Origin of the sequence: Pedobacter gandavensis (assembly GCF_032678745.1) — a bacterium.
In the GTDB taxonomy this organism is placed as follows: Bacteria; Bacteroidota; Bacteroidia; order Sphingobacteriales; family Sphingobacteriaceae; genus Pedobacter; species Pedobacter gandavensis_C.
In genome coordinates, this window is record NZ_JAVTST010000009.1 from 173,015 (window position 1) to 218,820 (window position 45,806).

The 45,806-nt window shown below is 38.9% G+C and carries 45 protein-coding genes and 1 tRNA gene (1 of these 46 cut by a window edge); 28 read left to right on the forward strand and 18 right to left on the reverse strand.

Features of this window, described 5'->3' with window-relative positions; genetic code table 11:
• Nucleotides 1-845, forward strand: partial view of a magnesium-translocating P-type ATPase gene (mgtA, locus tag R2S10_RS22015; RefSeq protein ID WP_316842577.1) — the 3' portion only. Its footprint begins 1,840 nt before the window's first position; 845 of the gene's 2,685 nt are visible here — the last part of the coding sequence; its start codon lies off the left edge, out of view; it ends in the stop codon at nucleotides 843-845.
• Nucleotides 846-952: 107 nt separating this feature from the next.
• Here the strand turns inward: mgtA and cls are convergent, their stop codons facing one another.
• From cls to R2S10_RS22030, 3 genes are all read right to left on the reverse strand, one after another.
• The gene (gene cls / locus R2S10_RS22020) at nucleotides 953-2,404 is read right to left on the reverse strand and encodes a cardiolipin synthase (protein ID WP_316842578.1); all 1,452 of its coding nucleotides are present in this window, start codon (nucleotides 2,402-2,404) and stop codon (nucleotides 953-955) included.
• Nucleotides 2,405-2,494: 90 nt separating this feature from the next.
• On the reverse strand, nucleotides 2,495-4,096 hold the full coding sequence (locus R2S10_RS22025; protein WP_316842579.1) for a Na+/H+ antiporter: 1,602 nt from the start codon (nucleotides 4,094-4,096) through the stop codon (nucleotides 2,495-2,497).
• Between the two features lie 67 nt (nucleotides 4,097-4,163).
• A complete protein-coding gene (locus R2S10_RS22030) occupies nucleotides 4,164-4,373 on the reverse strand; it encodes a DUF551 domain-containing protein (protein ID WP_316842580.1) in 210 nt (69 codons plus the stop codon).
• Nucleotides 4,374-4,617: 244 nt separating this feature from the next.
• Here R2S10_RS22030 and R2S10_RS22035 point away from each other — a divergent pair, with 244 nt between their 5' ends.
• A complete protein-coding gene (locus R2S10_RS22035) occupies nucleotides 4,618-5,124 on the forward strand; it encodes a DUF892 family protein (RefSeq protein WP_316842581.1) in 507 nt (168 codons plus the stop codon).
• Nucleotides 5,125-5,182: 58 nt separating this feature from the next.
• The gene (locus tag R2S10_RS22040; protein WP_316842582.1) at nucleotides 5,183-6,763 is read left to right on the forward strand and encodes a L,D-transpeptidase family protein; all 1,581 of its coding nucleotides are present in this window, start codon (nucleotides 5,183-5,185) and stop codon (nucleotides 6,761-6,763) included.
• A gap of 57 nt (nucleotides 6,764-6,820) precedes the next feature.
• Here the strand turns inward: R2S10_RS22040 and R2S10_RS22045 are convergent, their stop codons facing one another.
• Nucleotides 6,821-7,393: a DUF4142 domain-containing protein gene (locus R2S10_RS22045; RefSeq protein WP_316842583.1), complete on the reverse strand. Its 573-nt coding sequence runs from the start codon at nucleotides 7,391-7,393 to the stop codon at nucleotides 6,821-6,823.
• 169 nt (nucleotides 7,394-7,562) lie between these two features.
• Here R2S10_RS22045 and R2S10_RS22050 point away from each other — a divergent pair, with 169 nt between their 5' ends.
• The 3 genes from R2S10_RS22050 to R2S10_RS22060 all read left to right on the forward strand — a co-directional run bounded on the left by R2S10_RS22050 (nucleotide 7,563) and on the right by R2S10_RS22060 (nucleotide 10,582).
• The gene (locus R2S10_RS22050) at nucleotides 7,563-8,081 is read left to right on the forward strand and encodes a low affinity iron permease family protein (protein WP_316842584.1); all 519 of its coding nucleotides are present in this window, start codon (nucleotides 7,563-7,565) and stop codon (nucleotides 8,079-8,081) included.
• Nucleotides 8,082-8,206: 125 nt separating this feature from the next.
• Complete coding sequence (locus tag R2S10_RS22055) at nucleotides 8,207-9,943, forward strand: GMC family oxidoreductase (protein ID WP_316842585.1); 1,737 nt, start codon at nucleotides 8,207-8,209, stop codon at nucleotides 9,941-9,943.
• A gap of 24 nt (nucleotides 9,944-9,967) precedes the next feature.
• Nucleotides 9,968-10,582, forward strand: a complete 615-nt coding sequence (locus R2S10_RS22060) for a gluconate 2-dehydrogenase subunit 3 family protein (protein ID WP_316842586.1) — start codon at nucleotides 9,968-9,970, stop codon at nucleotides 10,580-10,582.
• Nucleotides 10,583-10,664: 82 nt separating this feature from the next.
• Here R2S10_RS22060 and cobC read toward each other — a convergent pair whose 3' ends face one another.
• Genes cobC through cobT form a run of 3 tightly spaced genes read right to left on the reverse strand, consistent with a single transcriptional unit; the run spans nucleotide 10,665 to nucleotide 13,009 of the window.
• Nucleotides 10,665-11,231 carry an alpha-ribazole phosphatase gene (cobC, locus tag R2S10_RS22065; protein WP_316842587.1) on the reverse strand — a complete coding sequence of 189 codons (567 nt, stop codon included), beginning with the start codon at nucleotides 11,229-11,231 and terminating at the stop codon, nucleotides 10,665-10,667.
• Nucleotides 11,216-12,004, reverse strand: a complete 789-nt coding sequence (gene cobS, locus R2S10_RS22070) for an adenosylcobinamide-GDP ribazoletransferase (protein WP_316842588.1) — start codon at nucleotides 12,002-12,004, stop codon at nucleotides 11,216-11,218. Before cobS ends, cobC begins: the two co-directional genes overlap by 16 nt.
• Complete coding sequence (gene cobT, locus R2S10_RS22075) at nucleotides 12,005-13,009, reverse strand: nicotinate-nucleotide--dimethylbenzimidazole phosphoribosyltransferase (protein WP_316842589.1); 1,005 nt, start codon at nucleotides 13,007-13,009, stop codon at nucleotides 12,005-12,007.
• Nucleotides 13,010-13,260: 251 nt separating this feature from the next.
• On the opposite strand from cobT, the gene R2S10_RS22080 reads away from it, so the two are divergent.
• Both R2S10_RS22080 and R2S10_RS22085 read left to right on the forward strand, forming a co-directional pair.
• A complete protein-coding gene (locus R2S10_RS22080) occupies nucleotides 13,261-13,959 on the forward strand; it encodes an FAD-binding oxidoreductase (RefSeq protein WP_316842590.1) in 699 nt (232 codons plus the stop codon).
• 91 nt (nucleotides 13,960-14,050) lie between these two features.
• Entirely contained in the window at nucleotides 14,051-15,145 is a 1,095-nt protein-coding gene (locus tag R2S10_RS22085; protein WP_316842591.1) for a hypothetical protein, read from the forward strand.
• 73 nt (nucleotides 15,146-15,218) lie between these two features.
• Here R2S10_RS22085 and R2S10_RS22090 read toward each other — a convergent pair whose 3' ends face one another.
• Entirely contained in the window at nucleotides 15,219-16,616 is a 1,398-nt protein-coding gene (locus R2S10_RS22090) for a hypothetical protein (RefSeq protein ID WP_316842592.1), read from the reverse strand.
• 331 nt (nucleotides 16,617-16,947) lie between these two features.
• Here R2S10_RS22090 and R2S10_RS22095 point away from each other — a divergent pair, with 331 nt between their 5' ends.
• Nucleotides 16,948-18,249 (forward strand): OmpA family protein, encoded by a 1,302-nt coding sequence (locus R2S10_RS22095; RefSeq protein WP_316842593.1) that lies wholly within the window; start codon nucleotides 16,948-16,950, stop codon nucleotides 18,247-18,249.
• Between the two features lie 71 nt (nucleotides 18,250-18,320).
• On the opposite strand, the gene R2S10_RS22100 is transcribed toward R2S10_RS22095, so the two are convergent.
• The 4 genes from R2S10_RS22100 to R2S10_RS22115 form a co-directional block, all read right to left on the reverse strand.
• Nucleotides 18,321-18,860 (reverse strand): hypothetical protein, encoded by a 540-nt coding sequence (locus R2S10_RS22100; protein ID WP_316842594.1) that lies wholly within the window; start codon nucleotides 18,858-18,860, stop codon nucleotides 18,321-18,323.
• Between the two features lie 48 nt (nucleotides 18,861-18,908).
• Nucleotides 18,909-20,018, reverse strand: coding sequence for a serine hydrolase domain-containing protein (locus tag R2S10_RS22105; RefSeq protein WP_316842595.1), 1,110 nt, complete (start codon nucleotides 20,016-20,018; stop codon nucleotides 18,909-18,911).
• A 69-nt stretch (nucleotides 20,019-20,087) separates the two neighbouring features.
• The gene (locus R2S10_RS22110; protein ID WP_316842596.1) at nucleotides 20,088-21,185 is read right to left on the reverse strand and encodes a hypothetical protein; all 1,098 of its coding nucleotides are present in this window, start codon (nucleotides 21,183-21,185) and stop codon (nucleotides 20,088-20,090) included.
• Nucleotides 21,186-21,424: 239 nt separating this feature from the next.
• Nucleotides 21,425-21,682, reverse strand: coding sequence for a hypothetical protein (locus R2S10_RS22115; RefSeq protein WP_316842597.1), 258 nt, complete (start codon nucleotides 21,680-21,682; stop codon nucleotides 21,425-21,427).
• 502 nt (nucleotides 21,683-22,184) lie between these two features.
• Between R2S10_RS22115 and R2S10_RS22120 the strand changes: the two genes are divergently transcribed.
• Nucleotides 22,185-23,819 carry an ABC-F family ATP-binding cassette domain-containing protein gene (locus R2S10_RS22120; protein WP_316842598.1) on the forward strand — a complete coding sequence of 545 codons (1,635 nt, stop codon included), beginning with the start codon at nucleotides 22,185-22,187 and terminating at the stop codon, nucleotides 23,817-23,819.
• A 274-nt stretch (nucleotides 23,820-24,093) separates the two neighbouring features.
• Here the strand turns inward: R2S10_RS22120 and R2S10_RS22125 are convergent, their stop codons facing one another.
• A complete protein-coding gene (locus R2S10_RS22125; protein WP_316842599.1) occupies nucleotides 24,094-24,645 on the reverse strand; it encodes a 3'-5' exonuclease in 552 nt (183 codons plus the stop codon).
• Between the two features lie 411 nt (nucleotides 24,646-25,056).
• Between R2S10_RS22125 and R2S10_RS22130 the strand changes: the two genes are divergently transcribed.
• The 3 genes from R2S10_RS22130 to R2S10_RS22140 all read left to right on the forward strand — a co-directional run bounded on the left by R2S10_RS22130 (nucleotide 25,057) and on the right by R2S10_RS22140 (nucleotide 29,148).
• Nucleotides 25,057-25,902, forward strand: coding sequence for a hypothetical protein (locus R2S10_RS22130; RefSeq protein WP_316842600.1), 846 nt, complete (start codon nucleotides 25,057-25,059; stop codon nucleotides 25,900-25,902).
• Between the two features lie 382 nt (nucleotides 25,903-26,284).
• On the forward strand, nucleotides 26,285-27,010 hold the full coding sequence (locus tag R2S10_RS22135) for a fatty acid desaturase family protein (protein ID WP_316842601.1): 726 nt from the start codon (nucleotides 26,285-26,287) through the stop codon (nucleotides 27,008-27,010).
• 626 nt (nucleotides 27,011-27,636) lie between these two features.
• Entirely contained in the window at nucleotides 27,637-29,148 is a 1,512-nt protein-coding gene (locus R2S10_RS22140) for a PQQ-dependent sugar dehydrogenase (RefSeq protein ID WP_316842602.1), read from the forward strand.
• A gap of 127 nt (nucleotides 29,149-29,275) precedes the next feature.
• Here the strand turns inward: R2S10_RS22140 and R2S10_RS22145 are convergent, their stop codons facing one another.
• On the reverse strand, nucleotides 29,276-29,548 hold the full coding sequence (locus tag R2S10_RS22145; protein WP_316842603.1) for a DUF4242 domain-containing protein: 273 nt from the start codon (nucleotides 29,546-29,548) through the stop codon (nucleotides 29,276-29,278).
• An 819-nt stretch (nucleotides 29,549-30,367) separates the two neighbouring features.
• Nucleotides 30,368-32,977, reverse strand: coding sequence for an AAA family ATPase (locus R2S10_RS22150; protein ID WP_316842604.1), 2,610 nt, complete (start codon nucleotides 32,975-32,977; stop codon nucleotides 30,368-30,370).
• A 225-nt stretch (nucleotides 32,978-33,202) separates the two neighbouring features.
• Between R2S10_RS22150 and R2S10_RS22155 the strand changes: the two genes are divergently transcribed.
• The 13 genes from R2S10_RS22155 (at nucleotide 33,203) to R2S10_RS22210 (ending at nucleotide 42,985) form a co-directional block, all read left to right on the forward strand.
• Nucleotides 33,203-35,131, forward strand: a complete 1,929-nt coding sequence (locus R2S10_RS22155) for an AAA family ATPase (protein WP_316842605.1) — start codon at nucleotides 33,203-33,205, stop codon at nucleotides 35,129-35,131.
• A 2-nt stretch (nucleotides 35,132-35,133) separates the two neighbouring features.
• Entirely contained in the window at nucleotides 35,134-36,228 is a 1,095-nt protein-coding gene (locus R2S10_RS22160) for a hypothetical protein (RefSeq protein WP_316842606.1), read from the forward strand.
• 247 nt (nucleotides 36,229-36,475) lie between these two features.
• A complete protein-coding gene (locus R2S10_RS22165) occupies nucleotides 36,476-36,667 on the forward strand; it encodes a hypothetical protein (protein WP_316842607.1) in 192 nt (63 codons plus the stop codon).
• 602 nt (nucleotides 36,668-37,269) lie between these two features.
• Nucleotides 37,270-37,545, forward strand: coding sequence for a carboxypeptidase-like regulatory domain-containing protein (locus tag R2S10_RS24740; RefSeq protein ID WP_410479017.1), 276 nt, complete (start codon nucleotides 37,270-37,272; stop codon nucleotides 37,543-37,545).
• The gene (locus R2S10_RS22170) at nucleotides 37,542-37,700 is read left to right on the forward strand and encodes a hypothetical protein (protein ID WP_316842608.1); all 159 of its coding nucleotides are present in this window, start codon (nucleotides 37,542-37,544) and stop codon (nucleotides 37,698-37,700) included. The genes R2S10_RS24740 and R2S10_RS22170 overlap by 4 nt, the downstream gene beginning before the upstream one ends.
• 93 nt (nucleotides 37,701-37,793) lie before the next feature.
• A complete protein-coding gene (locus R2S10_RS22175) occupies nucleotides 37,794-37,958 on the forward strand; it encodes a hypothetical protein (protein ID WP_316842609.1) in 165 nt (54 codons plus the stop codon).
• A gap of 141 nt (nucleotides 37,959-38,099) precedes the next feature.
• Nucleotides 38,100-39,062 (forward strand): WG repeat-containing protein, encoded by a 963-nt coding sequence (locus R2S10_RS22180; RefSeq protein ID WP_316842610.1) that lies wholly within the window; start codon nucleotides 38,100-38,102, stop codon nucleotides 39,060-39,062.
• Between the two features lie 156 nt (nucleotides 39,063-39,218).
• Nucleotides 39,219-39,905: a hypothetical protein gene (locus R2S10_RS22185; RefSeq protein WP_316842611.1), complete on the forward strand. Its 687-nt coding sequence runs from the start codon at nucleotides 39,219-39,221 to the stop codon at nucleotides 39,903-39,905.
• A gap of 241 nt (nucleotides 39,906-40,146) precedes the next feature.
• Complete coding sequence (locus R2S10_RS22190) at nucleotides 40,147-40,626, forward strand: hypothetical protein (RefSeq protein ID WP_316842612.1); 480 nt, start codon at nucleotides 40,147-40,149, stop codon at nucleotides 40,624-40,626.
• 134 nt (nucleotides 40,627-40,760) lie between these two features.
• A complete protein-coding gene (locus R2S10_RS22195) occupies nucleotides 40,761-41,273 on the forward strand; it encodes a hypothetical protein (RefSeq protein WP_316842613.1) in 513 nt (170 codons plus the stop codon).
• A gap of 188 nt (nucleotides 41,274-41,461) precedes the next feature.
• Nucleotides 41,462-42,040 (forward strand): hypothetical protein, encoded by a 579-nt coding sequence (locus R2S10_RS22200; protein ID WP_316842614.1) that lies wholly within the window; start codon nucleotides 41,462-41,464, stop codon nucleotides 42,038-42,040.
• A 68-nt stretch (nucleotides 42,041-42,108) separates the two neighbouring features.
• A complete protein-coding gene (locus R2S10_RS22205) occupies nucleotides 42,109-42,408 on the forward strand; it encodes an Imm17 family immunity protein (protein ID WP_316842615.1) in 300 nt (99 codons plus the stop codon).
• A 19-nt stretch (nucleotides 42,409-42,427) separates the two neighbouring features.
• Complete coding sequence (locus tag R2S10_RS22210) at nucleotides 42,428-42,985, forward strand: hypothetical protein (protein WP_316842616.1); 558 nt, start codon at nucleotides 42,428-42,430, stop codon at nucleotides 42,983-42,985.
• Nucleotides 42,986-43,272: 287 nt separating this feature from the next.
• Here R2S10_RS22210 and R2S10_RS22215 read toward each other — a convergent pair whose 3' ends face one another.
• The gene (locus R2S10_RS22215) at nucleotides 43,273-43,710 is read right to left on the reverse strand and encodes an Arm DNA-binding domain-containing protein (RefSeq protein WP_316842617.1); all 438 of its coding nucleotides are present in this window, start codon (nucleotides 43,708-43,710) and stop codon (nucleotides 43,273-43,275) included.
• 248 nt (nucleotides 43,711-43,958) lie between these two features.
• Nucleotides 43,959-44,048, reverse strand: a tRNA-Ser gene (locus R2S10_RS22220).
• Between the two features lie 336 nt (nucleotides 44,049-44,384).
• Here R2S10_RS22220 and R2S10_RS22225 point away from each other — a divergent pair.
• On the forward strand, nucleotides 44,385-44,888 hold the full coding sequence (locus R2S10_RS22225; RefSeq protein WP_316842618.1) for a VOC family protein: 504 nt from the start codon (nucleotides 44,385-44,387) through the stop codon (nucleotides 44,886-44,888).
• 16 nt (nucleotides 44,889-44,904) lie between these two features.
• Nucleotides 44,905-45,279 (forward strand): DoxX family protein, encoded by a 375-nt coding sequence (locus R2S10_RS22230; protein WP_316842619.1) that lies wholly within the window; start codon nucleotides 44,905-44,907, stop codon nucleotides 45,277-45,279.
• A 74-nt stretch (nucleotides 45,280-45,353) separates the two neighbouring features.
• Here the strand turns inward: R2S10_RS22230 and R2S10_RS22235 are convergent, their stop codons facing one another.
• On the reverse strand, nucleotides 45,354-45,599 hold the full coding sequence (locus R2S10_RS22235) for a hypothetical protein (RefSeq protein WP_316842620.1): 246 nt from the start codon (nucleotides 45,597-45,599) through the stop codon (nucleotides 45,354-45,356).
• Between the last annotated feature and the right edge of the window lie 207 nt (nucleotides 45,600-45,806).

Sequence of the window (45,806 nt, forward strand, 5' to 3'; positions counted from 1 at the left end):
CTGTTCAAAAGTCCAGGATTGTAAAGTTACTCCAAAGTCAGGGACATACTGTGGGCTTTATGGGCGATGGAATCAATGATGCAGCAGCATTAAGGGCAGCAGATGTAGGGATTTCTGTGGATACCGCAGTCGATATTGCCAAAGAAAGTGCAGATATTATTCTATTGGAAAAAGACCTGATGGTACTTCGTAAAGGCGTGATTTACGGTAGACGCACATTTGGAAACATCATTAAATACATCAAAATGACCGCCAGCAGTAACTTTGGGAATATGTTTAGTATGTTGGGTGCAAGTGCCTTCCTGCCTTTTCTGCCGATGTTGCCCATCCATTTACTCATTCAGAACCTGTTGTATGATGTTTCCCAAATCTCCATTCCATGGGATCGTATGGATGAAGAGTTTTTAAAACAACCCCAGAAATGGGATGCCGGAGGGATCAGCAGGTTTATGGTCTTTATCGGGCCAATCAGTTCTATCTTTGATTATGCGACCTTTGCGCTGATGTTTTTTGTTTTTAAGGCCAATAGTCCTGAACACCAAACGCTCTTTCAAACCGGTTGGTTTGTAGAAGGACTATTGTCTCAAACCTTAATTGTTCATTTGATTAGAACCCGTAAAATTCCCTTTATCCAAAGTTGGGCAACAGCTCCTGTTATCGCTTTAACTTCGCTAATTGTACTGCTCGGTATCGCAATTCCTTTTACTCCTTTGGCGGCCATATTGAAGTTACAAGCCTTACCAATTGCTTATTTTCCATGGTTGTTTGGAATTCTGACAGCTTATTGTCTTTTGACGCAGTATGTGAAAACTTTATTTATTAAAAAGTTTAATCAGTGGCTGTAAGTACCTGATTTTATGGTTGATAAAAAATCTGATATTTTGTTGTTTAGTCCTTGTAAACAATGAGTTTGAGCTGGTTTATGGTCTTGCCGGGAAAATAGAAGCTTCTCTTACAACAATGGAGAGAGCAAACGCGCTATTTTTTCCGGCAATTGTACCCATGCAGATCTTGCACACCACAGTTCAGCATCGATGAGTTTGGAAACCTGCAGGTCTTCATCAAAAGCTGCTTTTAATTGCTTTGCAATATCTTCATCATAAACTACTGTGTTCACTTCAAAGTTCAGCTCGAAGCTACGTTCATCCATGTTTGCGGTTCCGACAAAGGACAGCTGTTCATCAATTACCATTGTTTTGGCATGGATAAATCCTTTCTGATATTGATATATTTCGACCCCAACATCCAATAACTCCTGGTAGTAGGATCTTGCTGCGGCAGCTACCCATATCGAATCTGATTCAAAAGGAACCAACAATTTAATGCTGATGCCACTTAATGCAGCCACATAAAGTGCATCCAGCAAACTAATTCCAGGGATGAAGTATGGGCTGGTGATTAAAATTTCCCGGTCTGCCATACCGATGGCCTGAACCAGGTTGAGCAGAATCGTAGGATGGTCTGAATCTGGACCACTTGCCGCGATTTGCAGGTCGACTTTCCCATTTGGGTTCTCTTCAAAATTGAAAAACTCCGGCTGTATTTCCAGTTCCTCCTCTGCACAAAAGTTCCAGTCGGAGATGAACAGGTGTTGTAAGTAATGCGTGCCGGTTCCCTTGATTTTTAAATGAGTGTCGCGCCAGAACAGCTCGTCATTGTAAGCAGGATCATTGATATAGCGGTCGCTGATATTGATACCGCCGGTAAATGCAATGTTTCCATCGATGATGATGATCTTCCTGTGGTTTCTGTAATTGAGGCGGTTGGCCAGTGCAATGAAAATCACTTTGTAAAAGGGAAAAGCCTGAACTCCGGCTTTTCTAAGTTCAGGGACAAGTTTTTTCCGTATCGACCGACTACCAAAATCATCGTAGATCAAACGAACCTGTACGCCTGCCATTGCCTTTTCGATTAAGATCGCTTTGATTTCATTGCCGATCTTTTCATCTTCAAAAATGTAATATTCTAAATGGATATGGTGCTTTGCTTCCCGTAATGCCTGTAATACTTCCGGGAATTTCTGCTCTCCGTTGATCAGAAGTTTAACTTCATTATTTCCGGTTAGGCCGCTCGTATTGCTATTTAATAACAACTGACTGAGTTTCTTAAACTTTTGAAGGGCAGGGTTCATTTGTTCAATGGTTTTGGCGGAATTACTCATGATCCTGGAAGTGACCTTTTGTAACTGAATCTCATCAGAGATGATCTTTTTGTTGTAGATCTTTCTAACGCGATAATTGATGCCAAATGAAAAGTAAATGATCACACCAATCACTGGTAAAAAAACCGCAAGCAAGAGGTAGGCTAGGGTTTTGCTTACAGAACGGGTATCGTAAATGATTCGGAGACAAACCGCGATAATAAAGAGAACGTAGGCAATTTCTAAAACGAGAATCCATTTCATAAAAGAATCAATTTACTTTAGATACCGAAAAAAGACGATTTTGTTTGGCCTGAGCTAAGATAACATAGGTTTTTCGAGAAAAAAGCTGGATTAAATGAGTCTGGCTTCATCTAAATCTAATTGATTTTCTTGTTTTCTAATCTGTTCATCACTAAATGTTTTCTCTTTCCGTAACTGGTATAATTCTTTGCGCTGGATACTGTATAAATCCATTAAGACGGCATTGTATCTGGCGATTTCCAGTTTTTCTGTGGTGTCACATTCCAAGGATTCCAACTGCTGATTGGTGATCGAAATATCGCTTTCCAGTTGTTTCTTTAAAAATCCGATCAGTTCATTTTCTTTCATCTCCTCCACAAAATTTTCATTTAGTCTTTTTAGTGCTGCCTGCATCAATCTTAAACGAATTCCGGCCTCCTGTTCTCCTTCTGGTGGGAAATCTTCAATGTCTTTAATTCCGGTCCATTTAATGACCAATGGCAAGGTCAGCCCCTGAAAAACGAGGGTCACGAGAATCACGATAAAGGTGATAAATAAAATAAGACTGCGGTGTGGGAAAGCTTCGCCGCTGCGCAATAGTAAAGGGATTGAAAGTGCTGAAGCTAAAGAAACAACTCCTCTCATTCCTGCCCAGCCTACAATTACAGGACCTTTCCATAAGGGATTTACCGGATCTGCGCGTTTATTGCTGCCCAGCCAGCTAGGGATATAGGCCAGTAGTATAGTATACAGCAGGCGTATGATAATGATGGTGATGCTGATGATCAGGCCATAATGAATGGCTTGTAGGATGGAATAATCACCGAGGCTTTCCATAATGATAGGCAGCTCCAGTCCGATGAGGATAAACACCAGCCCGTTTAAAACAAAGGCGAGTGTGGCCCATACGCTGATGGCCTGGATTCTGGAAGCGCTATGCGATAGGATTTCATGTGATCGGTAGGAGAGAAATAAGCCACCTGACACTACGGCCATGACGCCGGAAAAATGAAAATGCTCTGCGCCGATATACATAAAATAGGGTGTCATTAGGGTCAGAGCAGTATCAATACTGGGGGTAGTGGGTAAGAAACGATGGACCACATAAACGATATGTGCTATGGCGAGACCTATGACTACGCCCATTCCTGCAGCCAGAAAAAACTGTCCGACGGCTTGTTGCATCGAAAACTGTCCTGATAAAATAGCGGCTAAGGCAAAGCGGAAGACAATTAAACTGGAAGCATCATTGATCAGGCTTTCTCCCTCCAGCACCGTTGTGAGTCGTTTCGGGATTTTTATGTGTTTTAAAACTGAGTTTGCCGCCACGGCATCAGGAGGTGAGATGATGCCACCTAAAAGGAATCCCATGGCTAAAGTAAATCCAGGAATCATTGCTGTGGATACAAAAGCGACAATAATTGAAGTAAAGAAAACAAGGCCAAAGGCCAGCATAGCGATTGATCGGCGCCATTTCCAGAAATCATTCCAGGAAGTATACCAGGCCGATTCGTAGAGGAGCGGAGGAAGAAAAATAAGGAAAACCATTTCTGGCTCTATCGCGATTTTTGGTATTCCCGGGATAAAACTAATGCCCAGTCCCGCGATAACTAGGAAGATAGGGTAAGAGATTTTGAGCTTTTGAGCCAGCATCGTCAATAGGAATACGGCAAAAAGCAATACCAATATCAAAAGGAGCGTTTCACTAAACATAAGGCAGAACGTTAGTTTTCAGTTGAATGATCTAAATCTGACCTCAATATATTAAAAATCTATCTATTTATGTGGTACACAATTCGGGCAAATCCATCCATCCGCTTACTTTAAGGCAAGGGCTTAAACTTTCTTCTTCCTGTAATTCCCATGCCTGGAAATGGGTGTTGTATCTCGCGATTTGATAGCCATATTCCAGCTCAGGACTAACTACACTAATTAATTTGTATTCATGATCCATCGGCAGTCTGGCTTTTGTTGAAATCCATTTTCTCATCTTGATTTGTTTTTTTTGATAGGGTAAACCCTGGGATTTGATTATTTTTCTGGTTCATTGATATTCCCCTCAGATGGTCTTATCGGTCTTTTCTCTGTCTACTAAAACAATCTATCAATTAATCGGTTTTTTTAAATGGCGATATTTGTCACTATATGGTTTAAATACAGTGCTTTACTTGTGTTTTGTTGTTTATTTTACGAAATTTAATAGGTTAAATCGTGATTGTTGAATCAGCTCCTTTATGATGAAAGATATGGGGAAAAGAATGGGATTGGAAGATTTCTTCCTTGATGGACTGGAAGATGTTTACGATGCAGAAAAAAAATTCATGAAATGTTTTGCTGCATTAGGAATCGCCGCAGGGCATGACATATTGAAGGAAGTGCTAGTTCTCAATATGCAGACTACAGAAAAACACCTCGGACATTTAATGGCCATACTGGCTCGTTTTAATCGGGACGGAACAAATGGAAAGTGTGAAATTGTTGGCTGCTTAACCGAGAAAGCTTCAGAAATGATCAAAAATATGGAGACAGGCACCCCATTAAGGGATGTTGCAGTGGTGTGTTTGGTCCAGATTATACAGCATTATAAAATCAGTTCTTATGGAAACCTGATGTCTTTAGCAGATGAATTATGCCATCATAAAGTGAGATTACTGATCCAAGAATGCCTTCAGGATGAAAAAAGGACGGATTTGCAACTGACAGAAATCGCCAGAAATTTTATAAATCCGGCAGCAAAATAGATGCCTTGCAATTTTAATTCATTTTTTACGAGAGATTAGAAACAATAGAAATGGTCAGGTGTTAGTAAATTACATCTATCTGTCTATGTTTGAGGGGATTGTTTTTGTAGAGAAAGGAAAAGGATGGCTTGTTTTGTTGCTGCTAGGGATGGCCTTTGTTTCCTCTTGCGCGATAAAACGTCCTCCTAAAGGATCTGCTGTGCAGGAAGCGGAGTATCAGTATAAGAGCCTGGAAATGGCTGAGGCTCAGGCTCAGGAGAGCGCCCGCGTTCAGGAAAAAGCACAGCGCAAGGAGTATAGCAAACGACAACAAGATTCTATTGCTACCTTTAAAAAGCTTTTATGGGCCGATAGTGCCCGTACCGATCATCCCAAATGGTTGGATAGCTTATATAAAAACCATCAATATCGCCCTTTTTTAATAGATCAATTGAGGGAAAAGCCAGCAATAATCGATGAGTACTTAAGAAAAACTGGATCGCATGGCCTGGATACCAATTATTTCTACCTGAATGAAATCAACGCCCGCCTTAGCGAATTGGAGGAAAAGCAAAGTTCCTCCTTAAAATATCCGGAAAAGATGAAGCTGGAACTGTTGATGGCCGCTGCTTTGCTTAAATATAGTGAGGCGATTCAGTATGGAGTCATTCGTCCTGACAGCCTGGATAAAAACTATTTCATCAAAACGGCTTCGCCAGACAGTTCAAAGATAATGCGGGTATTTAATGCCCCGGATCTATTGCTTTTCCTGGATAGTATCCAGCCTTCTTCTGCAGCTTATCGGTCCTTGCAAAAGGCCTTACAAGCGGGGACAGGAGCCATCAACCGAAATAAAGAAGATGCTGCGCAAACGATTAAACTAAACCTGGAACGCTTACGCTGGAAAAATAAACCCAATGATACAGAGAAATATGTATGGGTTAATATTCCTGATTTCAGCTTAGATGTGATGGAAAAGGGAGTTTCTACCTTGCAAATGAAAGTATGTGTAGGAGAGGGGCGTACCGAAACTGAGCCGGAAGGGACAAAAGAAACTCCGCAATTGAACAGTATGATTTATAGTGTGCAGGTGAATCCAATATGGAATATTCCTGCGAGTATTGCCCGGAAGGAAATTTCCAGGTATGCGAGCAATGATCCTTATTACCTCAGCAACAATGATATTGATGTGTACAAGAATGGAAAACGTCTTGCTGCACCGCAAAATATAGACTGGGCAACCGTAGACGTTTCTCAGTATACCTTTAAACAGCGTCCTGGCGAACAGAATTCCCTGGGTAAGATTAAGTTTATTTTCAATAATAATAGCAGTGTTTACCTTCATGATACGCCAACTAAATCTGCTTTTAAGAAAAAAGTCAGAGCCATTAGTCATGGTTGTGTGCGGGTGGAAAAACCGAAGGAACTTGCGCTCGTCTTATTCGGAGCAGGAAAAACCTATGATCAGATTAAGACCGCAATGGATCGTTCCTATCCAAGGGCCAAATATATCGGACTACCTGTCAAAATACCGGTATACCTGACCTATATTACCGCCTGGGTGGATGTTAAAGGTCTGTTGCAAATCAGAAATGACATCTATGGATTAGACCTCCGCTTATACGAAGCAATGAAAGCCGGACAGATGATCGCAGAATAAAAAAAATCCGTCATACTAGATGACGGATTTATGGTATAATCGCTATGTTTTTTGTCATTAATAACCGGCATCGGCATTAATTTCATTTGCACGTTTGAAATGGCGTTCCGACATCCTTAATGCTTTAGTCGCAAAATTCCTGATTTTAACATCGCCAGTTACACTCGCGGCTTTGTAAAGGTCTATTGCTGCAGCATTGTCTTTTATCATCATTTTTATATAATGGTCTTCAAATGCAGCAACATCCATTTTTTTGAGTTCTTCTATATGTTTTAAGTCGGCCGCAGGAAGTGTAGCTGGTAAAGTAATCTTCTTACTGGCAGCCAATGCCTGTAATTCTTTAGCAATTTTGGTGTGGTCTTTTACCATCATTTCCCCATATCGTTTGATTAATTTGTTGGTAGATTTTTCAGCAGCAAGTTTTGCTAAAGAAAGTTCCATCATGCCATCGATAGCTGCTTCCTGGAAAAATGTACTGACATCCCCACCTCGGTTCACATTTGCAGTATCCGGGATCACCTGCGCAATGGTCGAATCAGGAGTATCAGCGTTGATTTTGTCGGTATTCCGGCAGGCGGAAAAGGAAAGGATCACCATGCTGAGAATGGCGAGTAAATGTTTGTTTTTCATAGCGTTTGATTTATAGTTTAACGTTAATATAATTACAAATCTGGAACTGAAATGTTTTGAGTAATTTAGAACAACAGTAGCTGATAAATGCCCGGACATTCGTCGGGGGCTATCTGAAACTTTTTAATAAAGAGGATGTTATTAGCTGAAAAACATAATTATACCCTAAATGAAAAATAGCAAAGGAAACTTTTTTGAGAAAGCGTCAACTAAGATCACGAATTGGACAGGAAGCCCTGCGGCTTTTGGAATCGCCTTTCTGATAGTCATTGTGTGGATACTTTCTGGTCCAATATTTAATTACTCCGATACCTGGCAGCTGGTGATCAATACAGGAACGACGGTCATTACCTTTTTAATGGTCTTTCTGATTCAGAAGAGTCAGAACAAAGATTCTAAAGCAATCCAGTTAAAATTGAATGAGCTGATTGCTGCCAGCAAGCATGCCAGTAACCGAATGGTAGATATAGAAGACCTGACAGAAACTGAACTGGATGTGCTACATAAGTATTATCAAAAGTTATCCAGTATCGCAGCAGCCGATCAGGACATTCATAAGTCTCACTCTATTGATGCTGCTGTAAAGCGACATAATTTAAAAGCTAAGCTTGTTCCGGTAGAGGAGAGCGATAAAAAAAATACTAAAGCTCAGCAGAGTAAAGAGAATAATACGGATGCCAAATCCTGATTTCTCTTGTATTTTTTTGTTTACATATTAACGATCCTGCTTATTAAGATTCATTCTTGATTCAGCTATTTGCATATTTAGTGAGATTTTTATAATATTAGATCATCAACCATTCAACCAAATATATGAGTGAATTTCAAATCAAAAAATCGTCTACCGTCTACGATGTTGTTATCGTAGGGTCTGGAGCAGGCGGAGGTATGGCCGGATACGTATTGGCCAATGCCGGTCAAAAAGTACTGATGCTAGAAGCTGGTGCTTATTTCGACCCAAGAATCGACGCACAACAGTTAAAATGGCCTTGGGAATCCCCAAGACGCGGTGCATCTACTACAAGACCTTTTGGCGATTTTGACGCCTCATATGGAGGTTGGGAATTAGATGGCGAGCCATATACACAAAAATCTGGAAGTGAATTTGCCTGGTTCAGGTCAAGAATGCTGGGTGGAAGAACCAACCACTGGGGAAGAATTTCCTTAAGAATGGGTCCATTGGATTTTAAATGTAAGGATGGACTAACCGACGACTGGCCTATTACGTATGAAGAGCTAAAACCTTTTTATGATAGGATAGACCGCCTTCTTGGGATTTATGGATCTGTAGAAGGAATCGAAAATGAGCCTGATGGAATCTTTATGGCGCCACCAAAACCAAGGCTAAATGAACTGTTCATTAAGAAAGCCGGTGAAAAAACCGGAGTAACTGTAATTCCTGGTAGGGGATCTGTGTTAACAGAAGCTTTACCGGATAATAAAGACCGCGCACCTTGTTTTTACTGTGGACAATGTGGACGTAGTTGTAAAGTATATGGTGACTTCTCTTCTTCTTCTTGTTTAGTCATCCCAGCAGTGAAAACCGGTAACTTAACGGTGATTACAGATGCGATGGTTAGAGAAGTGCTGACCGATAAAAATGGATTGGCTACCGGTGTTTCGTATGTCAATAAAAAAGACGGACTGGAGTATCAGGTATCTGCAAAAACAGTAGTTCTTGGTGCCAGTGCCTGTGAGTCTGCACGTATTTTGTTGAACTCTAAATCTGTTGCTCACCCAGGTGGATTGGCCAATGGAAGCGGTATTGTAGGTAAATACTTACACGATTCTACCGGTGCCAGCTTAAGTGGTTTCTTACCTCAATTGATGGACCGTAAGCGTTACAATGAAGATGGTGTAGGTAGTGTACACATTTATTCTCCATGGTGGTTAGACAATAAAAAACTGGATTTCCCTCGTGGTTACCATATTGAATATTGGGGTGGTATGGGAATGCCGGCTTATGGATTTGGCGGAGGTACTACTAAATTGAACGGTATGGTACCGGGAAGAGATGGTAAAATGAAAGAAGCAGGAGGTTATGGTGCTTCGTTAAAAGATGATTACAGACGTTTCTACGGAGCTTCAGTAGGTATGGCTGGTAGAGGAACGGCTATCGCCAGAGAATCCAACTATTGCGAAATTGATCCTAAAGTAGTCGATAAATACGGTATTCCTGTATTGAGATTCAACTACCAATGGGCTGATGAAGAAGTGAAACAGGCGAAACACATGCAAGATACTTTCCAGTCGATGATGCATGCGATGGGTGCCATTATTACTTCTGATATCCCTGGTCCGGAAACCAATTACGGTTTAGAGGCACCAGGAAAGATCATCCATGAGGTGGGTACCATCAGAATGGGTGATGATCCTAAGAAATCAGCACTGAACAAATGGTGTCAGGCACATGAGTGTAAAAACTTATTTGTGGTCGATGCAGCGCCTTTCGTTCAGCAAGGAGATAAAAATGCAACCTGGACCATTCTTGCGCTTTCTATGAGAACTGCGGAATATATCCTGGATCAAAAGAAGAAACAAAATATTTAATCTGTTTAAAGCAAAGAAAAAATTATGAACAGACGTGATTCGTTAAAAGTCTTAGGACTAACCGCCATAAGTTCAGCAGTACTATTAGACGCCTGTAAACCAGGTGAGCCTAAAGTAGCCGCAACTCCTGAGGCAGGAGCCCATCCAGGAAGAGAAGAATGGGAAGTGCTTAGAGATAAAACGCTGATGGAGGAAAAGTTCTTTTCCGCACATGAAATGGCAACTATCGCTGTGCTTTCCGATATCATCATCCCTAAAGATGATAAATCAGGAAGTGCTACGGATGCTAAAGTACCGGACTTCATTGAGTTTATCGTGAAAGATATGCCAGAACATAAAACGCCAATGAGAGGCGGATTGAGATGGCTGGATATGCAATGTTTGAACCGTTGGGAGAAACCTTTCAAAGATGTTTCTTCTGAGCAGAAAATTGAAATGGTGGATCAGATTGCTTACCCTAAAAAAGCAAAACCGGGAATGGAACAAGGCGTTGCCTTTTTCAACCTGATGAGAAGTCTGACGGCCTCAGGATTTTATACCACAGAAATGGGTGTGAAAGATATCGGTTATGTAGGTAACGTTCCTAATAAATGGGAGGGTGTACCTGCAGATGTATTGAAACAATACGGATTCGCGTAACATCACGGATCAAATATAACGTAAAGCCCTTATGTTGAAATCTTCAGATAAGGGCTTTATTTGTTTAAAAGGTATGCTGTTATTAGATGCTGGTCTTCCTGATCTGATCGAGTGTTTTATCTTTATTCAAGCTAAAAATAAGCCCATTTCCATAATCAACAGGGATTTTAAAGACATTTTGAAGCGGGATATCCAGGAGGTATGCCCAGATGCAACGGATTACCCCTGCATGGGTTACAATGGCAATCTTCTTAAACTCCTGCTTCCTGATTTCCTCTATGAAACCCTGTACTCTATTGAAAAGTATGGTCAGGCTTTCTCCTGATGGCGCTTTCTCATTCACGAAATCAGCCATCCAGATGCCAAGGGCTTCCTGGTCCATATCATTCCATTTCTGATGCTCCCAATCGCCGAAATTCATTTCCATTAGTCTGGATTCGCATTCCGGCACATGTTGAGTAATCCTACTGGCCAAAAGCTGACAGCGACTGGAAGGGCTGCTGTAAACCTGATCAAAATCATCAGGCAATTTAGCCAGGAGTTCATTAATGTCCTGGCTTGCACTATCTGCCAATGGCACATCATATTGGCCATAACATATTCCTTTCTCTACCGCTACTGCGGTATGTCGAATTACATAAACTTCCATATTACTAGAAAAGTTAAGAGTGTGATGACTTCTGCAAACTGCTCTACGGCACCCAGACAATCGCCGGTATAACCATCCAGCCATTTGTTAAAGTAGCGCTGACTGATAACATAAAGCAAGGCTAAAGGGATCAATACTAAGATCAGCTGCCAGCGAAAAGAAGCCAATATCAATAGCGGGGTTAAGCCGAAAATATAGGCCCCAAGCACTTCTTTATACGAATAAGCTTTGGCAATAGGTTTCGACTTGCTGCTTTCATCTTCACGGGAATATTTAGAAGTAAAGGTGATTTGTATGGCGGTTAATCTTGCGAGGGAATGGTAGGTGATGAAAAATAACAAGGGGATGTAGAGAGTAGATCCTCCAAAAGTAAGTGACAATTTATGTAAGGCTAAGTACTTCAATCCGAACAAAAAGATCAAAGATACAACGCCGTAGGTACCCAGGCGACTGTCTTTCATAATATCCAGGATCTTAGTCTTGGTCCAGCCACCTCCAAATCCATCAAATACATCAGCAAAACCATCTTCATGGAAAGATCCGGTGATGTATACTCCTGCTGCCAGTGATAGCATAATTGCGATTTCTGTATCAAATAAAATGTTACTGATCCAGAATACGAGAAAGGAGAGTCCGCCAACAATCCAACCGATCAAAGGAAAGTATCGGGTAGATTTGTTCAGGTGTTCCGGGTTATGGTCTACCCATTTCGGACAAGGCAACTGCGTATAAAACATCATTGCCGTAAAAAATATGCGAATTTCTTCCTTCATCTAAGATGCTTTTGAGGATACGCTAGCACTTTCAAAGCTGGCCATTCCATTTAAAAAGTTTACTGCACTTTGAATTAATGGATAGGCTACGGCACATCCGGTACCTTCACCAAGCCTCATGTTTAAGTTTAAAATTGGATCTGCGCCTAGATATTTCAGCAATTGACGGTGGCCGGTTTCATCGGATAAATGACAGAAGATCGCATTGTTTTGGAGCAATGGATTGATCATTACCGCCGCTAGGTAAGCTGCTGTGGCAATAAAGCCATCCACCATCACCAACATATTGTTTTCATAAGCGGCAAGCATTGCTCCGGTAATGTGGGCAATTTCAAAACCGCCATAAGTCTGTAGTACTTCCACTGGATCCGCTGATCGGCCATGGCGCAACTCACATTGTTTCAGGATACTGATTTTATGGGCAAATTGTTCGTCGTTTAAGGCAGTGCCTCTGCCCACGCAGCTTTCAATGGGTAAGCCGCAAAGGTTGCTCATGATCATGGTTGCAGCAGAGGTATTGCCAATGCCCATTTCTCCAAAACCAATGATGTTACAGCCACCTTCATGAAGGTCGTTAACGATTTTCTCCGATTGGCTCAAGCAATTTTCCAGCTCCTGAATGTTCATGGCGCGTTCTTCTAGGAAATTCTTCGTTCCTTTTTCTACTTTTGCGCGGATCAGCTTTTCATGGGGTTTAAAGTTGAAATTTACCCCTGTATCTACTATCTGAAGATGAATGTCGTGTTGCTTACAAAATACATTGATTGCTGCGCCTTCATTCAGGAAGTTCAACACCATTTGGTAAGTCACTTCTTGTGGGTAGGCACTTACACCAGATTTTGCGATGCCATGATCTCCCGCGAAAACCACAATTGAGGGCTTCGTTAACTCCGGACTAAGGGTGTTCTGTACTGTTCCGATTTGCTGAGCAAGCTGTTCTAACTTGCCTAATGCACCTTGTGGTTTAGTCTTTAAATCTATTTTTCGTTGAAGTTCGTCCTTCATATGTTACTATCGCCTGTTTTTTTGAATAAATATCGGCAAACTGATAAGATCGAGCCAATAAAGGCTGAAATTAACAATATTTACTCGTTAAAACCGATAAAATGGATGGTGTTGTTTCCTGAACTGATGTTAGATAAGCTGGTAGGAAAGCAGAGAAAAGGTATATCGTCGGATTTTAAAGGGTAAATTTCGGGAGCTAAGATTAGCGTATTTAGGAATGACGATCACTCTTGCTGGCTTTACGAAACTTTATGATTCTAAAGTTGTTAGATCATATTAAGGTGGAGCATATTGTAAAAATATTGAATGTGGAACCGGTAGCGCGAAATGTAAAGCGCTTTATCCTGGAAAAACCAGTCGGATATAGTTTTGTAGCCGGCCAGGCCACAGATATATCCATTAATCAGCCCGGTTTAACCGAAGAACTCCGACCTTTTACTTTCACCTGTACCAATGACAAGGAATATCTGGAGTTTATCATTAAGATTTATAAAGGTCATGAAGGGATTACTGAGAAGTTATCTGTTTTAACCACAGGTGATGAACTGATTATTCATGATGTTTTCGGAACCATTCATTTTATAGGACCTGGAGTATTTATTGCAGGTGGAGCAGGGATTACCCCATTTATTGCGATTCTTCGTCAGCTGAAATTAGATGGTGCTTTAGCAGGTAATACTTTGCTATTCGCAAATTATGCGGAAGAGGATATTATCCTCAGGGCAGAGTTAAAGTATATGCTGGGCGATCAGTATGTAGATATTCTGAAAACACCAACAAAACCAGGGGCAATAGGGGCGGTAATAAACCTGGATCTGTTAAGAAATTATAGTACCCAGAAGAATGCCTATTACTATGTATGTGGCCCTGATCCCTTCATCTTGGCGGTACTGGAGATGCTGGAAACATTGAACATTGATAAAGCATTCATCGTGCTGGAAGCCTATTAGATAGGCCTTTTAACAGGGTTAAATGATAATATGTATGACATAAAACGAAATTATTAGGTATAATTGGGGTAAATAATATTTAATCCCTATTATGAAACATTACTTACTAATTTTTTCATTTGTTATCGTTCTTTTCTCTTGTAAAAAGGCTGAAAAAGAACCCATTGAAACCGTCGTTTCAACAAAAGTCCTAAACTTTAAATCCCTGAGCGGGGTAGAAAATCTGTTGGCAGATACTGAATCTACTGAGGTAATGGTAACGAGAAGCATCGTTTTACGAGATCCGCTTAAAATTGAACTGAGCGGTACTTCAGAAGTAAAACTGATCAATTTCACTTTGAAAACCATCAAAGATGTTCATGTTTTTGTGAAACTCACAGCTGATGCGGAACGCGTAGAGTTATTAAAAATTGACTCTATTACCCCATTGGTTACTTTTAAATTGCCTGTGTCTATTGTAGAAAAGGAAGAACAACTGTATACCGAAAGCGGTCAACTGGTTACGGTTCCGAAACAAACAGATCTTTCTAAAGCCGTATTTACTGTCGTGGTAGACGATCCGTTTTACAAAAGACTGAATGCCATTAAAATTCCATGGAAACTGAGCTTTAGAAAATCACAGGAAGATGCAGGAAACTGGTACCGTATGAACCCTCTACATGCCAGAGAAAGTTTGGTGATGTTTACCAATCTTGCTTATTTGTTTTCACAAACTTCCACTCAGACGGCCTTCATGGCTTACGAAGGATTAACCGCTAATGATGGAACCTTACTAAGTACTGAGCGTAAAGAAGCAGTGTATCGTGATATCCTGACCAGAGCAAATGTTGAAACAGGCTTGGTAAGAAACGTGAGTGGATTAGGTGGTGGTAACCTGGTTGCCGGTGCAGAATATGTGTTGATGCGTCACTACAACAAGAATTCAGAAGAAGTGATTGTTCATGAGCTGGGGCATGCGCTTGGTTTTGGCCATAGCAGCAATATGACCTACGCTTCAAGTAGCAAAGCCTTTCATTTGGCAATGAGACCTTTGATCAATAAACTACTGACTGATCGCGAGTATCCTTATTGGGATTACAGGATGTTGAATACCTACAATACGTACATCGATATGACTGGCGATTACCTTCGTGAAGGAAAGAAAGCAGATGGAAGCAGACATAATCCAACAAAATACGAGTACTAGATCCAGGATGAACACCTGATCTTTATAGCATCCACACAGCTGGCAATTCCCGGCTGTGTGGATTTATGTACAATTATTCTTCTACGATATCTCCTTTGTCGCCTCTGGCTTGCAGATCTGTACGGTCGGTAACGACACCCTTTTCTATTAAAACTGCTATTCCTTGTCTGGAGATTGCGCGGACCTGGTTCAAGGATGTTTTTCCTTGCTGAGTAACAGATACCGCCACTGCATTCTTTCCTTCTGCGATGACTTCTCCTTTGATCGCCAGTTCATTGACCTTGCCGCCTTCGATGTTTAAGGAATGTACCCCGCTACCATAGGTAATGATGCTTCCGGCAATATTCAACTGCTTAATTTCTCCATTCGGTTTCACACTAAGGCCATCCGCGGGTAGGGAGAGCAGGACTCCTTTTACCAGTGACTGTCCGACTGCCCCATGGGTAATGAGGTCGTTTTTGATGCTGATACTGCCTATTGGTTTACTCACCTGAATTCCTATAGAACCGTTTCCATGAGTTTCAATCGAATGAAATACCGCCTGGTTAATCGTGCCATCATATTGATTAAAGCCTCTGGCGCCCAATCCAAAGGTTTCTATTTTGTCTTTTGCTTCAAAAGAATCGACTATTCCGAAGTTGACAAAGCCAATTCCGCTTGGGCCATAAGAGGTAATGGGCTTTTCTGCCAGCCAGCGGTCTACCTGGCCCCAGGTATCCAATACCATATCGTTTACGCCATAAGTAGTTGCTACTCCTTTGTTGTGAAGTTTTTTTATTTTAGCGCCATTCCCGATAAATACGGCTGCCGTAATCAGATTTGGCTGACCGTAAGGAATCATGCCATTACTGTAAATATCAGCGGTGCTGACCTGCTCTGCTAATACCCAACCGCCATTGTCGCCAAAGCCCCCGATAAATAAGCCTGATCCAATAACAGGGGCTCCTTTTCTTCCTATAGAAATATTGGTTAATGTCGCTTGAATCACACTGTCCGGCTGACTATTATAATTGTAAACGGTAAATGCGCCCTGGTAAACATTTACCCCATATTTTTGCGGTTGTTCAGAATAGCAACGTGCATCACAGCCAACGATGTCTATATTTTCGGCAATAAGTTTGGTTTGAAGCGTACCTGAACGGGTTAATATTTGTACCTGACCGGTGATGCTGAGGTTACTGAGACTGAAAGTGCCGAGATCAGCCTGGTTACTGAGTAAATAAATTGCCCTGTTGCCCGGCTTTGTTTGTATGTTCAGGTTGCTGATTTCATTATTGGCAGTTAATGCGATGCCGTCACTATTGCTGAAACTAAGTATGGACCTTTCTCTGTCCAGTCCGCTTAAGCTAAATCCAACGGGGAGTACAATACCATAGGGGCAAAGGATGGAGGTTTGGATCTCTAAATTTAGTGGAGTATCCTGATCTAAAGCTGCAATGAGTTCTTCAAGTGAGTTTATTTTGGCTTTCATAGGAGGTTTTTTAGGATATGAAATTGATTGGCTCTAAATTGATGGCGCTCCGCGACCATGCTATACTAAAATACGTAATTTTTTTTGCCTGATTAATACTTCCTCAAGAAGGTGTACTCCTAAATTCTCTAGGGTGGTTTTTTTATAGTTAAATACTTTATTACGTGTTAATTAGAAGATATTGCTTATTTTTATATAGTGTAGGCATAGTTTTTTGCCGGATGGAAATTATTTGAGGGTGTATAGTATTTGTTTGAATCTTAAAAATTAAGGCGTCTGTTACCGAAAGACACTTTATGATATAATTTTTCTAACCTATAAAACTATAAGCATGAATTTAATTGAAATGTTAAAGAATGAGGTAAGTGGAAGCGTTATCTCTTCTTTAAGCCAGAAAGCTGGCGTAACAGAGGATCAGGTAAAAACAGGATTCTCTGCTGGTATCCCAGCAGTCTTAGCCGGGATCATGAAAAATGGAGCCGGAGGAGGCTTTCTGGACAATATCCTTTCTAGTGTAACCGGTTCTACGGCCACTGATCCTAACGAAGATTTACTAAATGGTCCTGAAGATACACTCCTGGAAAAGGGGAAATCCATGTTAGGTAGTTTATTTGGAAATGATACCGGTTCAGTAACAAATGCAGTTTCTACTGCTACAGGGCTGCCTGAGGGTAAGTCTGCGGGTTTACTGGCAATGATCGTTCCATTGGTAACCGGCTTAATCTCCAAAGTCATGGCCTCAAAAGGCTGGAGCGTTTCTGATTTATTAGGAAAGATTTTTGAAAGCAAAGCGGATATTGCAGCAGCATTACCTCCTGGATTAGGTAGTTCCCTGGGCATCGGAAACATTAACCTACCCAATGCAGATATCCCGGATGTTCCGAAACCAACACCAGAACTACATCGCGCAAGTCACATCCCACCCGTAAATATTCCGGATAAAAATACTGGCGGTGGTTTTATCAAATGGCTGCTTCCACTTATTGTGGTTATAGTAGCCTTATGGTGGATGTTGGGCAAACAAGGTTGTAACCAAACTGAAGTAACGAGTACCGTTGATTCTGTAACCGCCAGCATAGATACTGTGGGTGGTAAAATGTCTGGTGTAGTAGACGCAACGGTAGTCACGGTAACAGGGACATTAAATGAGGCTGGAGATTTTGTAAGAGAACTCGGTGCTAAGATGAGTAAAAAATTACCTGATGGTAAAGAAATCAGCATTGCTGAAAACTCCGTCGAACATAAACTGATTGCCTTCATTGAAGATAAAGATAAGCCGGTAGATAAAACCACCTGGTTTACCTTTGATAGGTTGTACTTTGAGACAGGAAAGAGTACGCTTAAGCCAGAATCTCAGGAGCAATTAAATAACATTGCCGCTATTTTAGTCGCTTATCCGGCGGTAAACTTAAAATTGGGTGGCTATACCGACAATACTGGTGATGCAGCTGTGAATAAGAAAATATCTAATGAACGTGCAAATACCGCCAAGAATGAGTTAACGAAACTGGGGATTGATCAAAAACGATTGGAAGCAGAAGGCTATGGTGCCGAACATCCAATCGCCAGCAATGATACCCCTGAAGGTAGGGCGCAAAATAGACGTATTGATATTCGGGTAACAGAAAAATAAAGGTTTCAATTGTAAAAGCCGTTAGGATATTGAATATCCTAACGGCTTTTTAATGCGCTTATAATTGGACTTTATAATTTTGGTAACTCTACTAAGCTGGGGTTCTGCTGGTACTGAATAGAATAATAACTTAAACTTTGAACTTTTGCGGAGTCTGGCTGTGTAGGCTGAAATTTATAATAGGCAAGACTAGGGTTAATAGCATGGATAGGAGCGGCAATCATGTTGCCTATCACATTGAAAAACGTTCCCCCAACAGCGCCCCATACCTGGTCTCCGACTGTAGGTTCTTTAGTGCCCCATTTCCTAACCATTTGTCCATTAGGTCCCCTTTCAAACTCACCATCAGAATTGATGTCATGACTGACTAACTTTTTAACCTCATAACCTTTTTTAACCATTCGGATCTTGACGGATCTAACGATATTCATTTTAACAGTTTTAAATCCATTCCCGTCATCTACCACAAGATAGTCTGGATTAGCGGTGTATAGGATGCCTTTTACCTTACCAGAATCCGTTTTCACTATGGCCAGGTAAGACTTTATGGTTTGTGCTTTTGCAAAAGTGATCGCACAGAGGACTAGCGCTATCGTAAATAGTTTTTTCATATTTTCAAATTAGTAGGTGGTTGAAGGTACTTATTTCCTACCGAAATGTTATTGGCTTAGCAAATTGCCGATGTTTGTATTTAGCGTACGCCCCTGATCGCAATTACTAAACAATACATAGCCGTTATGGTTGGTTTTATTGATTTTAAACCCAGATTGAAAATCTCCGTTGTTACCTCCATGCTCATAAATAACGCCATACTTTGTAGGTTTTATCGCAATTCCCAGGCCCCAGGCAGTATCGCCATTGTACAAGAAATGCGGACTATTTTTATCCAGCTGCACCTGTTCTTTAAACATTTCATTGATCATATTTTTTGATAAACCCTTGCCGTCCATTAAAGCGATTAAAAAAGTAGAAAAATTCAATGCTTCTGTATGTAATCCGCCTGCAGCCTCAAACCAGGTGGAATCTTGTTCCGGGAAAGAAGTTGGCCATGCTTTATCGAATGGTTTTCCATTCATATGACCTTTAACTTTATGTTGAGTAATGTTTTTATTGCCGCTAAACCAGGCGCTTTTGAGTTTAAGGGGCTTGCTGACTTCCTTTTGAAATAAGGGATCAAGTGTGATGATCGTTAGCTTATTTAACCTGGCAATTACCTGTGCGAGGTAGTAATAACCTTCACCGGAATAGGCGAATTGTGTTCCTGGTGTAAATTTCAGGAATAACTCTCCATATTTATAAAGGCTTACATCGCGTTGATCAGAATGTCTCCAGTTCGGGAATCCACTGGTATGAGCAAGCACCATGCGCGCGGTGATGAGTTTATAACGTTCGTCTTTGGCGATGTCCGGATAGGGTAGATAGCGGTACAATGGAGTATCGAGATCAAGTTTGTGCTGATCTACCTGTTTCAGTACAAAATAAGCAAATAGTGTTTTAGACAAAGATGCTGCTTCAAAGATAGATTGATCATTCACCTTTTCTTTTGTCTCCATATTTGAAACACCGATTGCACGGTGGTAAACCACTTTGCCATTGTTGATGAGTGCAAACGATAAGCCGGGTATTCCCAAAGAATCCATCTGTTTTGCAAGGAATTGGTCCAGTTTTTCTGTACTGATCTGAGCGCCACTTAAGGTTTTTAATTGTGCCTCTGTTTTAAAAGCAAAGAGTGTCAGCAGAATAATAGCGGAAATGGTAATTCTGTTCATAAGGCCTGTCCATTAGTATTTTATAACCAATAGACAGGTTGTGCTGAAGTTTGTTACGTGGGTGATTACTTATTTAAAAATCACAGCTTCAACTCCTTGTTTAATCTCCAACTCTGTTTTTCCTGTGCTGGCACTTACTTTTTGAAGAAAGTTTTCAGTAGTAATTTCTTTGTTGTAATACAATTTGTAAAAATAGTCGAGCCCATATTGATCGATAAGATACTTGCAAAATGCTGCAGCAAAAGTATAGGTTAAACTGCCGTTGTATTGTTCTTTTACTTCTCTGGCGTACAGGTTGTCAAAATGACATTTTCCGCTGAGGTAACCGGCTTTAAGTTCCCTTATTCCCTGTTCATAGCTCAGTTTTCCTTTATTCATACCACCATATAAAGAAGCGATACCTTCCTGCATAAAGAAGCAATTGGCACTGGATTGTAAGATGGCATGAACAAATTCATGCTTATAAAGAGGGTCGTCATTTATGGCTACTACATAGCCTTCCGGGATGTTGGTAAAGGCTCCCAATCCGCCGGTCCAGATTACAATATTAGATAGGTTATTCAATTCTTCTTCAGTGGCGCATAGGTAATAATCCAGTGGTTTTGGTAAATGTGGTCTTCTCAATTGCGAATACAAAACTTCCATCTGTTCAGAAGCCTTGTTCATCCTTTGTTGATCGGGCTTGTAAAAAGGAGAGTAATGAAAGATGATATTTTTGGTTGCATAGGTTTTGAACCTGGAATCATCATAAGGTTTACAGTTGTCCAGATAGTAACGATCACCAATTTTTACGATGTAAAACTTATAGACACTGACTTCAGTATCCTGTTTCTCCTTCGGGCGGGATTTCGTTAAAAGCTTAAAATAAGCTAGGCTATCATTGAGGATTTGTAGCTCTGAAAGTTCCAGGTCATACAATTTGCTGATCTTTTTTGGTGTGTATTGACCCCAAATCCAGTCCATCGTATAATTGTAAATCGCTTTCCCCTTATATTTTGGATGCCATAATTCATTACTGATGGTATCCTGCTGCATATAGGAATTAATGAATTGGTAGAGTGCTAATGTTTTTCCTTGCGTAGTGTCAATTTTTACAGGTACGAGTACCTGTGCATTCAATTTGCCAAAACTGGAAAGGAGGAGTAGGAGGCTAATGATGTATTTCATAGAGATGATATCGCTTACTGGAAATATAACCTAAGTTAGGGCTATAAAAGGAAAATCAAAATCTGAAATATAAACCTGCTTTAAAAGGATTTATCTGCTCTTTTATATTAAAGGCTATAAAAAAAATAGGCTGTATATAAAAACGCCTTCAAATTTTTGGTTTTGAAGGCGTTTGTGTTTATAATGAAGAACTTATCCTCTTTTTATAGAGGGGAAATTTAATTACAATTAGCTATGAATTAAATAGACTTCCAGATTTTAAAGGTATTCTGGTGGTTGCCATCTATTTGTCGGATCACCAGGCATAGATGTTCTTCTCTGCGAGGGAAATATTTGTCAATAATCAGCTGTGTTTGCTGGATTAACTGTCCAAGGTGCTGTTCAAAATCTATGTTTTTAACGTTTAAGATGACCTGGTTCATTCTTGCTGAAATGGTGCAATCGAAGGTGAATTCTCTTTTGAGTGCTTTTACTACTTTTGACCTCATTTTTTTCATTGAACTGTGATTTATTGTGTCATTGAATGGGTTTTTTACAATTGTTATTACAGCCTTAAACGCTGACTGTGGTTAATAATTGTGTCGGTAAATGTCATTATTTTATTTCCTGGAAATAAATAACTGCTTTTTAAAAATACTGAAAAGGTTTTAAGAGAAGGAATTTGTAAGGGACTTTCTTTGTAACAAAGTTGGGGTGATGGCATGCTGTGATCCTGGCCATGTCTTATGGGATACAGATCCTAAGATGAAGCCATATGATCCAGTGTATTTCCAGGGGTTTGCTAGGGAAGTACCAAGGCTGAGATCGCTTTACAGGGCTTTCAAACCCGGCCTCATGGCCTTGTAAATGTCGAGAAATTTGCTGAGCGATAGAGTGTTATTTTACCATGATTTGACTGGGGGTAGCTTTTTTTCTTCCCTTATCTAAATAAGTTGGGGGGATATCAATTTGATCCGATGTCTTTCTCTTATCTTTGCGGCGAATTCAATTTCCCATACTGTGATTAATGTAAATAACATCTCCGTTTCATTTGGCGGAACCACACTGTTTAGCGACGTAACCTTTTCGATAAACGAGAACGATAAGATAGCCCTGATGGGTAAGAATGGTGCAGGTAAGTCGACCATTTTAAAGATCATTGCCAATGCGGCAAAACCTACTTCTGGTAACGTAACCGGTCCAAAAGACGCGGTAATTGCGTATTTGCCACAGCATTTCCTTACCCAGGATAAGGTGACCGTTTTTGAAGAAACGATGAAAGCTTTTGAAGAGGTAAACCAAATGCAAAAAGAGCTTGATGAGCTAAATGAGCAATTGACTATTCGTACTGATTACGACACGGACGACTATATGAAGTTGATCGAACGTGTATCGGAGCTGAGTGAGAAATTTTATTCGATCGAAGAGATCAATTATGATGCAGAAGTAGAGAAGGTATTAAAAGGCTTAGGTTTCGAGCGCAAAGACTTTAATCGCCAAACTTCCGAGTTTTCTGGCGGATGGCGCATGCGTATTGAGTTGGCCAAAATTCTGTTAAAGAAACCCGATCTGATCTTACTGGATGAGCCTACTAACCACATGGATATTGAGAGTATCCAATGGTTGGAAGATTTCCTGATCAACTCGGCTAAGGCGGTGATCGTGATTTCCCATGACCGTGCATTTGTAGATAACATTACGAATCGTACCATTGAGGTTACGATGGGCAGGATATACGATTACAAAGCCAAATACAGTCATTATCTTCAGTTGCGTGCAGACCGTCGTGTCCACCAATTGAAAGCTTATGAGGAACAACAAAGATTTATTGCAGATAACCAGGAATTTATAGACCGTTTTAGAGGGGTTTACTCGAAAACCTTGTCGGTACAGTCACGTGTGAAGATGCTCGAAAAGCTTGAGGTTATTGAGATTGATGAAGTGGATACTTCAGCACTGCGCCTGAAATTCCCACCATCGCCGCGTTCGGGTCAATATCCTGTAATCGTAGAAGAGCTTACTAAAACTTATGGCGATCATGTGGTGTTTGAAAAAGCATCGATGGTGATCAGACAAGGAGAAAAAGTAGCTTTTGTTGGTAAAAATGGTGAAGGTAAGTCGACCATGATCAAAGCTATCATGGGCGAGATCGATTTTGATGGTGAATTAAAAGTAGGTCACAATGCAAAGATTGGATACTTTGCTCAAAATCAAGCTGCATTGCTTGATGAAAATATGACGGTATTCGAAACGATTAACCAGATTCCATTAACTGATGGTTCCATCAAGATTAAGGATCTTTTGGGCGCATTTATGTTCAGTGGCGATGATACCACGAAAAAAGTGAAAGTGCTTTCTGGTGGAGAGAAAACCCGTTTGGCTATGATTAAGTTGCTTTTAGAGCCAGTAAATGTGTTGATCCTGGATGAGCCAACCAACCATTTGGACATGAAGACGAAAGACATTATCAAAGATGCGCTGAAAGATTTTGATGGCACTTTGATTCTGGTATCCCACGATCGTGATTTCTTAGATGGACTGGCAGAAAAAGTATTCGAGTTTGGTAATAAGCGCGTTCGTGAGCATTTCGAGGACATCAAAGGATTCCTTGCTTACAAGAAAATGGATAGCTTAAAAGAAATCGAACAAAATTAGAAAGTTGTTTGTCTTAGTGTTAATCTACATCTGGAAATCGACAAATATCTCTATCTGGTTCTAGGTCTCATAAAAATATTAAAGTAACGGTTTTTCCGATTTTTGGAAAACCGTTACAATCCTTAGGTACTACAGTGTGGGTTTTGATAATGTTGTGCATGATTAGGTTAATAAGCGGCCTTAATATAAAATTAAGATAGACCAGAATAGAAGATAAATATCAGGAATAGTTGGTGTTTACAAGTATTAGCTGGTTGCATTGCAAATGAAGCATTTAAGCCTCTAAGAGGTGGTAGAGGATTTTTGCGATATTTTTGGCATCGTCAACGCCACGGTGATGCGTACCTTCTATCGGCAGGTTTAACTTACGTAATGCACGTGCCATACCTATTCCCTTACTTAGGCGATGCTGCTCAGAAAAAAGTACTTTCACATTGATGTGATGGCTCGACATAGGATACGGAATTCCAAATTTTATACATTGTTCTGTAAGCATGGTCTTATCATATCCACCGTAGCTAGCCCAGGTTAAATGTTGCGAATTGTATCGTTCTTCCAGAATGTTAATGGCTTCAGTTAATGAGATTCCTTGTTCTTCAATCATTTGAGGAGTGATAGAAGTAAGGCGGGTACAAAATTCACTGATCTCGGAATTTACAGGCTTTATAAGAATACCTTCGCTTGCGGTTACCTTTCCTGTTGCTGTATTTAGTTTACAAATGCCGATTTCAATAATCTCGCTTTGTTGTTTTTGATAATTATTGCCCAATTCCCAGCAGGTAGCTTCGAGGTCGACGATGATGATTTCATTGGTTGTTTCTATCATTTAATAATTTACTTGTTTAAGAAATCTGTTACATTACAGTTCCTTTACTATTAATATAAGGAAAAATATTTGAATCTGAAAGGGGAGGGTGGCCCGTTTTTTAGCAGGATGGTAATTCAAAACTGCCTTAGTTCATCTTTAAAGAAACCCGAATTATTATTATCACAATTTTGTATTTATTGACACAACAAATAATATATAATATTTTGAAGGTAATTGGACTGAGATATTTTAATTAACTGAAAGCATAGGTAAACGTAGAACTCTCGTATATTCGCTGAATAAAATTAAAGCTCATTTTATCACTTAAAATATATGACTAAGCTACGCGTTCTCCTTCTTTTTTCATTTTCGCTTTGTGCGTTGAATTCATCTGCCCAGGAAATTTCAACTGAAATTCATGGAAAAAGGATGAAGAGCTTTATCGACATAGAAAAGAGACTAGGTGGTAAATTGTACCAGGGTGAGGGCGATATCATTATCCCGGGGGGGATGGAGACACCATTGACTTATAGACGAACAGAACAAGGTATTCCCGACTTATTGGTTACTTATACCTTCAGTAAGGTGGATTCTTTAGTACATAGTATCGATTATGAGTGGGATATGATCAATTTTGATAGGACTAAGAAGAAGCAGCCTCTTAATGTACAGAAGGCCTTTATAAAAAAATATCAGTCGCTGGCAGATCAGATTAGCACAAAACATGGCAATAGCGAGAAGAAAGGAGAATTAAGTGACCTTACAAAAATTGACCTTAAGGCTGGGCTTAAGCGTAGTGATGAATGGAAACCCAATGATAGTTCTAGTGTCTCTCTGTATGCGGTATTTAGTAATTATTCGGAAGAAAAAGAAAACATCAAAATACAGCCTACCAATCGCATTTGGCTTTATGTTACTAAAGTTAAAAAGCCTACCAATCCTGAACTGAGTGCTAAATCCATTCAAGCTGCTAAAAAATCATACGATCAGTTTATCCTCAAATTGAGAGCAGGAGAGCTGGAAAATGCCAAAGCATTTATTTCCCCACAGATCCGCAGTCAAGTGACCCAAACGGTGTTCGATCAGTTCAAAACAACCATCAAACCTGAAGCATTTAGAGTCTATACGGAGAGCTTACAGCAGGTAAATGGTGTTGATTACCTGATGATCCAATATGCTTATGAAAGTGCTTCCGAAGATCCTAAGGAAGTAATCAGAGTGCTTTTTGATAAAGAAAATTTGATTATTGGTATACAGCCCCGGACTATGAAGTAAAACAATGTTTTGCATGGAGCTAGTAAATACTATATTTATTTTGTTGATGGTTCGACCCCATTATGGAGCCCTGTATGTGTCATGCTATTCTCTATAACGTCGGTTAGTTTTGTAATATCAAATATTAGAACATGTTAACTTAATATGTTGCATCAGGTTCGGTACAGGCCATTAAGTGTTTTTTAATAGATCATTTTTACTGTTCTCTTGAGAAGTTTGTTTCTGTCAAGTATTGCTTCAAGGATATATGTAAAAAAAGTAGGTTAATTGCTTTATCGCTTAGTTCTTGTAAATTGCGTAATATTAATTTAATTCTCTTAGCATTATGACTCATCAGGAAATACTTAAGAAGGTATATTGGAAAGATTTAAAGGATCTTAGCATGAGAGAGATTTTAATTGAAAATAATTTAACCATTCCATGGTTTCTAATTTCGATTACGCTTGCCTATTTTGGATACTACCTTTTTGCTTTGCCGTTTTCAGCGTTTTTCTTTTTGACGGGTTTGCGTCAAGTTCATAATGGATTCCATAATTCCCTTGGGACGAATAAATTTTTAACGTGGCTTTCACTTTACATCAATAGCATTTTGATGATGGTTTCAATACATGCTGTTAAGTTTAACCATATCAGACATCACAAATATTGTTTAACAGATGATGACTATGAAGGGAAATCAGCTAGTATGACCTGGTATGGAGCAATATTATACGGTCCGGTACACATGTTTTTAATTCACAAAATAGCTTTACAACTGGGTAACAAAAACTATAGACTTAACGTGATTGTAGAGCTGTTATCCATAGCAATTTTTGCATTCGTTGTTTTCTATTTTCAAATACATTTCTTAATGTATCATATTGCTATAATGATTGCAGGTGAGTTTTTGATGGCATTCTTTGCTGTTTGGATAGTTCATCATGATACACATGAAAGCCCTGAATTTGCACGAACTCAAAGAGATGGTTGGAAAAATAAAATAACCTTTAGTATGTTTTATCACTTAGAACATCACCTATTTCCTGCAGTCCCAACAATTAAGTTGCCAGAGTTAGCGCGCAGAATAGATATGACATTACCTGACATTGAAAAAAAGAGCACTTTTTAGCCTGTTTGATCAATCGTTTTGTAAGTAATTTGTATATAGAAGCGTTTTTAGGATTTATACCGTATTTTAACGAATATGCTAGTTATGCCAGAAGAAACCTTGCATTTGGTCCTTATTGATTCATTTACTGATTTTTATTAATTGTTACTTGTGTTTTATCACTTGCTTTATTTTTCAGGAAGTGGGGTGTTAACTTATACTTCTTGTTGGTCGTCGCAATTTTAATGAATATAGGCTGGATGTATGAGTTGTTTACGATTCATATGACAAGCCCAGTGGGGGCATGGCATATATTTGTACCGTTTGATCGTTAACTAAAGCTGAACTAGAAAACTTCTCTCCTAAGCAAATTGGCTTTCTCCAGGAATTGTTCGACAGTATTAACCTTCAATAGGAAATTTGTGTGTCAAAAGTTAATTAAATTCAAAATGGTATTTAATACAAAATCTACTTTCTTTACGGCGTTCAAAAAAATGAAGGGAGGCAACGCCCCGTGTTTATCAACAGTCGAACACTCCAGATTTATAAAACCGTACTCCTAGATTAAATTACAGGACCCTGATCATAAAAGTACAGTGCAAATTTGAGCAACAAATAAAAATTTCACTAATTATCAAAGCACTTTTATGAAAAATGTAATTCTGACTATCATTGTAATAGTCGCCTTTTTTTTCTCTGCATTTTCCCAAAATCAGCCGACTGAAAGGCAATTAATAGAAAATACAATACAACGCTATTTCGATGGCTGGGCAACTGGAGACACTATTAAATTGGGCGGGGCAATGCATCCTTCTTGTCATTTAAAGAATTATAACAATGGTAAATTTATCATATTTACCAGAAATCAGTATCTCAGCTTATTCAAACTTCATGAGCGTACTAAGAATTTAAAAACCCATATAGTAGCTATCGATATTACCAACAATATGGGTAGTGCAAAAGTAGAAATCAGTACGGAAAGAGATCTGTTTACTGATTATTTCAATTTGATGAAAACCAATGAAGGCTGGTTTATTGCTGATAAAGTCTCGACGAGAACACCACATAAAATCTTTAATGTAAATGCTATCCTGCCAAAAAAAGAAATCATTGTAGAAGGTTTAAAACGCCCCTGGAGCATCGCTTTTATGTCAGAAGACGAAGCGCTCATCTCTGAGAAAGAAGGCGATCTTGTAAAAGTTAACCTCTTGACTAAAGAAAAGACTAAGATACAAGGTTATCCAGCCGACCTAGATGATAGCATTACTGGCTTTGGAGATAATACAGGTAAATTTGAAGTTCTGTTAGACCCTGATTTTAAAACTAATAAATATGTTTACTTATCCTACGTAGCTCTAGCGGCTAATAATAGAACTACTAAAATTATAAGAGCAGTATTAGAAAATGAAGCTTTACAGCAAATCAAAGTGCTTTTTGTAGCAGAACCTTATACAAAAGAGCGGTATCACTATGGAGGTGGGATGGTTTTTGGTAAAGATGGTAAATTATATTTTACTATCGGCGAAAGATTATTTTCTGAGCAAGATGAGCCTGCAATTCCTATTGCCCAGAATATTGAAGATAGAAGAGGAAAAATTTATCGAATTAACGCTGATGGAACCATTCCAAAAGACAATCCAGATTTTGGAAGCAAAGCAAGTCCAGGGTTATATGCTATAGGAATCAGGGCAGCACAGGGTATGACGCTTGATACAGCTACCAATAAAATCTGGTTTTCAGAACACGGTACACATCAAGGAGACGAAATTAATGTGCTGAAAGCAAAAGCGAATTATGGTTGGCCTATGAAAACCACGGGGAAGTACCGTTTTGCAGAATTTGCGCCAAAACCTATCCCTGATAATCAGTATACAGACCCTGTATGGTCTTGGATACACACTGTAGCACCTACCGGATTACATATTTATTCGGGAAACGAGTTTGCAGGCTGGAAACGAAACTTACTTGTTGCAGGATTATCAAAAGGTAGCTTATGGCGCATGGTAATAGAAGGGGAGAATATAAAAAGCGCTGAAGAACTTTTTACAGATGATAGAGTAAGAATACGAAAAGTGACGCAAAGTCCTATGGGTAAATTATACATTCTTACCGATGAGCTGAATGGTAAGTTAATAAGGATAAGAAATGTAGCTCTTTAAGCGGAAGAATTGCTCAGCTACAGGATGAGAAACGGAGCATATTTTGGATACCTCTAAAATGCAAAACCCCTGAAATCTTACGATTCCAGGGGTTCAATATGGTTTTGATGACCATTTAAATAATATTCTATTCCGCCGTTATCGGATCTATAAGTGCTGAGATCTTACTTATTGAATTTGCTGGGAATCCACCTTGTTTAGCGTGTTCCAGGACCATTTCTTCATTTGGAGCATTGTAAATGCAATAGATCTTGTTGTCTGTCACATAGCTGTTTACCCATTGTATTTGTGGCCCCATTTTGCTTAACACCTCGTTAGACGCTTTTGCAATTTCTTTTAATTGTTCCGCGGTTGATTTCCCTACTCCAGGAATTTCTCTTTCAATTACATACTTAGGCATGGTAATAGTTTTTAAATTGTTTGAAAATTCAGTTGAATAGGGAGATTTATGGTTTGTGGCCGCAGGGGAAGTACTAGAAACCAGGAGAAAATTCAGAATAGCTGCAGCTGAAATTCCAATACTTAAATTTACAAAAAAAATATCTGCTTTATATGTTATCATAGTAATTTAACTAGGGATTTTGGGAGTGATCTGGGATTTGGGCAAAATACCATCCCTAGAAACGAAAAAAAACCTGAAATCGTGCGATTCCAGGTTTTTAGTATGGTTTTGATGACCATTTAGCGGAGAGTGGGGGAATTGTACCCAGGGTTAAAATCTCGCTTTAATATGGTGTCTGGATGGTTTGTGATTATTGACTCACCGAATCACTCACTGATCTTGTTTCTTTTTTTAGCTGCAAATGCTATAAATTAAATTTAGGTATTATTCTATTATAATCAAAGGGTTGAATACCAAAATATTGTTAGCTGAAAAGGGAATGTTTAGTATTTATTAATGTAATCAGGCTGAGATATGAATTTTGTTCGATTTAAAGCGTTTAAAGGCTATCTGAAAGGGTTTGTTAAAAGTGACTTGCGGGTAGGGTGTATCGGCGATACGTCGAACTTTTATGAGCATTGTGAAGCAGTGGTAAATTTTGAGAAAGCAGTAAAGAATAAGGTAGAAGGGCAGTATAGGAAAAAGAAATTATTATAAGCGTTTCCTCTACTAGGGTGATTTAACCTACCCAAAGTTTCCTGCTTGAAATTTTTGCCTTGTCTTTGCTTTTTGTTGCATTTTTTGTTTTTAATGACAAGCTATAGCAGGACAAGACATTTAAGCAACAGTTTTTTTGAAGGTGTTGATTTTCATGCGGATCTCGTCATAACGTTTAATTTCAGCATCCAGATCTTCTAGATTGGGTTTTTTGTAGGCATATTGGTCACTGTGGCTGTGACCCTCCATATACCTGCAACATAGCCCAAAACTTTCCATCATTTCTTTCTTGAGGTCCTGGTCAATGAATACCTTATCCATGCTGTCTAGGCTTACCCGCTCAATGAAACGTTGTACCACTCCGTTGAAGAAGCCAAAAACCACCAAGGTTTCATAGCAGGTCCGAAGGGCAGTGAAACCCTGCTGGATGTACATTTCCCGCATCGCCGCGGGGCAGTCGTCTTTCTTGGCCAGATGGTAAAAATTGCGGGGCTTTTCTGCAGTCTTATATTCCTTTTCGTATGAAGGAGAATTTTTAAGCGAAATGTAACCCGGTTTGCCCTCACGCTGCTCAATCCAGTGACATACATGCTCTTTTCCATGGTCTTTACAAATGCCGATCAATTGTGAGACAAATACCAGATCGTGGGTAAAAACAATGACCTGCCTTTTGTCAGATTCACTGACCAACCTAGCGGCAATCTGTGCTTTGCGCCCTTCGTCAAGTGAAGTTACGGGGTCATCAAATACCATTCCTTTGTTTATTCCCGAAAGTATTGTCTCTGAAAGAAAGTCGGCAAGTGAAATGACTTTTTGTTCCCCTTCACTAAGCACTTCTGTAGGTTGTTTGCCTTTCAGATTCAGTTGTCTATATGATGTGCCCGATGATCCGGAATGGGTAATGCTGATCCCAAAATTACCATGGAGCGCAACACATTCGGCGTTAAAATGATCGATATAGGCCTGGTTGAAATATATTCCCGAGAGTTCCTTTTCTTTGTTTGTTACATCTCTTTTGTTGATGCTGGTTTTTCCCTTGCTTGCTGTGCTCACCCACTGGGCATCAACAATCGCTTTCTCTATTTTACCAAAGTGATCATCTAGCTTCTCTTTATGATTGATTAGTACAATCTTTTGGGAGAGCGCGTCGATTTCCTTGGTCACGTCCGATTCTTCTAGGACTTTTATCTGCTGATCAATGTCCAAATCCAGCTCATCGATGAGCTCTAGGTTAGCCTGAAATCCCATAAGCAAACTGGTGTTCCTGTTTTCAATCTGCGCAGCCAGCGCCATTTTAGCATCTTGAAGTTTCGATAGATCAGCTAGAATTGCCGCAAGCGCATCGGGCTTTTTGTCGGAGAGCCATTTGTACAGCACAGTAGTATCAGCAAGAAGATCCAGATTTAAATCTTTTACCGCTTTGAGTGCATTTTCCAGCTCTTTCTTCGCATCAGCACTGTCCTGTTCTGCTTTACTCTTGATAAAAGTCCAATAAGCGGATATGAGTTTTCTTGCCTCCTCACTGAGTGGTTGGTGACAAAGTAAGCAGACATCATCAGGCGTAGGGTAGGGCGCTCCCTGCGGATGCTGCAGTTTGGCAAATTGGTCGGTAGCCAGAATAAAGTCCCGCCACTCCTTGCTACCGATCGCTGAAATTTTTTCGCTCTGAAACTGTACAATACTATTTTGAGCTGCCAGCTTGGCCTTTTCAACCGCATTTGCAACGCCCAATTGTGCTTTGGTAAGTTGTTCAGCTGTGAAAAATCGGTTAGCTTTAACGATACCTGCCTTTAGGTCGGCGAGAAATTTCTTCTGCTGCCTCAAATCTTCGATTTCCTTATCTTTTTTAAGTGCCACCAGTGCAGCCTTCTGCTCTTCAAGCGTTTTTCGCGACGCCTTATCCTCATTTGTAAATGGCCTATAAAGGTCAAAATGCTCGACTTTGGTTTTTGAAGAGAGCTGGTTGATGATGTTTTTAATTTCGGATTCACCATCAAATAAGCCTTCTAGGTTATGAATTGCCGAATGGTCCTGAATAGCTGCATTCAACCGTTCTTCTATTTCCTTATAGGCCTCTGACAGTTCAGCAAAGTACATCAATCCTGCGGGACGGAACTCAAACTGGTTCTTGTTGTTCAGGTGGGCATGAACCGCTTTTTCATCAAATACCGAGAACTGTTTAAAGGCCGGATCATCACAGTCCTTCGGATATTCCAGCTCAAAATTGCTGTCTCCCTGAAAACTAAAAACTGCCTTTTTATCAAGCGGGTGATCAATATGGACGTTGGAAAGAATTTTCTTCTCGCCTTTGGTAATAAAAACATTATTGAGCAAGCGAATATATCCCGATTTACCAGAGCCATTAGCACCGTAGATGATAGTCAGGTTCTTGCCGAATTCGATGGCCTGACCAGCAACAAGCGCATTGATGCCTTCCACCTCCGATACTTTACTCAGTGTTAAATTTTCCTTAAAGTCTCCTCCATTGGCACTGCAACTGATACTGATATCCTCACGGTCGGCAGATTTCTCCTCCAGTCCCGCATCTTCCAAAAGTAGCTGGTAAGCCTGGTCGTAAATCTCATCATCAATGCTTTCGCCCGAGAGTATTTTTTGAGAAATAAACTGCGCCCAGTAAGGCAGGTTTTCAGTAAAAAGTTGAATATCTGATTCCAGTGTTCTGGTCGGTTGCTCAGCAGCAGCCTGTTGGGGAGCGTTATTTTCTTCCATGGTGAGAGTTAGATTTAGTAAGAATTATAAACTCGAATTTGCATTATTTTCGACAATAAAAAAAATCTAAACCCCCATCGACACCATATTGCTCTGGGTTGTTGTGAAATATCAACAAGATTTTAATGAGAGAAATAACTTAGCTCAGTAATTTACAAACAAGGGTGGGGCTCAACTTTTGTTAAGTATCATTATCTGCTATATTTGCCCTTAACATCTAAAATTATGCAACTCTTATACCTTTACATTAAAGACCACCATACCTTGTCTGGCCAAAACCTCAACTTTGGCGGACCACTTCGTTTTTTCTATGACCAAAAGCAATCCTCCCTGACCGTCAGCGAAAATCCCCAGTATATTGAAAATTTCTTTCTAACTGACGATAACTCCCCTGGAGATGCCATCATCAAAGGTTTTTCCGCAATTATCGGCCAAAACGGCACGGGCAAAACTTCTGTACTCAATTTTATTAAAGAAAAACTGACTGATGGGGAACGGTCTTTAGATCGGGCGCTATTGCTGGCCGCAAAAACTGATGAAGGTAAAATAATCCTTTATCGCACCAGTGATATTTCGCTTTTAAGTGACAACCTCGCTGCTTTTGAGATCACCTTGTCTATCCTCAGCTTGGAAGAAGCGGTTGCCTATCAAACCCAAAAGAGCTACCGCGACGAAGAAGAATTTCCATTTTTAAAGGATACCAGCTTTATTAACTTTTCAAACGTTTTTGACGGGCGGCGGGACGTTGAAAATACGAACCTTAAGAATATAGCTACAGATCATCTACTGCATGCTGAATTATCATACGAAACTACCATGCGTATCCAGTCCACAGAATATTCCGATAAGCTGGAAACTTTCCGGTATAACGAGACGGAACGTCAGGTTGATTTTGTTAATATTTTCGAGGCTAGGGATATTATTCCTTTTAAGCTTCCTGATAGATTAACGATCAGCTCCAAAAGACAATATACCTCAAAAAATTACCTTCGAAATAGCAAAGAGAAAAGTGCGCTAGAAAAAATCGGGCTGATGGCAATTGCTGATCGAATAGTGGCCTGCCTTGAAGAAATGGAATTTCATAGAGATGGTTTACGGGAATGGACGATTGCTTTTTTTTATGTGCAGTCACTGCTTAACTTTCTCCAGGAAATCGCCCTTCATATTCAAGGTCCTTTTTATGAATTTAAACCACTTGACTTTAAAAAGCAGGAGTTCAAAGGCTTCACCCTTAAAGACATCAATGGCTACCTGATCAGCCAATTGAGAGAGCGTTCAATCCGTCGGGAAGAGCTCGTCCATCTATCTGAGATGGCTGAAGCAATCGAGAACCTGCATCTATATATTAGTGTGCACGCAACCGGCGAGGAACTGCAGATGTTAAAGGAGGGAAGATCCTTCGAACTTAAGATTGACAATGATACATTCGAGAAGTTTCATTCTTTTTATAAAAAAACCTTTACGCACAGGCCTTACCTGAGCTTTGACTGGAGGAGTATCAGTTCTGGCGAAAAAGCCTTTTTGAATATCTACTCCAGATTCTTCTCGCTTTCCGATCAAATGGTCAATAATCAGGATAAGCGTTTATCCAAAAATGTTGTTATCTTAATCGATGAAGGCGACCTCTACCTTCATCCCGAATGGCAGCGCCGTTTTGTGTTCCTACTCTGTGAATTCCTCACCAAATGCTACGCATCCCAAAATGGCGAAACCCGGTTCATTCAGGTCATATTTACCAGCAACTCGCCCATTCCAGTTTCTGATCTGCCCAACGGCAACGTTATATTCCTGCAGAAACTAAACGGAAAAACCATCGCCAAAGACAGCCTCGAAGACAAAAAACAGACCTTTGGTGCCAACATCCATACACTGCTTTCTGATGGTTTTTTCCTCAGCCATGGACTCATGGGTGAATTTGCCAAACAAAAAATCAATTCCATCATCGAAATGCTCCAGGGCAGTAGGGAACAGGTTATGAAAAACAGAGCGACGATCGAAAAAAATATCTCACTGATTGGCGAACCCCTGATCCGTACCAAACTCGTTCAGATGTTCACCGAAAAACTTCAGATGAATATGATGGACGTCGATCAGCGCCTGGAGGCATTGGAATCAGAAATTAGGCAATTGAAAGCGCAACAAAACAAAGGATAAAAATGTTCCATTTCACCAAAGGTAAAAAAGACGGTTTTACTACCCTATCAGAGCAGCATTACCAAAACCTGCGTATGGAAAGGCAGCTTACAAAGAGCGTTACGCGCTATGCCGGCTCTATCCTTAGCTTGGTTGATGATGCCGCAGTTGACAAAGGGGGGGACAACCATACATTTTTTGCAGACCTGCTTGCAGAAGATTATAAATGGCTAAAAACCATCCTCACCGGAACCCCTGGCGAGCTTCAGGAAGTTATTGATCTTTTCGAAGCGAGAATACTCATCGGCACCTATCCACGCCTAACAGCCATCGTAGATGGGGAAGAGGTACCCAGTGATTTTGCCAAGATGATCAAAACAGTTTTCGACTACAAGCACTTTTCAGGAAAAAGTGCCCGGTACAGCGCCTACCATTTTTGTCAGCCTATGGGTATGGACGTTTGCCCATATTGCAACCGCAACTACACCCTGACGGTATATTACCGCGGCGGGGGTCTCATCCGGCCGGAGCTCGACCACTACGTACCCAAAAGTAAATACCCTTATTTAGCACTATCGTTTTACAACTTGATTCCTTCCTGCCACCTTTGCAATGCCAACCTCAAACATGCTAGTCCCATGAACTTTAAGGATTTTATCCACCCTTATGAGCATTCCTTGCATGAAATCTTCAAATTCAGTGCTGTATTCAAAAACAAAAAAGAGCTGAAAGCAACTGAAATCGGAAGTACCTTTGGTACTGCTTTTTTTGCTGGTGAAACAGATAGTTTCGACGTAAAAATTAAATTCAGGCCCGGCGTTCCTTTTTCCATGATCAAAAAGGCCGCTAACAATGCGCGGGTGTTCAAACTTCAAAAGATCTACAATGAGCACAAGGATCTGATCGAAGAAATGATCATCGGTGCGGCAGTCTACAGCGATACCTATATTGATACGCTCTACAACGACTTTCAGGGTAGCCTGTTCTCTTCCAGAGAAGATGTGCTGCGTTTACTAACGCACAACTATTCATCAAAAGATGAAATGTCCAGACGCCCCTTTTCCAAACTTACCAAAGATATTTTTTCGGAATTCGGGCTGAAGTATTCCAGTATTTAAGCAATGCTAGCCTGCGAAACCAAGTTTACCGCATATAATTCAGTTCTTGTTATATCGGTAAACCATCAATATGCGCGGGCCAGCGTCTTTAGAGAGTGTATTTCTGCTAATTGAAAAACTGAGGCTTATCGTCAATTCTTTTTTCGTTTTTGAAGTTTTGTAAATAGAATACAGATGTGTAGTAGATTTCATCTTAAATAAGCTGTTTGATTTTATCCAAATTATGTTTGAATTTAAATGATTAGTAATGAAAAATATAGATGAATTTGACCTTGGCAGGTCGCACGATATTACAATAGAAGAAGTTAAATCCTTGCCAATGTTTGCTCACTTCTCAGACGAACAAGCTGCAGAGGTAGTGCGAACAATTAAAAGGTTTGCAGAAATTATTTGTCACGACTATCTGAGGAATAATAATGATGAAAAATTAGATAGGTAAAAATAGTCGAACCGTAAATGTTTGATAATCAGAAAATAGTCGCGGTGTTGCAGGTTGGGTTGACCGAAGCGGAGTTGAACTGCTAACAGCCTTATTTTTAGTGATATTCAGGATTTTCTTAATTATATGAATTGTGTTAGAAACCATGATGTAAAAGAAAAGCCTTGAAATTGAACTCTTTTCAAGAGAAAGTTCGACTTTCAAGGCTTTTTGCCGATTTAGTAGGGGCGAGCGGCGATATGTCGAACTTTTATGATCATTGTGAGGCTATAGTAAATTTTGAGAAAGTGGTTAATATTAGTGTTGAAGGCCCGCACTATACCTAGATGAAGTTCATGATAATTTGATAACAAAAAAGCGATTTCATCTGCAGTACATTTAATATAATCACCTTATTAACTTCATACAAGTACTTTAAAATTGCCGGTAATATCTGGATCAATAAACCAACCAGATAAAACCCCAAACAAATAGTCATTATGAATTTTAAAACAACACTCAGTGGAATATTACTGTTGTTTATTCCCATCATGAGTAGTTACAAGACATTTGCGAATACCTAAAAAGAAGTTGCAAATACAACAACTGTTGCAGAACTAACCATTAATGGTACGGTTAAAGATGCTAATGGACAACCGTTCCCAGGAGTAACTGTTCTCATTAAAGGGAGTAAAAAAGGATCTTCAACTAACGGCGATGGTAAATTTACAATCAAAGCCCAGTCTACAGATGTATTGGTTTTTTCATTGGTAGGCTACCAGTCAAAAGAAATAGCGGTAGCTGACAAAAGCACCATCAACGTAAGTTTAAAAGTTGAAGAAACCGTATTAAACGAGATTGCTGTGACTGATATCTGTATCAAACAAGGACATGTATGATACAGATATCAGTCACAGCACTTTATCGGCCATTACAGACAATTGCAAAAACGAAAGAAGACTCTATTCCCGAATATTGGGAAGAAAATTGGAAAAAAAGATTTGAAGAAGGAAGAAAAAAAGGTGGAGAGTATTCTATAAGTGGTATTTTTTAGAAAAAAGGAAAAAAATAATGGCTTGAAGATTTAGATTTTCTAATGGAAGTTTTAGCTCTAAATCTCGGTAAAGATTGGTGACAAATTGATACGATGACAAACGCACTTTGGTTCTTTGCCAAAACAACAGTTTATCCAACATTTGTTGAAAAATTAAAAGAATTACCAAGTGAAAAACAAACAAAAATTCTTGACAACATAAAAAGAGTTAATAAACAGAAATTCAACCAACTAAACAAAGAAATAAACGGCAGCTAACAAGGGTTTTGCAATAGTAGGCGAAACTGCAAAGTTCAACGGTAGTTCTTCGATTCAACATTTGTACAAATTGAAGATTTGTGCTTAAATTGCCCCACCATCGCAAAGCCCCAAAACGTTGGCAGAAACTTATTGAACGATATGGTAGAAAAATTTTATCCTGTTAAAAAAAATGGGAAATATGCTTTTATAGACAATCAAGGGAAACTGATCACAAAGTTTGACTTTGACTTCGCTAATATGTTTGGAGGAATAATAGTTAATGAGGAATCTGGATATATGGACAGCAAAGGAAATATATTTATGAACCCCAAATATAGATACGAATATTGCTTTGGAGGTTTTTATGAAGGTTTAGCAATTGTGGAAGTTGATGGGAAATTTGGTTTCATTAATAGAGAAAATGATGTGGTAATTGAACCTAAATACTATCGCGTAAATGATTTTCATAACGGAATTGCGTTAGTACAAGACAATATGCTCTCTTTAGCTTATTTCATAAATACAAGAGGCGAAATAATATTGACGAACCGGAAATTTGTAGTATCGGAATATAATGAAGGTTTGATTAATTGTATGTCTTCAACAGAGAAAAAATGGGGATTTGTAGACATTAACAACAATTTCATTATACCACCAATGTATGATTACACCAGCTCCTTTTATGAAGGAATGGCAGCAATAATACCAACACTTATTGGTAAAAAAGTTAATAAAAAACAATTTTATGGCTTTGTAAATAGAAACAATGAAGTTGTAATTCCTCCAAATTTTAAAATAGCTAATGGACATTTTTCAGAAGGATTATGTTGTATTTGGGAAAATGGGAATGGTTACATTGATACGAAGGGCGCTATTGTTATTCCCTGCGAGTACTTAGTGGGCGAGAATTTTTCAGAGGGTTTGGCAAGCGTTCAGTTAAAAAAAAATAATAAACATGGATTTATTAACAAAGATGGAAAAATGGTAATTAAACCAAAATTTGAACATGTAGAAAGTTTTGAAAATGGGATAGCAAAAGTTACCATTGGAAAAGACTACTCTGTTTATAAAGATGGTTACATCAATAAAGATGGTGATTACATTTGGAAACCGACAAGGTAAAATTTCTGCCAACAAGGGTTTTGCCTCAGGCGGGCTGAAAAGTTCAACAGAAGTTTTTCAATTGGGCATTGGTAATAATATCGGCTTTTATGCTTCGATTTTCCGCCCGAAAGCAAAGCCCTAAAACATTAACGGCCATCTAACACCCGACACATTATGAGTTTTGACAGTAGAAAATATCACTTTTATCTGCTTTTTGCTGACACTGCAAAAGGCAAAGAGCCGTGGACAAAAAATGAATGGACAAATAACATTCAACCGCTTTTTGACAAAATCTTAAAATATTCATCCTATTACGACAAAACGGGTTTGGGTGTCTACGCGTATACACAACGACCTAACTCTGAATATTATGATGAAGTGAAATTCGGAAAACTTCGTTGGAATGAAAAGTCGTTTGAAAAATGGACTTTTAGTGACGAAGAAAAGGAACGGCAGTTTGGCAGTTTGGACTGTTGGACACCAATGCGGACTGTATGTGAAAAAATAGATTCTGCACCTGACATCTGCTTTAGTATTTTGAATGAACAAGACCATCCCCAAAAAGGGAAAATAAAATTTGACTTTCTAATGGTTGTTGCAATTGCAGAAGAACTCAATTACAAAGGGACAGACGACATAAGAGAATTATCAAAAATTCTAAATGCTAAGAGAACGGTATATAAATACAGACGTTGGGGAAGTGTTCACGACCCCGAAAAAAATGCACAATGGAGTTTTATCAATTCAATACAAGACACAACTTCATTTGGTATTTACAGAGCTGAAACGTTAGACATACACGACACAAAATTTGACGACCTTAAATTTGAACCCTATTGGACGACAATATACGGCAATTAACATTGCATTGGTGTTATAAGGGCTGACGTTCCCTGATTTCCCCTACAACGCCAATGCTTCAACCTTAGCTGACCCAATTGACAATCCCGAACCAATAATTGAAAAAGCACAAGAAAAATACAAAGCACAATTTGACAAGTGGATGTGATAATATTATACGGAAGGATAAACAACGAACTGCTAACAAGGGTTTTGCGTCAGCTTAAAAACATACTACTTAAAATGAAATTCTCATAAAATAATGGAAAAATACTTAAAACCACTATACGACTTCCTTGAAAAGGATGAATGGTATTTAGAAGAACCAGAGTTCACTAATTTACAATATGACATTGTTGACGAAATGGAAGCAGACAAAATCGGCTTTGATGCAATCGAAAATATACTTAAACTAATGGAAAAAAATCATTTGGTGGAATTTGGAACCCCTGGACCATTAACGCATTTTATTGAGAAATTTTATAATGAAAGACAAGAAGATTACGAGAATTTACTAAAGAAATCAGTAAAAGACAAACCAACAGTTCATACAGTTTGGTTATTGAACCGTGTAATAAATGGAAATAAAAATCAAAAAGAATTAATTGGAATACTAAATTCTATAAGTAAAGACAAGGAAATAAAACAAGAGATACGAGATGTTGCTAATAACTTTTTAGAATATCACCAAAATAAAGGTGGAAATGGGCAACAGAGCCAACAGGTCATAGAAAAAGTATGATACTTGTGGAGTGGTTTGGGTTATGAAAACTATCGAAAAATAATGATTGGAGTACTCATCATCAGCATTATTAGCTTGCTTTTTCTATTGTATATGGCGTAACGCTAAACAAAAAATAAACAACCGGAACTATAATGTTTAACAAAGAAATTTATATCAAAGAAATGACCAAAATGGTTGACAATGCCATTGAGCGTATGAAAAATGAACATTCACAATTTAAAATTTTTACAGCAAGTATTTGGACTGACCCAAATGCGGCTGCAAGCTCAATTGGATTTGACAGTAAGGAAAATTCACTCAAAAATGTTGACAAGTCAAATGAATGGGATAAAAAGTATTATGAAAAATATTTAGCCGAAGGGAATTTAGAACAAGCAGCCTTATTTAAGCCTGAAGAAGCGACAAGAATGTTCAATCCTGCAGATTACAACCTAAAAGACTTTGAAGAAACTTCTCATAAAAGTTTTTCCAAAAACTGGGAAAGTGAAACTGATGGAAAATGTTGGACAGAATTATATCCGGCCTTACGAGAAATTGGAAAATATGCTTTTGCTAAGATTAAAAATGCAAACTTAGAAGATGGTTTTGAACTATCAATTAATGGTAAAAAAGATTGGTATGGCAAAACATGGAAAATCAAATAACGCTAAACGAGAGACCAAAACGGCCGCTAACAAGGGGTTGGCAAAAGTGGGGCGGACGGAATTCTATTGCCCCACCATCGCATGGCCCCGAAACGTTATGTGCTATTTAGCCACTTAACCAGAAAACGTCGTTAGCGTTAATTTTAACGGAACGCCATACAGAAGAACAAATTTTATAAATTCAAATTATGTTTACAAATGACTATAAGATAGCTTTCAATAATTGCAAAATACTAGCTGAGTTTAAATTATTTTTAGCTGATTTTGAAATTAATTCAATAGATGAAAGTGCTAAAAATATATTGCATTATTACCTCACCAGTTTAATTTATGATACAAATATTGAGGATTTTGCTGTTAATCGTCCATACCTGTTAGAGCCGATTCCAATCATAGACGAGATGCTAAAAAGAGGTATCAATATTAATGCACAACCTTCAAGAGGTTCAAGAATGCATACCGCGTTGTGTCTTTGTGTTGGTTTCACTTACAAATCGAAAGAAATATTTGACCACCTAATTAAAAACGGAGCAGATGTAAATGTTAGAATTGGACACGGAGGTAGTGTATTAGCAAAAGCAATGTTGAATATGGGTGTAAAAGAAAATAACGATTTATATTTTGTAGAAAAACTTTTGGAGAATGGAGCAAATATTTATGCGGAAAACAATTTTGGTGTATCAGCATTTAGCTTATCTCAAGGATTTGGTGATGATGCGTTAGCTCTTAAAACTTTGATTATGAAATATCATAATAAGGATCAATAATTTGTCACAACAACTTTTTGTATAATTAGCTTGATAATTTCAATAGTACTCTATAAAGAATAAACACCATGAAAGAACAATCAGAAAACATTATCAATCAATTTAGCCAGTTTTTAACTCTGAATCCACATTATGGTTATTTGATAGCCGCAGTTGGTTTCGCCATTTTTTTTCTGGGATATTTGTTCAGATGGAATTGGGTTATTAATCCAGAAGGAAAAACCAGATCTGTATATGTATACGAGGTATTAGGAGCAGAAAACATGCGTAAATTGATGATAGTTGTCACGGGGATAGTAGTTTTTATTTGTGTTGGAGCTTTTTTTCTTTCTAATTCTAATGGTGATTTTTTGACATCGAAATTGTAGATTAAAAAAATGAATTAAAATGGATATAATAAAAAACTTATTTAGCCAATATATTGACTTATCAAATGTTTTTAGATATGAATATAAAAGTAGTTTAGGAGAAGCTAGTAATGATTTATTACCAAACACCTTTTCTAGTGGTTTAAGAGCAATTTATTCAATTGTAAAAGGCACAAAATATGAAATAGAAGATCAATCTCTAATGGATTTTCTGCCGGGTTATTTACTTATCCATATAGATGAGTACCCACATTTTATTAAAAAATTAAATGCTATTTTGAGTGATGAAAACAAGGGGAAATATTTTCCTTTATTGGTTAATTATTCATCAGATTTTTATGCATTAAAAGAAAATGATAGAAAGGAAAGATTAGAAGTTTATTTGGTTAATCACGATGAATTAGAACCCATTAAGATTTATAATTCTTTAGAAATATTTTTTGACACTCTAATTGAATGTTATAAAGAAAAAGCATATTTTATCGATGAAGATGGCTATCTTGATGTGGATTTTGAAAAAGCAGAATTAATTGGGCAGAAACTTAATCCTGAGAATGAATATTGGCTTGAAGAATAGTGGACTTAGTTCTGGCGAGTTCAGATTTTATAATTATATAGGAGATAGTAAGAATGAATTAGTTGTCTTAATGATAAATGGTTTTCTTATACGGATAGAACTCAAAAATATGATAATATTTCTATGTTAGAAAAATGGTATTCAAAAATGAAGTAATAAAGTATTATCCTGAGTTTTAGAATCGTTTTTAACATAAGAACTAAAATTGTAGGAGAGGGTAAAGGAATCTTTCCCATTTGTTTGGGTATTCTTTAATTTAAGGGGGAAGTTTAAATTTTGGATATTGTCTATTGCCTTTTCAAATCTATGAAGTCGATTGGATTTGAAAAGATAGTTGTTGAATCCCGTGCGCCAAAGGGTGCGCCAAATCCTTTGTGCTCTTTGAATACTTCTAACAAAGTTGGGCGATCTTTATCTTTCCCAAGAAATCTGTCCCGTAGCACCTGAGCGGTGATCTTTTGGTTTTCTTTTGTGAGTTGGGAATGTGCTTCGTGGATCTTGACCTGTAAATCGTCCAGATAGAAGTTGAATGATTTAACCGATTCTTTGTAGCCTTTGGCTCTTCCTAACCTTGGATTCCATTGTAGTGGATCAATGGATCTACCAGTAGTTACCTCAGACCTTGTTCCGTCAATGGTGATTCTTAGATAGATAGGGGAAACCGCGCCAATTTGATAGTTTTTCTGTTTCTTCATGTAGAAGAGTAGGCTGAAATTAGTTTTCATAATGTTGCACATTAAAAAGTTAAACAAATTTAGCTATGCTACTACTATCAGTCAAGATGTTGGATCATGTAACTAGTTCATTTATAATGAAATATACCCTATTCGGTGAGTGCCTTAAATTACCTTCAACTACTCACCGAATGACTCACCAACTATATGTGAATTGATGCTTTATTTGGCTTTGGTTTAAAAAGAAAAAACCCGCAAATCGTATGATTTGCAGGTTTTTTCGAAATCTAGTCACCTAGTGGCGGAGAGTGGGGGATTCGAACCCGCGGACCCTTTGACAAGTCAACAGTTTTCAAGACTGCCGCAATCGACCACTCTGCCAACTCTCCGGCGCAAAAGTACAAATCTTATCTGGTTTTCCAAATTTAGATTGAAATATTTCTATTTTTTTTGAAAACCCTGTTTTATGCCACCTAAAGCAATGTTTTGAGCCATTTCTCTCCACGAAAACAACAGATGATATCCAGTGTCGCCATAGAACCATTTCCATTTTCAAGGCATTTTCTTCCTGTAAACCTTAAAAAATACTTGCTATTTTATCAGTCCCACATAAAATCCGACTAATTCTTGTCTTATTCGCCCCCTCATTATGTCGTTTCTGCACTAGTTTAAATTGTCCTTTCTCCTCTAAATTTGAATTAGTAAATTTAACTAAGCCTATTGCTATGAAAAATATCAATCAAAGAATCACCACAAACCTATGGTTCGATAGAAATGCCGAAGAAGCGGTAAACTTCTATACTTCAATCTTTAAGAATTCCAGCATAACAGGAATGACCCATTACACCAAAGAAGGCTTTGAAATCCACCAAATGCCGGAAGGCACAGTGATGACCATTGTGTTTGAACTTGACGGTCGGGAGTTCCTGGCTTTAAACGGCGGACCAATCTTCAAATTCAACGAATCCATTTCCTTCGTGGTCAATTGTGCAGACCAACAAGAGATCGACTATTATTGGGACAGCCTAAGGGTTGCTGGAGATCCAAATGCCCAAGTTTGCGGCTGGTTAAATGACCAATTTGGACTTTCCTGGCAAATTGTACCAACCATCCTATCAGAATTGCTCAAAGACCCTGATCAGGAAAAAACCAGTAGAGTCATGGCAGCAATGATGCAAATGAAAAAGATCGATATCAGTCTGTTGGAAAAAGCTTTTGCTAAACCTTAAACCTAATCATAAACAAATGAAAAAGAACAAAATCATCTTCTGGACCGCAACCATTCTCATCTTCTTATTTGAAGGAGTGATGCCTGCCTTAACTTCTCAAACAGAAATGGCCAAAGAAGGCATAAGACACCTGGGCTATCCGGAATACTTCGGCGTTGCACTTACCGTGTTTAAAGTTTTGGGTGCAATCATTCTGATCATCCCTAAAGCGCCTAAGCGTCTCAAAGAATGGGCTTACGCGGGATTTGGCTTTGACTTTATTTTCGCCTCTATCAGCCACTTGGCAGTAGATGGCTTCGGAATGGAAGCAGTGTTCCCTTGGATAGTTTTCGCGGTTCTGGTGGTCTCTTATTTGTATTATCATAAGATCTATGATTCAGAAACCATTTAAAACCAATAAAGCCCAATGTGAGAATTGGGCTTTATCTATATTTTTTGAACTGTTGTGCTGCAATAAAAGCGATATTATTTCTTATTGTTCTCCAAATAAGTATCTAAAATGCTTTTTAGGTAAAGTTCAGGCTTAGGCATGATGATCACAGTCCCAGGCTCTTTATCTTGCGAATGTTTGATGTAATTCGCTTTGATCTTTCCCCAGTCTTTTGAATAAAGCTGAACAAACATATCTACAAATTCTTTATCAGTATACTCTTTAGGAAGCTTACTTAATACAACTTCAATTTTCTCTTCTTTTCTATGTAATACTGCCATGATAATTTCTTGATAATTTATGCGACAAAGCTATGAAACTAAATTGAGTTAAGCAGAAATAGTTTTTTAGGACATAGTTATCCCATAGCGAAGCCTTAGACGGAAGCATTCGAATTAAAATTTCAAAAATAAACTTGATTTTAGACTCAGCCAGGCTTCCCGGGTAGGTGTTTTAGTCGCTCTTTGAGAACCTCATATTCTTTTTCG

Coding starts and splice junctions, on each gene's coding strand:
- R2S10_RS22050 (WP_316842584.1), top strand. CDS start 7,563: ATGAAAAATAGCAAAGGAAACTTTTTTGAGAAAGCGTCAACTAAGATC.
- R2S10_RS22115 (WP_316842597.1), bottom strand. CDS start 21,682: ATGAAAAAAATGAGGTCAAAAGTAGTAAAAGCACTCAAAAGAGAATTC.
- R2S10_RS22205 (WP_316842615.1), top strand. CDS start 42,109: ATGAAAGAACAATCAGAAAACATTATCAATCAATTTAGCCAGTTTTTA.
- R2S10_RS22155 (WP_316842605.1), top strand. CDS start 33,203: ATGCAACTCTTATACCTTTACATTAAAGACCACCATACCTTGTCTGGC.
- R2S10_RS22215 (WP_316842617.1), bottom strand. CDS start 43,710: ATGAAAACTAATTTCAGCCTACTCTTCTACATGAAGAAACAGAAAAAC.
- R2S10_RS22085 (WP_316842591.1), top strand. CDS start 14,051: ATGAAACATTACTTACTAATTTTTTCATTTGTTATCGTTCTTTTCTCT.
- R2S10_RS22135 (WP_316842601.1), top strand. CDS start 26,285: ATGAGAGAGATTTTAATTGAAAATAATTTAACCATTCCATGGTTTCTA.
- R2S10_RS22045 (WP_316842583.1), bottom strand. CDS start 7,393: ATGAAAAACAAACATTTACTCGCCATTCTCAGCATGGTGATCCTTTCC.
- R2S10_RS22060 (WP_316842586.1), top strand. CDS start 9,968: ATGAACAGACGTGATTCGTTAAAAGTCTTAGGACTAACCGCCATAAGT.
- R2S10_RS22025 (WP_316842579.1), bottom strand. CDS start 4,096: ATGTTTAGTGAAACGCTCCTTTTGATATTGGTATTGCTTTTTGCCGTA.
- cls (WP_316842578.1), bottom strand. CDS start 2,404: ATGAAATGGATTCTCGTTTTAGAAATTGCCTACGTTCTCTTTATTATC.
- R2S10_RS22160 (WP_316842606.1), top strand. CDS start 35,134: ATGTTCCATTTCACCAAAGGTAAAAAAGACGGTTTTACTACCCTATCA.
- R2S10_RS22170 (WP_316842608.1), top strand. CDS start 37,542: ATGATACAGATATCAGTCACAGCACTTTATCGGCCATTACAGACAATT.
- cobC (WP_316842587.1), bottom strand. CDS start 11,231: ATGGAAGTTTATGTAATTCGACATACCGCAGTAGCGGTAGAGAAAGGA.
- R2S10_RS22145 (WP_316842603.1), bottom strand. CDS start 29,548: ATGCCTAAGTATGTAATTGAAAGAGAAATTCCTGGAGTAGGGAAATCA.
- R2S10_RS22130 (WP_316842600.1), top strand. CDS start 25,057: ATGAAGAGCTTTATCGACATAGAAAAGAGACTAGGTGGTAAATTGTAC.
- R2S10_RS22090 (WP_316842592.1), bottom strand. CDS start 16,616: ATGAAAGCCAAAATAAACTCACTTGAAGAACTCATTGCAGCTTTAGAT.
- R2S10_RS22185 (WP_316842611.1), top strand. CDS start 39,219: ATGAGTTTTGACAGTAGAAAATATCACTTTTATCTGCTTTTTGCTGAC.
- R2S10_RS22125 (WP_316842599.1), bottom strand. CDS start 24,645: ATGATAGAAACAACCAATGAAATCATCATCGTCGACCTCGAAGCTACC.
- R2S10_RS22195 (WP_316842613.1), top strand. CDS start 40,761: ATGTTTAACAAAGAAATTTATATCAAAGAAATGACCAAAATGGTTGAC.
- R2S10_RS22140 (WP_316842602.1), top strand. CDS start 27,637: ATGAAAAATGTAATTCTGACTATCATTGTAATAGTCGCCTTTTTTTTC.
- R2S10_RS22035 (WP_316842581.1), top strand. CDS start 4,618: ATGATGAAAGATATGGGGAAAAGAATGGGATTGGAAGATTTCTTCCTT.
- cobS (WP_316842588.1), bottom strand. CDS start 12,004: ATGAAGGAAGAAATTCGCATATTTTTTACGGCAATGATGTTTTATACG.
- R2S10_RS22105 (WP_316842595.1), bottom strand. CDS start 20,018: ATGAACAGAATTACCATTTCCGCTATTATTCTGCTGACACTCTTTGCT.
- R2S10_RS22200 (WP_316842614.1), top strand. CDS start 41,462: ATGTTTACAAATGACTATAAGATAGCTTTCAATAATTGCAAAATACTA.
- R2S10_RS22030 (WP_316842580.1), bottom strand. CDS start 4,373: ATGAGAAAATGGATTTCAACAAAAGCCAGACTGCCGATGGATCATGAA.
- R2S10_RS22100 (WP_316842594.1), bottom strand. CDS start 18,860: ATGAAAAAACTATTTACGATAGCGCTAGTCCTCTGTGCGATCACTTTT.
- R2S10_RS22235 (WP_316842620.1), bottom strand. CDS start 45,599: ATGGCAGTATTACATAGAAAAGAAGAGAAAATTGAAGTTGTATTAAGT.
- R2S10_RS22110 (WP_316842596.1), bottom strand. CDS start 21,185: ATGAAATACATCATTAGCCTCCTACTCCTCCTTTCCAGTTTTGGCAAA.
- R2S10_RS22180 (WP_316842610.1), top strand. CDS start 38,100: ATGGTAGAAAAATTTTATCCTGTTAAAAAAAATGGGAAATATGCTTTT.
- R2S10_RS22190 (WP_316842612.1), top strand. CDS start 40,147: ATGGAAAAATACTTAAAACCACTATACGACTTCCTTGAAAAGGATGAA.
- R2S10_RS22165 (WP_316842607.1), top strand. CDS start 36,476: ATGAAAAATATAGATGAATTTGACCTTGGCAGGTCGCACGATATTACA.
- R2S10_RS22225 (WP_316842618.1), top strand. CDS start 44,385: ATGAAAAATATCAATCAAAGAATCACCACAAACCTATGGTTCGATAGA.
- R2S10_RS22210 (WP_316842616.1), top strand. CDS start 42,428: ATGGATATAATAAAAAACTTATTTAGCCAATATATTGACTTATCAAAT.
- R2S10_RS22230 (WP_316842619.1), top strand. CDS start 44,905: ATGAAAAAGAACAAAATCATCTTCTGGACCGCAACCATTCTCATCTTC.
- R2S10_RS22095 (WP_316842593.1), top strand. CDS start 16,948: ATGAATTTAATTGAAATGTTAAAGAATGAGGTAAGTGGAAGCGTTATC.
- R2S10_RS22150 (WP_316842604.1), bottom strand. CDS start 32,977: ATGGAAGAAAATAACGCTCCCCAACAGGCTGCTGCTGAGCAACCGACC.
- cobT (WP_316842589.1), bottom strand. CDS start 13,009: ATGAAGGACGAACTTCAACGAAAAATAGATTTAAAGACTAAACCACAA.
- R2S10_RS22175 (WP_316842609.1), top strand. CDS start 37,794: ATGACAAACGCACTTTGGTTCTTTGCCAAAACAACAGTTTATCCAACA.
- R2S10_RS22055 (WP_316842585.1), top strand. CDS start 8,207: ATGAGTGAATTTCAAATCAAAAAATCGTCTACCGTCTACGATGTTGTT.
- R2S10_RS22080 (WP_316842590.1), top strand. CDS start 13,261: ATGATTCTAAAGTTGTTAGATCATATTAAGGTGGAGCATATTGTAAAA.